58 protein-coding genes, 2 riboswitches and 1 other annotated feature (1 of these 61 running past the window's edge) are annotated in these 57,671 nt (G+C 38.6%); of the genes, 35 read left to right on the plus strand and 23 right to left on the minus strand.

Going from position 1 to position 57,671, the window contains the following annotated elements:
* Positions 1 to 67: 67 nt before the first annotated feature.
* Positions 68 to 1,054 (minus strand): NAD(P)/FAD-dependent oxidoreductase, encoded by a 987-nt coding sequence (locus tag IV81_RS04955; RefSeq protein ID WP_057802744.1) that lies wholly within the window; start codon positions 1,052 to 1,054, stop codon positions 68 to 70.
* A 165-nt stretch (positions 1,055 to 1,219) separates the two neighbouring features.
* On the opposite strand from IV81_RS04955, the gene IV81_RS04960 reads away from it, so the two are divergent.
* Both IV81_RS04960 and IV81_RS04965 read left to right on the plus strand, forming a co-directional pair.
* A complete protein-coding gene (locus tag IV81_RS04960) occupies positions 1,220 to 2,179 on the plus strand; it encodes a nucleoside hydrolase (protein ID WP_057802745.1) in 960 nt (319 codons plus the stop codon).
* A 94-nt stretch (positions 2,180 to 2,273) separates the two neighbouring features.
* On the plus strand, positions 2,274 to 4,250 hold the full coding sequence (locus IV81_RS04965) for a cation:proton antiporter (protein WP_057802746.1): 1,977 nt from the start codon (positions 2,274 to 2,276) through the stop codon (positions 4,248 to 4,250).
* 91 nt (positions 4,251 to 4,341) lie between these two features.
* Here IV81_RS04965 and IV81_RS04970 read toward each other — a convergent pair whose 3' ends face one another.
* A complete protein-coding gene (locus IV81_RS04970; RefSeq protein ID WP_057802747.1) occupies positions 4,342 to 5,277 on the minus strand; it encodes an alpha/beta hydrolase in 936 nt (311 codons plus the stop codon).
* Positions 5,278 to 5,448: 171 nt separating this feature from the next.
* On the opposite strand from IV81_RS04970, the gene IV81_RS04975 reads away from it, so the two are divergent.
* Both IV81_RS04975 and IV81_RS04980 read left to right on the plus strand, forming a co-directional pair.
* Entirely contained in the window at positions 5,449 to 5,868 is a 420-nt protein-coding gene (locus IV81_RS04975) for a helix-turn-helix domain-containing protein (protein WP_057802748.1), read from the plus strand.
* 3 nt (positions 5,869 to 5,871) lie between these two features.
* Positions 5,872 to 6,723: a hypothetical protein gene (locus IV81_RS04980; RefSeq protein WP_057802749.1), complete on the plus strand. Its 852-nt coding sequence runs from the start codon at positions 5,872 to 5,874 to the stop codon at positions 6,721 to 6,723.
* A gap of 143 nt (positions 6,724 to 6,866) precedes the next feature.
* On the opposite strand, the gene IV81_RS04985 is transcribed toward IV81_RS04980, so the two are convergent.
* Complete coding sequence (locus IV81_RS04985) at positions 6,867 to 7,814, minus strand: helix-turn-helix domain-containing protein (protein ID WP_236696828.1); 948 nt, start codon at positions 7,812 to 7,814, stop codon at positions 6,867 to 6,869.
* A gap of 55 nt (positions 7,815 to 7,869) precedes the next feature.
* Here IV81_RS04985 and IV81_RS09505 point away from each other — a divergent pair, with 55 nt between their 5' ends.
* The 3 genes from IV81_RS09505 to IV81_RS04995 all read left to right on the plus strand — a co-directional run bounded on the left by IV81_RS09505 (position 7,870) and on the right by IV81_RS04995 (position 10,093).
* Positions 7,870 to 8,064 (plus strand): hypothetical protein, encoded by a 195-nt coding sequence (locus tag IV81_RS09505; RefSeq protein WP_236696829.1) that lies wholly within the window; start codon positions 7,870 to 7,872, stop codon positions 8,062 to 8,064.
* A gap of 47 nt (positions 8,065 to 8,111) precedes the next feature.
* Complete coding sequence (locus IV81_RS04990) at positions 8,112 to 9,086, plus strand: MFS transporter (protein ID WP_236696833.1); 975 nt, start codon at positions 8,112 to 8,114, stop codon at positions 9,084 to 9,086.
* Between the two features lie 368 nt (positions 9,087 to 9,454).
* Positions 9,455 to 10,093 (plus strand): DedA family protein, encoded by a 639-nt coding sequence (locus tag IV81_RS04995; protein WP_057802751.1) that lies wholly within the window; start codon positions 9,455 to 9,457, stop codon positions 10,091 to 10,093.
* A 33-nt stretch (positions 10,094 to 10,126) separates the two neighbouring features.
* On the opposite strand, the gene IV81_RS05000 is transcribed toward IV81_RS04995, so the two are convergent.
* Genes IV81_RS05000 through IV81_RS05010 form a run of 3 tightly spaced genes read right to left on the minus strand, consistent with a single transcriptional unit; the run spans position 10,127 to position 11,486 of the window.
* Complete coding sequence (locus IV81_RS05000) at positions 10,127 to 10,357, minus strand: hypothetical protein (protein ID WP_057802752.1); 231 nt, start codon at positions 10,355 to 10,357, stop codon at positions 10,127 to 10,129.
* Positions 10,344 to 11,006: a L,D-transpeptidase gene (locus tag IV81_RS05005; RefSeq protein WP_057802753.1), complete on the minus strand. Its 663-nt coding sequence runs from the start codon at positions 11,004 to 11,006 to the stop codon at positions 10,344 to 10,346. The genes IV81_RS05000 and IV81_RS05005 overlap by 14 nt, the downstream gene beginning before the upstream one ends.
* A 9-nt stretch (positions 11,007 to 11,015) precedes the next feature.
* Positions 11,016 to 11,486, minus strand: coding sequence for a hypothetical protein (locus IV81_RS05010; RefSeq protein WP_057802754.1), 471 nt, complete (start codon positions 11,484 to 11,486; stop codon positions 11,016 to 11,018).
* A gap of 132 nt (positions 11,487 to 11,618) precedes the next feature.
* On the opposite strand from IV81_RS05010, the gene IV81_RS05015 reads away from it, so the two are divergent.
* Positions 11,619 to 12,485 (plus strand): NAD(P)-dependent oxidoreductase, encoded by an 867-nt coding sequence (locus IV81_RS05015; protein WP_057802755.1) that lies wholly within the window; start codon positions 11,619 to 11,621, stop codon positions 12,483 to 12,485.
* A gap of 138 nt (positions 12,486 to 12,623) precedes the next feature.
* On the opposite strand, the gene brnQ is transcribed toward IV81_RS05015, so the two are convergent.
* Positions 12,624 to 13,997 (minus strand): branched-chain amino acid transport system II carrier protein, encoded by a 1,374-nt coding sequence (gene brnQ / locus IV81_RS05020; RefSeq protein WP_057802756.1) that lies wholly within the window; start codon positions 13,995 to 13,997, stop codon positions 12,624 to 12,626.
* 166 nt (positions 13,998 to 14,163) lie between these two features.
* Positions 14,164 to 14,408 (minus strand) — a binding site (T-box leader).
* Between the two features lie 358 nt (positions 14,409 to 14,766).
* Between brnQ and IV81_RS05025 the strand changes: the two genes are divergently transcribed.
* Together IV81_RS05025 and IV81_RS05030 are read left to right on the plus strand one after the other, a co-directional pair.
* Positions 14,767 to 15,225, plus strand: coding sequence for a universal stress protein (locus tag IV81_RS05025; protein ID WP_057802757.1), 459 nt, complete (start codon positions 14,767 to 14,769; stop codon positions 15,223 to 15,225).
* A 129-nt stretch (positions 15,226 to 15,354) separates the two neighbouring features.
* On the plus strand, positions 15,355 to 16,236 hold the full coding sequence (locus IV81_RS05030; RefSeq protein ID WP_057802758.1) for an RluA family pseudouridine synthase: 882 nt from the start codon (positions 15,355 to 15,357) through the stop codon (positions 16,234 to 16,236).
* A gap of 69 nt (positions 16,237 to 16,305) precedes the next feature.
* On the opposite strand, the gene IV81_RS05035 is transcribed toward IV81_RS05030, so the two are convergent.
* Entirely contained in the window at positions 16,306 to 18,669 is a 2,364-nt protein-coding gene (locus tag IV81_RS05035; protein ID WP_057802759.1) for a phosphoketolase family protein, read from the minus strand.
* 196 nt (positions 18,670 to 18,865) lie between these two features.
* Positions 18,866 to 19,588 (minus strand): GntR family transcriptional regulator, encoded by a 723-nt coding sequence (locus tag IV81_RS05040; RefSeq protein WP_057802760.1) that lies wholly within the window; start codon positions 19,586 to 19,588, stop codon positions 18,866 to 18,868.
* Between the two features lie 110 nt (positions 19,589 to 19,698).
* Here IV81_RS05040 and ybaK point away from each other — a divergent pair, with 110 nt between their 5' ends.
* On the plus strand, positions 19,699 to 20,199 hold the full coding sequence (gene ybaK, locus IV81_RS05045) for a Cys-tRNA(Pro) deacylase (protein ID WP_057802761.1): 501 nt from the start codon (positions 19,699 to 19,701) through the stop codon (positions 20,197 to 20,199).
* Between the two features lie 103 nt (positions 20,200 to 20,302).
* Here the strand turns inward: ybaK and IV81_RS05050 are convergent, their stop codons facing one another.
* Positions 20,303 to 20,842 carry a DUF1836 domain-containing protein gene (locus IV81_RS05050; RefSeq protein WP_057802762.1) on the minus strand — a complete coding sequence of 180 codons (540 nt, stop codon included), beginning with the start codon at positions 20,840 to 20,842 and terminating at the stop codon, positions 20,303 to 20,305.
* Positions 20,843 to 20,990: 148 nt separating this feature from the next.
* Here IV81_RS05050 and IV81_RS05055 point away from each other — a divergent pair, with 148 nt between their 5' ends.
* Positions 20,991 to 21,323, plus strand: a complete 333-nt coding sequence (locus IV81_RS05055; protein ID WP_057802763.1) for a hypothetical protein — start codon at positions 20,991 to 20,993, stop codon at positions 21,321 to 21,323.
* A gap of 14 nt (positions 21,324 to 21,337) precedes the next feature.
* Complete coding sequence (locus IV81_RS05060; RefSeq protein ID WP_057802764.1) at positions 21,338 to 21,967, plus strand: GyrI-like domain-containing protein; 630 nt, start codon at positions 21,338 to 21,340, stop codon at positions 21,965 to 21,967.
* 72 nt (positions 21,968 to 22,039) lie between these two features.
* Here IV81_RS05060 and IV81_RS05065 read toward each other — a convergent pair whose 3' ends face one another.
* Positions 22,040 to 22,978: an aldo/keto reductase gene (locus tag IV81_RS05065; protein WP_057802765.1), complete on the minus strand. Its 939-nt coding sequence runs from the start codon at positions 22,976 to 22,978 to the stop codon at positions 22,040 to 22,042.
* 160 nt (positions 22,979 to 23,138) lie between these two features.
* Between IV81_RS05065 and IV81_RS05070 the strand changes: the two genes are divergently transcribed.
* Entirely contained in the window at positions 23,139 to 24,524 is a 1,386-nt protein-coding gene (locus tag IV81_RS05070) for a hemolysin family protein (RefSeq protein ID WP_057802766.1), read from the plus strand.
* Positions 24,525 to 24,586: 62 nt separating this feature from the next.
* On the opposite strand, the gene IV81_RS05075 is transcribed toward IV81_RS05070, so the two are convergent.
* The gene (locus IV81_RS05075) at positions 24,587 to 25,408 is read right to left on the minus strand and encodes a Cof-type HAD-IIB family hydrolase (protein WP_057802767.1); all 822 of its coding nucleotides are present in this window, start codon (positions 25,406 to 25,408) and stop codon (positions 24,587 to 24,589) included.
* 172 nt (positions 25,409 to 25,580) lie between these two features.
* Between IV81_RS05075 and nrdI the strand changes: the two genes are divergently transcribed.
* The 7 genes from nrdI to IV81_RS05110 all read left to right on the plus strand — a co-directional run bounded on the left by nrdI (position 25,581) and on the right by IV81_RS05110 (position 31,608).
* Positions 25,581 to 26,054, plus strand: coding sequence for a class Ib ribonucleoside-diphosphate reductase assembly flavoprotein NrdI (gene nrdI, locus IV81_RS05080; RefSeq protein WP_057802768.1), 474 nt, complete (start codon positions 25,581 to 25,583; stop codon positions 26,052 to 26,054).
* Between the two features lie 14 nt (positions 26,055 to 26,068).
* Complete coding sequence (locus IV81_RS05085) at positions 26,069 to 26,860, plus strand: tyrosine-protein phosphatase (protein WP_057802769.1); 792 nt, start codon at positions 26,069 to 26,071, stop codon at positions 26,858 to 26,860.
* 22 nt (positions 26,861 to 26,882) lie between these two features.
* Positions 26,883 to 27,821, plus strand: a complete 939-nt coding sequence (locus tag IV81_RS05090; RefSeq protein ID WP_057802770.1) for an alpha/beta hydrolase — start codon at positions 26,883 to 26,885, stop codon at positions 27,819 to 27,821.
* Between the two features lie 320 nt (positions 27,822 to 28,141).
* Positions 28,142 to 28,921 carry a tyrosine-protein phosphatase gene (locus IV81_RS05095; RefSeq protein WP_057802771.1) on the plus strand — a complete coding sequence of 260 codons (780 nt, stop codon included), beginning with the start codon at positions 28,142 to 28,144 and terminating at the stop codon, positions 28,919 to 28,921.
* Positions 28,922 to 29,008: 87 nt separating this feature from the next.
* Positions 29,009 to 29,473 carry an ASCH domain-containing protein gene (locus tag IV81_RS05100; RefSeq protein WP_057802772.1) on the plus strand — a complete coding sequence of 155 codons (465 nt, stop codon included), beginning with the start codon at positions 29,009 to 29,011 and terminating at the stop codon, positions 29,471 to 29,473.
* A 4-nt stretch (positions 29,474 to 29,477) separates the two neighbouring features.
* Positions 29,478 to 30,689, plus strand: a complete 1,212-nt coding sequence (locus IV81_RS05105) for an MFS transporter (RefSeq protein ID WP_057802773.1) — start codon at positions 29,478 to 29,480, stop codon at positions 30,687 to 30,689.
* A 70-nt stretch (positions 30,690 to 30,759) separates the two neighbouring features.
* The gene (locus IV81_RS05110; protein WP_057802774.1) at positions 30,760 to 31,608 is read left to right on the plus strand and encodes a hypothetical protein; all 849 of its coding nucleotides are present in this window, start codon (positions 30,760 to 30,762) and stop codon (positions 31,606 to 31,608) included.
* 94 nt (positions 31,609 to 31,702) lie between these two features.
* On the opposite strand, the gene IV81_RS05115 is transcribed toward IV81_RS05110, so the two are convergent.
* A complete protein-coding gene (locus IV81_RS05115; protein ID WP_057802775.1) occupies positions 31,703 to 32,605 on the minus strand; it encodes a YihY/virulence factor BrkB family protein in 903 nt (300 codons plus the stop codon).
* A gap of 13 nt (positions 32,606 to 32,618) precedes the next feature.
* Positions 32,619 to 34,058, minus strand: a complete 1,440-nt coding sequence (locus tag IV81_RS05120) for an MFS transporter (protein WP_057802776.1) — start codon at positions 34,056 to 34,058, stop codon at positions 32,619 to 32,621.
* 151 nt (positions 34,059 to 34,209) lie between these two features.
* On the opposite strand from IV81_RS05120, the gene IV81_RS05125 reads away from it, so the two are divergent.
* Positions 34,210 to 34,665: a Fur family transcriptional regulator gene (locus IV81_RS05125; RefSeq protein ID WP_057802777.1), complete on the plus strand. Its 456-nt coding sequence runs from the start codon at positions 34,210 to 34,212 to the stop codon at positions 34,663 to 34,665.
* Positions 34,666 to 34,743: 78 nt separating this feature from the next.
* Here the strand turns inward: IV81_RS05125 and pta are convergent, their stop codons facing one another.
* From pta to nagB, 3 genes are all read right to left on the minus strand, one after another.
* Positions 34,744 to 35,715 carry a phosphate acetyltransferase gene (pta, locus tag IV81_RS05130; RefSeq protein WP_057802778.1) on the minus strand — a complete coding sequence of 324 codons (972 nt, stop codon included), beginning with the start codon at positions 35,713 to 35,715 and terminating at the stop codon, positions 34,744 to 34,746.
* A gap of 4 nt (positions 35,716 to 35,719) precedes the next feature.
* Positions 35,720 to 36,919: an acetate/propionate family kinase gene (locus tag IV81_RS05135; RefSeq protein ID WP_057802779.1), complete on the minus strand. Its 1,200-nt coding sequence runs from the start codon at positions 36,917 to 36,919 to the stop codon at positions 35,720 to 35,722.
* A gap of 374 nt (positions 36,920 to 37,293) precedes the next feature.
* The gene (gene nagB, locus IV81_RS05140; protein WP_057802780.1) at positions 37,294 to 38,007 is read right to left on the minus strand and encodes a glucosamine-6-phosphate deaminase; all 714 of its coding nucleotides are present in this window, start codon (positions 38,005 to 38,007) and stop codon (positions 37,294 to 37,296) included.
* 361 nt (positions 38,008 to 38,368) lie between these two features.
* A riboswitch (TPP riboswitch) is annotated at positions 38,369 to 38,480 on the plus strand.
* Between the two features lie 88 nt (positions 38,481 to 38,568).
* Between nagB and IV81_RS05145 the strand changes: the two genes are divergently transcribed.
* From IV81_RS05145 to IV81_RS05165, 5 genes are all read left to right on the plus strand, one after another.
* Complete coding sequence (locus IV81_RS05145) at positions 38,569 to 38,865, plus strand: thiamine-binding protein (RefSeq protein WP_057802781.1); 297 nt, start codon at positions 38,569 to 38,571, stop codon at positions 38,863 to 38,865.
* Complete coding sequence (locus tag IV81_RS05150; RefSeq protein WP_057802782.1) at positions 38,837 to 39,604, plus strand: ABC transporter permease; 768 nt, start codon at positions 38,837 to 38,839, stop codon at positions 39,602 to 39,604. The genes IV81_RS05145 and IV81_RS05150 overlap by 29 nt, the downstream gene beginning before the upstream one ends.
* A complete protein-coding gene (locus IV81_RS05155) occupies positions 39,597 to 40,604 on the plus strand; it encodes an ABC transporter substrate-binding protein (protein ID WP_057802783.1) in 1,008 nt (335 codons plus the stop codon). The genes IV81_RS05150 and IV81_RS05155 overlap by 8 nt, the downstream gene beginning before the upstream one ends.
* A 24-nt stretch (positions 40,605 to 40,628) precedes the next feature.
* Positions 40,629 to 41,369 (plus strand): ABC transporter ATP-binding protein, encoded by a 741-nt coding sequence (locus IV81_RS05160; protein ID WP_057802784.1) that lies wholly within the window; start codon positions 40,629 to 40,631, stop codon positions 41,367 to 41,369.
* 74 nt (positions 41,370 to 41,443) lie between these two features.
* The gene (locus IV81_RS05165; protein ID WP_057802785.1) at positions 41,444 to 41,674 is read left to right on the plus strand and encodes a hypothetical protein; all 231 of its coding nucleotides are present in this window, start codon (positions 41,444 to 41,446) and stop codon (positions 41,672 to 41,674) included.
* A 183-nt stretch (positions 41,675 to 41,857) separates the two neighbouring features.
* On the opposite strand, the gene IV81_RS05170 is transcribed toward IV81_RS05165, so the two are convergent.
* The 3 genes from IV81_RS05170 to IV81_RS05180 all read right to left on the minus strand — a co-directional run bounded on the left by IV81_RS05170 (position 41,858) and on the right by IV81_RS05180 (position 44,924).
* Positions 41,858 to 42,481 (minus strand): NAD(P)-dependent oxidoreductase, encoded by a 624-nt coding sequence (locus tag IV81_RS05170; protein ID WP_057802786.1) that lies wholly within the window; start codon positions 42,479 to 42,481, stop codon positions 41,858 to 41,860.
* 71 nt (positions 42,482 to 42,552) lie between these two features.
* A complete protein-coding gene (gene dapF, locus IV81_RS05175; protein WP_057802787.1) occupies positions 42,553 to 43,545 on the minus strand; it encodes a diaminopimelate epimerase in 993 nt (330 codons plus the stop codon).
* Positions 43,542 to 44,924 (minus strand): aspartate kinase, encoded by a 1,383-nt coding sequence (locus tag IV81_RS05180; protein ID WP_057802788.1) that lies wholly within the window; start codon positions 44,922 to 44,924, stop codon positions 43,542 to 43,544. Before IV81_RS05180 ends, dapF begins: the two co-directional genes overlap by 4 nt.
* A gap of 109 nt (positions 44,925 to 45,033) precedes the next feature.
* A riboswitch (Lysine riboswitch) is annotated at positions 45,034 to 45,214 on the minus strand.
* Positions 45,215 to 45,382: 168 nt separating this feature from the next.
* On the opposite strand from IV81_RS05180, the gene lysA reads away from it, so the two are divergent.
* The 7 genes from lysA to IV81_RS05215 are packed head-to-tail and all read left to right on the plus strand — an operon-like array spanning position 45,383 to position 52,520.
* Complete coding sequence (gene lysA, locus IV81_RS05185) at positions 45,383 to 46,675, plus strand: diaminopimelate decarboxylase (RefSeq protein WP_057802789.1); 1,293 nt, start codon at positions 45,383 to 45,385, stop codon at positions 46,673 to 46,675.
* A gap of 24 nt (positions 46,676 to 46,699) precedes the next feature.
* The gene (dapD, locus tag IV81_RS05190; protein ID WP_057802790.1) at positions 46,700 to 47,410 is read left to right on the plus strand and encodes a 2,3,4,5-tetrahydropyridine-2,6-dicarboxylate N-acetyltransferase; all 711 of its coding nucleotides are present in this window, start codon (positions 46,700 to 46,702) and stop codon (positions 47,408 to 47,410) included.
* A gap of 19 nt (positions 47,411 to 47,429) precedes the next feature.
* Positions 47,430 to 48,596 carry an N-acetyldiaminopimelate deacetylase gene (locus IV81_RS05195; protein WP_057802791.1) on the plus strand — a complete coding sequence of 389 codons (1,167 nt, stop codon included), beginning with the start codon at positions 47,430 to 47,432 and terminating at the stop codon, positions 48,594 to 48,596.
* Positions 48,589 to 49,506 carry a 4-hydroxy-tetrahydrodipicolinate synthase gene (dapA, locus tag IV81_RS05200; RefSeq protein WP_057802792.1) on the plus strand — a complete coding sequence of 306 codons (918 nt, stop codon included), beginning with the start codon at positions 48,589 to 48,591 and terminating at the stop codon, positions 49,504 to 49,506. Before IV81_RS05195 ends, dapA begins: the two co-directional genes overlap by 8 nt.
* Positions 49,507 to 49,508: 2 nt before the next feature.
* Positions 49,509 to 50,276, plus strand: coding sequence for a 4-hydroxy-tetrahydrodipicolinate reductase (gene dapB / locus IV81_RS05205; RefSeq protein WP_057802793.1), 768 nt, complete (start codon positions 49,509 to 49,511; stop codon positions 50,274 to 50,276).
* An 11-nt stretch (positions 50,277 to 50,287) separates the two neighbouring features.
* A complete protein-coding gene (locus IV81_RS05210; protein ID WP_057802794.1) occupies positions 50,288 to 51,469 on the plus strand; it encodes an aminotransferase class I/II-fold pyridoxal phosphate-dependent enzyme in 1,182 nt (393 codons plus the stop codon).
* Between the two features lies 1 nt (position 51,470).
* Entirely contained in the window at positions 51,471 to 52,520 is a 1,050-nt protein-coding gene (locus IV81_RS05215; RefSeq protein ID WP_057802795.1) for an aspartate-semialdehyde dehydrogenase, read from the plus strand.
* 138 nt (positions 52,521 to 52,658) lie between these two features.
* Here the strand turns inward: IV81_RS05215 and IV81_RS05220 are convergent, their stop codons facing one another.
* From IV81_RS05220 to gloA2, 3 genes are all read right to left on the minus strand, one after another.
* Entirely contained in the window at positions 52,659 to 55,310 is a 2,652-nt protein-coding gene (locus tag IV81_RS05220; protein ID WP_057802796.1) for an MMPL family transporter, read from the minus strand.
* A gap of 39 nt (positions 55,311 to 55,349) precedes the next feature.
* On the minus strand, positions 55,350 to 55,931 hold the full coding sequence (locus IV81_RS05225; RefSeq protein ID WP_057802797.1) for a TetR/AcrR family transcriptional regulator: 582 nt from the start codon (positions 55,929 to 55,931) through the stop codon (positions 55,350 to 55,352).
* Between the two features lie 187 nt (positions 55,932 to 56,118).
* Complete coding sequence (gloA2, locus tag IV81_RS05230; RefSeq protein WP_057802798.1) at positions 56,119 to 56,499, minus strand: SMU1112c/YaeR family gloxylase I-like metalloprotein; 381 nt, start codon at positions 56,497 to 56,499, stop codon at positions 56,119 to 56,121.
* 152 nt (positions 56,500 to 56,651) lie between these two features.
* On the opposite strand from gloA2, the gene IV81_RS05235 reads away from it, so the two are divergent.
* Positions 56,652 to 57,671, plus strand: partial view of an MFS transporter gene (locus IV81_RS05235; RefSeq protein ID WP_057802799.1) — the 5' portion only. Its footprint extends 414 nt past the window's final position; 1,020 of the gene's 1,434 nt are visible here — the first part of the coding sequence; it begins with the start codon at positions 56,652 to 56,654; its stop codon lies off the right edge, out of view.

The raw sequence follows: 57,671 nt of genomic DNA on the forward strand, positions 1-57,671 counted from the left end.
CTTTAACTTCTGGGGTACAGGTCACATTCCAATCGCGAACTTTTTTATTTGGATTAATTTATTTTTCTTACTTTTCAAACATTGAAGTGCTATGCACTGGACCCCGCTTACCAGGATACAAATCACTCATAATTTGATCAATTGCTACCGGCCCTTCACCGAAGGCCGTCGCAATCAGGCGTAGCTTCCCGGGATATTCGACACCGTCACCAATTGCATAGATGTTTTTTTGATTAATTTGCATTAAATTATTAACCGAAAACATTCGATGCTCTTGATCCAAATCGATCTGCCATCCCTTAATAATCTTATTACTAGAAGTAAAACCGTAGTTAACAATTAGTTTATCAAAGTGCATGTCTTTCGCTGCTTCGGTTCCTATTTCTCGTAATTGGACTTCAATCCCCTCGCCATCATCTTTTATATCATGAATCAAATATGGCGTTAAAACATTAACTGATGATTTTTTTAGGTTTTCAACGCTCCGTTCCATCCCTCGAAATTGGTTTCGACGATGGACAAGGCTAACATTTTTAGCAATCGGTTCCAGCATGAGTGCTATGTCAATCGCTGAATCTCCACCACCTGCAATTAGAACGTCTTGATCCATAAAGTGTTCAAAATCTGGCACATGATAAAATACTTTTGTATCTTCCAAACTTTCAATTCCTTCGACTGCCAATTTTCGTGGATTAAATGCTCCATTTCCAGTCGCTAATAAAATTGCTTTTGTGTCGTATTCAGCTACCGTTGTTTTTATGTGATAAAAATCCTGTTCTTTTTGAATATCAATTACCGTTTCATTCAACCGAATCTCCGTATTGACCAGTTGTGCCTGTTTTTCCAGCTCTTTTGCTAAAGTAGCTGCCTTAACGCCCGCATACCCGCCAACATCATAAACCATCTTTTCGGGATATAACGCCGCAACTTGTCCTCCAACTTGTGGAAGGCTTTCAATGATTTGCGTCTTCGCGGTCCGCATTCCCGCGTAAAATCCAGCAAATAATCCCGCTGGTCCGGCTCCAATAATTGTAATATCGTATATTTCGCCCATTGATTTTGCTCCCTTTTCTTAAAATCAATTTTAATTTTTATGATCCAACGAATATATTACCAGCTTCTCCTATAAAAAAGAAAGCAAAGCATTGTTTTTTGAGTTTTATTTTCGTATGATTAACTTGTATCTAATACATAAATTATTTATTTCGGAGGGGTTCTTTTGGCAAATAAAAAAATGATCTTAGATCTAGATACCGGTATTGATGACGCAATGGCAATTGCTTACGCTTTGGCTGCTCCCGATGTTGATTTAATTGGGATTGTTGCTACTTATGGTAATGTATTAACTCCCGATGCGGGACTAAACAGCCTAAGGATCCTTGAATTACTTGGAAGAACCGATATTCCTGTCTTTCTTGGTGAAGAACATTCACAAACAACAGATAGCTTTGAAGTTATGCCAATTAGTGCACAGATCCACGGAAAAAACGGAATTGGTGAAGTTCAATTACCTGATCCAAGCCGCGCTTTAGAAGAAAAATCAGGAGTCGATTTTATTATCGAGGCTGCACATGAGTACAATTCTAATTTAATTCTTGTGCCTACTGGTCCCCTGACTAACCTTGCTCTTGCTTTACGAAAAGATCCAGAAGTAGCAACCTTGATTGGAAACGTAACAATTATGGGTGGCGCACTAACCGTTCCTGGAAATGTATCTCCTGTTGCAGAAGCTAATATTAATCAAGATCCCCATGCCGCAAATGAAGTCTTTAGAAGTAAGACCAATTTAACCATGGTTGGCTTAGATGTTACCTTAAGAACCCTACTTACTAAAAAAGAAACGCAGCTTTGGCGTGATCTCAACACCAATGCCGGTAGTAAATTTGCTGATATTGTGGATTACTACATCGATGTCTATAAAATTACTAGCCCTCACTTGGGCGGATGTGCTTTACATGATCCGCTGGCAGTCGGAATTGCCCTTGATTCATCATTTTCAACGGCCATGGACCTTAACATGTTTGTTGATACAACTGATGAAATGTGGGGAAGAACAATTGGTGACCCCGCTCGCTTAAACGAAAAAAATCCAAACGTCACGGTCGCCTTAAATGTGGATGCCGACTTTTATCTTGAACGTTTCATGAAGTATCTCTCAAGTTTATTTGCTAAAAATTAACCACTAACTTAAGAATTAATTGGCCATGGGAATCGATTTTCCCATGGCTTTTTGTTACGCTTAATTAAAGAACAAACAAAGGAGTCGATTTGAATTGTCCGTCGTTTTTTTTATTTTAATTTTAATTACTGCTGCAACACTCTCCAATGTTCTCGATTCAAAAATCGAGTTTTTACCCCGAGCAATTGTACAAATATTAATTGGCTTGGCCTTATCCCTAGTCCCCGACTTTAACCATTTTAACCTAAATCCAGAAATATTTATGTTAGCAATCATTGCTCCTTTAATGTACTACGATGGCATGAATACCAACATCAACAAACTTAAGCTGACGCTTGGAAACACCTTTTCATTAGCAATCGGTTTAGCAATCACCACTATCATATTGGTTGGTTACTTAGGATACACCCTGCTCCCCGGCATCCCTCTAGCATTAGCATTTGCGCTCGCTTCGATTATTACACCAACAGATGCGGTCGCCGTATCTTCGGTTACCGAAAACCTTGAAATTCCCAATGAAGCCATGCTAAGTTTGAAAAATGAGTCCCTTTTCAATGACGCCAGCGGAATCGTGGCGTTCGACCTAGCGCTTACGGCGTTCAACACCGGACAATTTTCACCATTAATGAGCATTTTGAACTATCTGTACGTTTTTTTCGGTGGACTTCTAGTGGGTTGGATTATTGGATGGTTATTCATTCGACTTCAGTTGCTTCTTATTGAAACCAACATTGATAATCCTAACGTTGTCGTTCCAATAAACATCATTAAACCTTTCGCAATTTATCTAATTGCAGAAGAATTCGGAGCTTCCGGCATTCTAGCGGTTGTTGCGGCCGGACTAATTCAAAGTACACAGTCCAAATCCCTACGTTTAACTTCGACAAAGACTCAAGTCGTTTCAAAAACCACTTTTGAAATATTTACGAACTTAATGAATGGTTTCGTTTTTATCTTGCTTGGAGTTTCATTACCCACCGTAATTTATGATATTACCAACAACGGACGCGAAGTTGGTTCAATGGGTTATTTAATTTTAATTGGAATTTTGCTTTATATCGCAATGATTATTATTCGTTATTTATGGGTAACATTTCGACTGGCAAGTATTCGAATTCGGCCTGAAGCGCAAAGCTTAAATCGCTTTTTGATCGCTATTAATGGTATCCACGGAACCATCACCTTATCAATGGCCTTTTCAATTCCATTGCTACTAAAAGGCGCCGACTTTCCATTTCGAAACGATATTATTTTTATTGCAGCAACCGTCATTGTTTTGAGTTTAATCGTTCCCAGTGTCATCTTACCTTTGATGCTCCCTAGTAAATCGTTGTCATATAGTTTGGACGATATCGCCAAATACCGTCAGCAAATGATTAATTATGCCGTAAAGGGCGTCGTAGAAGCTGGTGAAGATCCTGTTGAAACTCAGGCCGTAGTTGCCACCCTAAGAAGCCAACAATCAACTATTCGACATCCTAAACGTTGGAAAACATTTAGAATATTAGAAAAATGTTTCAATCTAGAAGAAGACATCTTACAAAATATGGTTGATAACGATGAAATCACGGAAAAACAACAAACGCTGTATCAAAAAATGACATTAATTCAAAGCTCACAATTACGACAATCTTTCTTTCAAAGTCTGATGCACCGCGTTAAATATTCGATTATTAAGATGACTCATCATCTAAAACGCCGACTCAAGTCGGTTGATCAACAGAAATTAAAGAAAACCATATTAAGTGCTCGCGATGATATTGCAAAAATTGAAGATCAGATTTCTCCGCAAATTTTTGCATCTTTAAAAAAGACGCTCGCAGATGATAATCATGCGGAAATTCACTGGATTGAAGGTTATTACCGCGAACGCCATCGTCGTTTTCAAAATAACGAGCGAACAAATGAAATCCAAGAAGAGCTTTTTATCAACGCTTTCCAAAATGAATATAACTTTATTCAGAATCAATTAAATAAAAACATGATCTCTCGGGAGCTAGCGAGTCTTTTATACGAGCAAGTTTCCAACGATGAATGGATTTATATGCAAAATGATAGTATCTACAATTAATTTATTTTAAAAAATAAAATCGAGTTAAGATCAATCAAATATCATTTAAGGCGTTCTCACCTTAAAGTTTGATTGATCCTAACTCGATTTTTCATTCCATATATCGATTTAAAAATTGTTTAACCGTCCGTTTGTATTTGGGATAGTCCGTTTGTAATGATTCGGCATGTCCGGCGCCTTTAACAATATACTTCTCTCTAGGACCTTTTGTCGCATCATATAGTTGATAAACCATTTTGGTCGGTACAAAAGTATCTTTAGAACCGTGAATAAATAACATTGGCTTTTTATTTTTCGCCAACTGTTTAAGTGAACTTGCCTCAGAATAGTCGTAGCCTGCTCGAATCTTTGAAATCAAACTAACCGTTGGAACAAGAGGCCATTTAGGCAAGTTATACATGGATTTTGCTTGGTAAGTAATTTCGTCCTCGACACTTGTATAGCCACAGTCTTCAATGTACGCTTTAACCTGCGTCGGAACGTCTGGTTCGCCACTCACCATCATGGTTGTCGCTCCGCCCATACTAACTCCATACATAACCAGCTGTTGATGCGAACCCTTGATTTTCAAAAGTTTATTCATCCACTTAATATAATCGCGTCGATCCGTCCATCCGTAGCCAATTAATTTTCCTTGGCTGTCCCCATGTGCACGATCGTCAGGAGCTAAGACGTTATATCCGAGTTCATGAAACATTGCTGCTGGGCCACCTTCACCATCCTTGCTTTGCAAAAATCCATGTGCCAGGATCACCGTTTTATCGGATGGACGTTCAGCTGGAATGTAGTAAGCCTTTAATTTTAAATCACCCGTTGCCGACGTCATCGACCAATTTTCTTTTTTGACATTTTTATACCATGTTTTTTGCCTAAGTAGTGGGTCATTTTTAGTTATCTTCGCATCATTTGAAATAAAACTTTTTTTATCACGTACTTCGGCTGTGTGGAAAAAGTACATTCCGGCACCGATATCAATTACTAGCAGTACTCCCACAACAATTAAGAACCATTTCCAAAATTTTTTCATTTATTATTCTCCTCCGACCAGTTTAGTATATATTTTTTTGAAATAGTTTGGAAAAAATTTATTGAAAGTCTCTTTTAACAAAAAAACTCCTGTGACACTTAGTTTAATTTGTCGCACGGCGTAATTGTGTATTAAAATAGGATTAGATAGATCGCCAGAGGAGGAAGTCATATGTTTCCAGAACGGTTACGTGCGTTAAGGCACGGAAAACACATCACCTTAGAGGTACTTGCAAAAGATTTGAACGAGCTTTTTCCCGATGAGAATCAAAATACTTCCAATCAAATTGGAAATTGGGAACGTGGAGTACGAACCCCTTCTTATTTAGAGGTTCAAAAACTTGCCGAATATTTTGACGTTAGCATGGATTATATTTGTGGCAGGGCTGCGTTAAATGAATATGATTTAAGTAAATTATTCCTATCTGGACGTCAATTAAGTTTTGACCATAAAGTGCTCAGCGGGGATGATCGATACGAAATCTTTCAATTAATGGACGGCTACTTTCATGGTAAAAAGCGCCGCGTCGTGAGTGACACCACTGAGCAAGAAGAACTTGACCTCAATTGGAACAAGAAAAAGGACGAATAGTAGATGAATCCCAAAAAACTAAAAAAGTTAAAAAAACAGTTGAAAACTAGACGTTCAACCCCAATAACTAACGAATACATCAATCGTCTCGAGCGCTATCGGGAGCTTTTTAAGGACAACAGTTCGATCGTCTTTTTGATTAATCAAATTTTAGAAAGTGACCGACTAATTCGTCAAAACTTGCTACCACAACAGCTTCCATTACTAGAACTACCAGAAGATATTCAGGATCAAATCTTCAATAACATTCAATCAATTTATCCAATGGGTGACCCTCGTGGCGATCAACTTTGGGAACAGTTGACAACTGAACTGCCCAAGCTAGACAAACTTCTTCGTTCATACCGCGATTACCTGGAAGAAAGTTACGGAATGTGGGCATATATTTCAGCGCCATTCATTAACGACCTTGCCCGTTTTCTTTCACATAAACCAGTTCTTGAAATTATGGCCGGAAATGGTTACATCAGCCGCGGATTACGCGCCAAGGGCCAGACCGTTTTTACCACCGACTCGCTTGATTGGACCAAGGAAAACGAAACCGGTCGGCATCTAGTGACTGAGGTTGAAAAATTGGACGCATTGTCTGCCATCGAAAAATATCAGGGACAGGTTGAATTTGTTATTATGTCATGGTCTCCCGATGGTGTTCCCATCGATGTTGAAGTTTTGGAGAAACTTCGCTCGCTTCCAAAGCAGCCGCTCTTAATTTGTATCGGAGAAAAAAATGGTGCAACAAATAGTCATGCCTTCTGGCAAAAAGCAGAGCTAATTGATGATGAGCGTACCAAACAACTCAATTCGCATTATCAACCCTTCGATTTAATTCACGACCAAGTTTACTTGGTAAAATAATGTTCAAAGCGGATCCTGTTGGCGTTTGATTCAAGCCCTCCCCCCTATTTTTAATCGAAATTTCTAAGCGACGAGTTTAACTAATTTTTAGAACAAAACAGCGTTACTGCTGACAAAAAAGAACTTAATTTTTCTGAAAAGAATTAAGTTCTTTTTTGTCGATATTTTGTGGCCGCTTTTAGCCGTACTTTGTAAATCGTCAATAAGGTGTTGTCAATTCGCGGAGATTGTCTTTTTTCCAAGTTAATAACTTCGTCCAGCAGTTGGTTACCCTTTAACCAATCACCAAAATATAGTTCCCATATCCCAAGCCAGAATTGCTTAGCCAAAATTCCATCCCAATTCATTTTTTTAGCACCAATGGCAGTTAGTTTAGATCCTATTTTGGTAGCCCGTTGATAATCTTCGAAATTTAAATAGGTTTGCATCAGTACCCCGTAAAACTCGATGAGACTGTTCAGCACGTTGAACGGATCGCCCAAATCAGTTTGATAACGTCCACAGTTTTCTTCCATTTTTACCGTAAACTCATCCAACGCTTTAATTCCCGATGTAGTTGCAACCATTGGAATAATTACATTAACAACTTTTAACTCTTGGGTCGTCCACATTGGTGTACTTTGCAAATGTTGATAGATATCGTATGTGGCTGGTGTGATTCCAACTGTAACATTTTCATAAGTCGTCAAAAGAATGGTGGCGTAACTTGAGACGAGTTTATCATATGAATACGGACTTTTTTCATGGGTATGCACCCATTCTGAAATCGCCATAAAATCCTGTGCGGCGTATTTTTGTGTAATAAAAAGAAGGGCTTGGTCGTAGGGAGCACTTTGATAATTTTGTGAAATAAAGCGAAACTCGTCTAACGAAACTGCTAAGTTATCTAAAATAGAAAATAATTTGCTGGCTGAAATATCATTTAGTCCCTTTTCAAACCGATTAGCAAATGAGCGAGAAACAATACCGGCATACACTTCCTTTTGAGTAAGTCCTTTATTAATTCGAATTTCATGAACTGTTAGCCCTATTTTAGCCATAATCATTCTCCTCCGGTAACGTAGCATATATGCAACATGTTGGTTAATCATATCATTTATACTCCTGATAATATATGAATATTAAAAAAATATCGGGGGGCAAGATATGCTTAAAATTATAAAAAATAAAACACTGCAGACCATCGTTAGTGCGAACCTTTTTGCAACTTTGGGTGTCAGCATTTTTAATATTATTCTACTTACATACGCTAAAAGCTTCTTTAATTCCCATTTGTTCGTTTCAATAGTTTCGATCGCACTAGTCATCCCATCGATATTTGGAGGAATGACGGGAAAATAGCCGACCTAACTCAACAAAAAACAAATTGGTTAATTTTTACAAAAATTATTCAAGTCATTTTATATCTTTTTTTAGCACAGGTGATCAATCATAAAACCGTTTTTGTATTTTATTTAGTCGTTGGAATCAATTTAATTTCTGACATCATCGGTAATTACGGCGGAAATTTATTAACAATTATCATTCAGGATCGCATTGAAGACCGTAGTCGACAACAAACAATGGGATTAAATTCTGCAATTGGTACCCTTGTCGAACCTCTGGGGCAAAGCGTAGGAGTCTTTATCATTACTCAAACTCACAACTATTCATTGGCGGGATTGATAAATGCCCTAACTTTTTTAGTATCCGCAATTTGTCTTATCGTCGGTCGGCGTTCAATTTTATCAACAATAAGAGTCAAACCCAAGAAAACTTCGAACTGTCTATGGCCAATAATTCAAGAATTAATGCTTCAAACAACTGGAATGGGTGCCATAAGCTATTTAGGAATTGTGATGGTATTAAACATTGTTGTGGTAAGTTTTGATGCAATTTTAAATTTATTATTTATCGACTTGGCACCAGTGCTAAAAATTAATTATGCGGTGGCAATTTTGACCATTAATATCACTTATGTAGTTGGCAGCGTTTGGGGAAGTGTTACTAAGAAGACGTGGATTGATCGTTTGAACCTATTTCAGTTGCTTCTTGTAACCTTGATGGCCCCGATTATTGCGTTCAGTCTTCTATTATTTTATCCAAATTTTTATCTGATCTTACTGAGTATGTTTATCGTAAGTTTCATGAGTGGCAAGATGGATCCCAAGATGTTTGCTACAATGATGCCACAAATCGACCCTCATATGACTGGTAGTGTGTTTGGAACCATTAGCACAATTGTTACCCTGGGTGCACCGATCGGCAGTACCGGAATTATTATCTTGTACAATTTATATGGCGGAAAAATAGCTTGTCTTTGTGCTTTAATTTTAAGCTTATCTTCCATAATCTGGGCATTACTGGCATATCGAAATCGATAGTTTCAGCATGACAAAGCATTGATATTATTCATCGCCATGTCTGAAAAATTTAAGCACAAAAAAACCGAGAGAATTAAATTCCCTCGGTTAGCCGGTCATCAAATTAAATTGATTCAGTCGTTGAGTGGCTCACACACCCAAATTGACTCACACGCCTACAATACGGTAGGTACAAAGTGTGCCGGTGAAATTGGTCACTAGTCACCGCAGCGAAACAACTTAAAGTTGTCTGACCTATCTCGACTCATCGCATGCATCTAATGTACCATGAATCGCTAAAATTCACAAGCTGATCACGCTTCATAATTGCCATTTTAAGTTTAAAAATTGTATGATAATTATGTGGAAAAATAGAAAGCGAGGACAACATGATTGATATTGCTATTGGATTCTTTATTCATCCTCTTTCGTATATAACGCCCCTAACCGAACAATTAAACGATTGGGTATACTTAATTTTATTCATTTGGATTTTTTTAGAAACGGCGTTCATTGTTTTTTCTTTCCTACCCGGACAGTCTGTGCTATTTCTCACCGGTACAATTGCCGCTTCCACCAATTCCAGACTAAATATTTTTCTACTATTGATCACTTTCATCTTTGCCGCAACTTCTGGAGCAATGGTTAAGTACTGGTACGGTCGCAATTTGGATCAAAAAAATCGACTTGCTCGAAAGATCAATGATTCAGAAAAGATGAACCAAACTCAGGAACTTTTCGATGATAACACGCGAAAGTCACTAATTTTTTCGCGCTTTATCCCTTTCATTGGTCTATTCGTCCCCATTATTGCTGGCACAACTCAAATGGATTGGCGCCGTTTCAATAAGCTTAATTTTATGGGCGTACTACTATGGGTCGGACTTTGTTGTTTTTCAGGTTACTTTTTTGGACAAACAACATTCGTAAGACAGTATTTTACTTTAATTTTCCTAATGTTAATTATTGTTCCACTAATTTTTGAAACATTTTGGCGAAAAATAAAAAAGCATACCGAAAAGATATGAAGCCAATCGCTTTCTCTTTTATCGCTGTATGCTTTATTTTTTTAGTTTAATTTCAGCAAATCGGATTACAAAAATAATTACCATGTATAATAACAGGGCCTTGATGATCGTCCCGAATCCTAAGAAAGTTGTCCCCAAAACTAATCTTCCCACAATTTTGATTAGTAATAATGCTCCAACTAAGATGCCAACTCCCCATAAAACTTCCGCTTTAAAGTGACGTGTTTTCAACAACCACGCTTGTAACATCTTAATGTATTTCAACTTTCATGCCCTCCGGAACTTTATCATAAATCCATTTAGCATCCGGAACTGCCAATCTGACACATCCATGTGATTTAGCTTCTTTACCTAACTGGTTAGCTTCTTCTTCGATAAAGTTTCCATTTTTATCGGTTGGAACCGTATGGAATAGGTATATTCCATGATCCTTAAAGGAAACCCAATACTTTGCACCCTCCTTAGACGATGCGTTGTAGAAGAATTCTCCCCGTTCCGCTTGAATTTGGAAAGTTCCAGTAGGAGTAGGGCTATCTTTTGATCCGGTTGACGCATACATTGTATAAAGAACCTTGTTTCCATTCATTACATAAACGCGTTGCTTTGAAATGGAAACCTTTAAATATGCATTGGGATACTTTGTTAAATCGGGATAGTCCTTCTTTTCAGAGGGCTTTTTCCAATCAATCGGATTCATTTTGCTATCTTTACTAGTAGTTGTTGCGTTGGCTTCATCCGCAGCCAGCTTATCATCTTTTGAAGTACTTTTAGGCAAAGATTTTTTAACCGCTGTTTTTTGAAGTTCAACCTTTTCCTGGCGAACAACCTGCTTTTGGTACGCATGCACACTGAGGCCAAAAGTTGATAAAATCATTAAAATTGCTACTCCGACTATCAGCTCAAATCTTTTCATAAAAACCTCCTACTCTTCAACCTTGGGTTCTTCTTTTCCTTTGTTATCTAATCGATCAAATTGTTCTAACAACCAATCTCTGAAGTTTAACTGTAAATCAGGATTGCCTTCAATCAGATCATCCGCTGTTCCGATTTCGTCAATTCTTAAATGAGATGGATTGATATCCTCAGCTTCGATCACAGCGTAAACATTAATATCATATTCCCTTTCTGCTTCCGTCAACTTTTCGACTGGTGCTGGGTAAGCAAGTGGTAGGTTAATAATATTTGACTGCAATTTAATTACAACACTTTTATTGACGTTAATGACCGCTTCAGCAATGGCATTTTCTTGGATGGCATCTTTTAAAAATTCAAATGCCGGTCTAACTCCAGAGCCATCTGCCTTTTTTAAAGTCGCTTTACCTATCTTAAAATCTTCTGTAATAAAACTCGCATCTTTTAATGTCTGAATAACTTCATTTGCTAATACTTTCATCTTGTCCCTCAACTTTTGTTTTCTACATATGAGTTTAACATCTAAACATCATTTTTACACACATATGTTGCACCTTGCGTTCCTATATTACTATAATTAAGTAAAAATTAGTACGTCTGGAGGATTATCATAATGAAAATTGGATTTATTGGCACAGGTGTGATGGGGACGGGTATTATCAACAACTTACTAGCTCATCATCACGATATCATCGTCTTTAATCGAACCGCTGCGAAGGCGGATTCTGTACTAGAACATGGCGCGAAATGGGCAGAAACTCCAGCTAAACTGACCGAACAAAGTGATATCATCATCACCATGGTTGGTTTTCCACAAGACGTGGAAGAAGTTTACTTCGGTGATAACGGAATCTTTTCGGCATTGCACAAGGGCCAAACCATTATCGATATGACCACAAGCTCCCCAGCGTTAGCTAAAAAAATTGGACAACAAGCTGAATTATTAGGTGTAAAGGCGCTAGATGCCCCAGTTTCTGGTGGTGACATTGGTGCTCAAAACGCTACTTTGACAATTATGGTGGGTGGAGATCAACCAACTTTTACCAACCTCAAACCCCTTTTCCAACAAATTGGACATTCCGCACACTATTTTGGCACATACGGATCAGGGCAAAACGCCAAAATGGCCAATCAAATCATGATTGCAGGAACAATGACTGGTTTAACAGAAATGCTCGTGTACGCTAAAGCCGCTGGATTAGATCTTCAGACGGTTTTAAAAACCCTGTCCGAAGGTGGCGCCGCAAACTGGAGCATGGAAAATTATGTTCCTCGAATTTTAAAGGACGATTATACCCCCGGATTTTTCGCTAAGCACTTTTTAAAAGACCTTCGAATTGCACTTGATGAGGCGCGTCAAATGCAAATTGATTTACCATCAACTCGTTTGGCAACCCAACTATATGATAATCTCGTTAATCAACAAGGTTTAGGTGATGATGGGACACAAGCGCTGATCAAGCTATGGTGGAAAAGCTAAAACTCTTTATATCAAAAAGTAAATATTTCTTCTCTAAATTTAGTAACTAAGCAGTACTGAAAACTACTGTTGAATAGAATTAATGGCAAGCATATGTCCACCGGTAACTAACAGAGTAGTAGTAATTTTTCCTTTTTCTTAGTCCATAATAGTATTTTTGATTGTACCCTTTTTTAACAGGTAAATTATTAGGCCAACAGTAAACCCAATTGTGGCCGGCAATACCCAGTCCATTCCGTAACCCGCAAATGGTAAAAAACGTTTGTCGATACTAAGAATTATTTTCGCCCAACTACTGGCCGAGATAACTGCGGGTGCCGATGCAATTGCATCAATAATAGCTGGAATAATTGTAAATGCCGTTGTCATAATGTAGATAATTCGTGCTTTCTTAAAGAGTGGCGATGCAATTGACAATGCAATCAGGGTAATTGCTAATGGATAGAGAAACATTAACATTGGTGTTGACCACGCGATGATTTGGTCAAGCCCCACGTTGGCAAAAACAAACGAAAATGAGCATGTTAAGATGTTCCATACTTCATATCGGATTTTTGGAAATTTACTATGCATTGCTTCGGCAAATGAAGTACTAAGTCCGATTGAAGTCGTTAAACAAGCCAATGTTGCCATAATTGCTAAAATTATTTGTCCAGGTAGTCCTAAGAAATGCATCGCGATTTGGCTAAAACCGATTCCTCCGTCTGCGGAAATCTTAAAATATTCCAGACTAGTTGCACCGATCCAAATTAAAACCATGTAGATAAGGGCTTCCAGCGTAATGCTCAAAACGCTCGACTTTGCGGCCACCTTTGCAATCATTGTCGGACGTTTAATTCCAAGTCCCTTGATGGTAGTAACGATGGCGATTCCGAATAGTAATCCGGCAATGGCATCCATTGTGTTATACCCCTGCAAGAAACCATTCAAAAATGAGGAACTTCCACCGTGATAAAGAGCAGTCGTAGCTTGTGAAGAAGCTTTTCCCAACGGACGTGTAAATGAAAATACGAAAATAACCGTGAGAAGAATTAAAAAAGCTGGATTTAATAGTTTTCCAATTGAATCAATAATCCCCATCGGCCGTTTTGAAAAAGAGTACGTGATACTAAAGAAAATTGCCGAATAGATTAAAAGTGCAATTGGCGTTTGAGATGAATTAAGACTTTGACCAAAAGCAATTTGGAACGGCGTTGTGGCTGTTCTGGGAGTTGCAAACAGTGGCCCAAGAGTTGCACATACCATAACCATGAAAAATGTGGCATAGCGTTCACCAATCGGTTTGGCCAAATCATAAATCCCATTAGATCGTGTAATACTAATTGAAATGATTGCTAGTAGTGGCAAAATCGTTCCAGTAATTAAGAAACCGATTCCCGCAGTTAACCACTGACTTCCAGCTAGTTGTCCCAAGTGGATCGGAAAGATTAAATTTCCGGCTCCAAAAAACATTCCAAATAACATTGATGCAATAAAAATATATTCTTTAATTCCTAATTTTTCTCTTTCCATAACCTGTTCTCCCTTTTATTTAAAGTTCAACGCATTCTTTATCTTTAAATTAAAGACGAGACTCGGACCAAACCGCCATTACTTCTTGAATTTTTCTCAATCATGATTGAGCCCCCTATCTTAAAAATTTGATTAAAATAAAAACGCCCCTATTCGACAATTGCCGAATAAGGACGTTTTCACGTGTTACCACCTATCTTTGTATACTTTTCTCAAGGCATACCTCACCAAGTACGGCAAAGCTAAAGCTTGCGATACCTTGGCACTATAATGGGTGCAACCATTGGACACTCAACTTTCGCATCCAACACTCAGAGACTACTTTCACGAATCAATCAAACTACTCCTTTTCACCAAACGGAGCTCTCTGTAACTTTAATTGATAGTTACTTTTCTCTTCATCGTTTTAATCTTTTTTTAATGTTGTCTAGCATAATATAATCTAAGCGCTAATTTGTCAACCGCTCATGGAAAAAATTGCTAAAACCGTTAATTGCATGCGAGAATTGAAAAACCACTTTCCCCACTAACAAAAAATTTCCCAACTGAAAAATCAGCTGAGAAATTTTGCATCCTATCTCCATGGAAAAAGAGAATGCTTAATGGCGGCCGTGGTCGCCATTTACATTGCGCAATTGTATTTTAACGTATAAATCTAATAATTAGAAGTATTTTGACTCATGGCTACATTTTGAAGATAAAAAGGCTTACAAATTTTTGTGAAAATGATATCATTAGTATAAGAAAAGATGATTGGATGGTGGATAACATGCTACAACAATATAAAAATATCTTAGCACCTGTTGATGGATCCAAAGCCACAGAAGTCGTTCTCGACCGGGCAATCGAAGTTGCAAAAAGAAACAATACCCATCTCGATATTTTAAATGTCCTTGAAGTTAATCAATTCAGTGACACTTACGGTGGGGCAGTTAGTGGGGATGTAATCTACAAACTTTCAGAGGACGTCCAACATCGCCTAGAAGAGCTCAAGAAAAAAGCTGAAGACGCTGGCGTGACCGATGTAAGTGTGCATATTCGTTTTGGAAATCCCAAACCCGTTATTGCCCGGGAGTTCCCTACAGACCATAAAAATGAACTAATTATGATTGGTTCAACCGGTCTAAACGCGCTTGAACGTTTGATGGTTGGTTCAGTGGCAACTTATGTCAGTCGAAATGCCATTTGTGACGTTTTAATTGTTAAACCAGACAAAGAAGAAAAATAAAACTATAATTCTTAGAAAATGTGCAGAACCGTGGCGAATTAATTTTGTCACGGTTCTTTCATTTCCACCGATCAAAGTTTAGGTTTGTAATACAAATCCAACATGTTCAATTTTTAAGGAGCTTTTACTATGCAGTGGCACTATTCAATTAAATTATCAGAACAATACCATCCCCAAACAATTCGTGATCTACTTCAAAAAACATGGCTGCTTTCTCGCAAAGTCGTCCATTTTTTGAGAATTAATGAACGAGTTCTAATCAATGCTCGCTACCGCCCGATGAATACTGTTGTTCAAAAAGGAGATCAGATTGATTTAACGTTTGATACCGCGGATTTCACCACTCCCGCCCCTCCATTTGATCTTGACCTCTCCAAACAACCGGACGTCTTATTTGAAACGAACGACTTAATCGTTGTTAATAAACCTTCAGGAATCAAAACACACGCTAATCAACCCCATGAATTAGGGAGCATGATGAACATCCTTCAAGGCTACTTTAAAAATACTAATTTTGCGTCTTACAATGTTCATCGCTTGGACCAATGGACGAGTGGTGTACTTTTAGTTGCTAAAAATCCGGTCGTTGTTCCAATTTTAAGTCGTCAGATTAGCCAAAAAATTATCCAACGAACGTATCTGTGCATCGTAGAAGGCACATTTGACGTTGCTAACGGAACAATCGATCGATCAATTGGATTTGACCCGCTTGATCAAAGAAAGCGTCAAATTGACGGTCAAGATGCGCTAAATGCGATTACGCACTATCGTGTTCTAGAAAATCGTGGTCAAACCGCGTTGGTTCAAATCCAATTGGAAACTGGTCGGACCCATCAAATACGTGTCCATATGGCATCCATTGGGCATCCAATTGTCGGTGATCCGCTCTATAATCCGCAAAGTACTGATTTTCCTATGCGCCTTCATTCTTGGAAAATTAAATTTCCGCTTCCATTTAATATTAATTCAAAAGAGATTGACGCACCAATCCCCAATTATTTTGAAAAATAAAAAGACTGAAAGAGGAACTCTACATGAGTTCTCCTTCAGTCTTTTTGACTGTAAATGATTAATTATCGATTATTTAACGTCTTTCCAGACCCAGTTCTTAACTTCCGGAAGATCATCACCATTATCACGAATGTATTGGTAATGACGTTCGAGTGTGTTATCCATTTCTTGAGCAAAATCAGCGCCCTTTTCAGCATATTCTGGAATAGAGTTGATTGCATCTTGTGCCAAGTGGAAACGATCGAGTTCATTTAGAACACGCATGTCAAATGGTGTCGTAATATCGCCTTCTTCACGGTAGCCATGAACATGTAAATTATGGTTATGGCGATCAAAGAAGATTGAACGAATTAAATCTTCGAAACCATGGAAAGCAAAGATAACTGGTTTGTCCTTAGTAAAGTAACGGTCAAATTCTTCGTCACTCATACCATTGGAGTTAACCTTTGGACTTTTGAGTTTCAACAAATCAATCACGTTGATGAAACGAATCTTCAAGTCAGGGAATTTGTCATGCAAAATGTTGATTGCAGCAAGACTTTCCATATTTGGTTCTGTACCTGCAGCAGCAATAACGACATCTGGTTCTTCGCCATTCGTTGTGCTTGCCCAATCAATAATTCCCAGTCCGTTCTTAGCTAATGTTTCTGCTTCAGCCATTGAGTAGAACTGTGGACGTGGTTGTTTTGATGCAATAATCAAGTTAACTTTACCACGATCATTCATAATTAATGGGCTAATAGCAAGCAATGAGTTGGCATCAGCTGGTAAATATTCACGGATAAATTCAGGTTTCTTTTCAGCTAAATGAGTTAAGATACCTGGATCTTGGTGAGTATAGCCGTTATGATCTTGTTGGAAACTCGTTGAAGTAGATACCACGTTTAGTGATGGGTAATCACGGCGCCAATCTAATTCAGAAGCTTTACGCAACCACTTGAAATGTTGTGTAATCATTGAATCCACGATCCGAAGGAATGCTTCGTAACTGGTGAAAATTCCATGACGACCAGTCAATGTGTAAGCTTCAAGCCATCCTTCAGCAGAATGTTCTGAAAGTTGGGCATCGAGGATGCGTCCTTCAGGTGCCAATCCTTCATCCCAATCTTTTTTAATTGGATCAAGCCATTGACGATTTGTTACTTCAAACAAGCCGTATAGACGGTTTGACATTGTTTCATCAGGGCCAAACATTCTGAAGTTCTTTGGATTCTTTGTTACAACGTCACGAAGATAATCTGACCAAACCAACATATCTTGCTTTTGGTTTTCACCACGTTTGGTGGTATCAACAGCATATGCACGATAATCTGGCAAATTCAAATCAGTTGGGTTAACCCCGCCGTTTGTAATTGGGTTAGAAGCCATTCGTTTGATACCCTTAGGTGCAATTTCAGCAATTTCAGGTAATACATGGCCTTCTTCATCAAATAATTCTTCAGGCTTGTATGATTTCATCCAATCGACTAAAGCATCAACATGTTGCAAATCAGCTTGGTCTACTGGAATTGGAATTTGATGAGCACGGAATGTGCCTTCGATTACTTTACCATCCCATGTCTTTGGACCTGTCCAACCCTTAGGTGAACGGAAGACGATTACTGGCCAGTAAGGTAATGTTTCGTCATGATTTTCACGAGCATTCTTTTGAATTTCTTGAATCTTCTCGATTGCCTTGTCCATTGCTTCAGCCATCTTTGGATCCATTGCTTCAGCATCACTACCTTCAACAAAGTATGGATCCCAATGTTGGCTGTGGAAGAATTCAGTTAATTCTTCGTCTGACATTCGAGATGAAAGCGTTGGGTTACTTAACTTGTAGCCGTTAATATCCAAAATTGGAAGTACAGCACCATCAGTAATTGGATTAATGAAACGGTTATGTTGCCATGAAGTTGCTAATGGACCAGTTTCAGCTTCACCATCACCAATAACAACGGCTGCAATTTGGTCTGGATTATCTAAGATTGCACCAACACCATGTGAAAGTGAATAACCAAGTTCTCCACCTTCATGAATTGAACCTGGTGTAACAGGAGCAGCATGTGATGCAACCCCGCCTGGCCATGAGAATTGTTTGAAGAGTTTCTTCATTCCTTCTTCGTCTTGTGTGATTGCTGGATATGCTTCTGTATACGAACCATCAAGGTAAGAATTAGAAACCATTACTTGGCCACCATGACCTGGTCCTTCAATGTAAAACATATTTACATCATATTTATTGATTGCACGGTTTAAATGGGCATAAATATAATTTTGTCCAGGAATTGTCCCCCAGTGTCCAATTGGATGAACCTTTACATCTGAAGCTTCAATATCACGCTTCAACAAAGGGTTGTCTTTTAAGTAAAGTTGTCCGACTGAAAGATAGTTGGCTGCGCGCCAAAATTTATCAAGCTTGTCAAAATACTCTTTTGATGAATAATCTGTCATTGTGCTCTTCCTTTCGTGAACGAAAAATGTTTTTAATTTATGAACTGATTATAATCGCTTTTTTAAAATTGTTCAATCATTTATAAAATTGATGCGGTCCAATTTTAAAATTACTGATACAATCATTCCTACGTGCCCATTGTAACTCAAAAAAGCGCTTAACTAGTAGTCAAACGCTTTACCCTGTTAAATATAATTAATCTAGTGACACAAAGGTACTATAATTCATGTATTTGTAGTGAATTCGCATATTAGAAATTTCAAAAGGCGTTCCATCATCCATGAAGAAAATACCCGACATTACTCCAACAGGTTCATTTTCGGTTAGACCCAGCAGCTCCTGATCTTCCGAATTCGAAGGTTCAACTTGAATTGATAGAAATGAGCGTGTGACGTGCTGTCCTCTTGTATCCTCTAAATAGTTAAAAATCGATTTTTCAACAATTGCTCGAGAAAGTTCTGGAGCAATTTTAATCGGAATATAACCCGTTTCAATCATAATCGGCTCATCGTCTAATAAACGTAGCCGTCGGATTTGGTAAACAAAATCGTCCTCATTTAAAAACAAGTCCGTTTTCATATTCTCGGTCGCTGGAATTACCGAAAAGTCTAGAACTTTAATTCCTTGCTTTTTTCCATCCGATTTTAAACTATCAGTAATTCCTAAATTAGTTCCTTCGTAATTAAAGGATGATTGACTTTTTAAATAGAGCGGATTAATAAAGGTTCCCGATCCCCGTTTTTTAAAGACAATTCCCTGATGCGCCATTGAACTAAGCGCTCTTTTAACCGAGCTTCGACTCACTTCGTATTCGGCAGTTAGCGATCGCTCATCCGGCAACCGCATGCTTGGAAATTCATTATTAAAAATCCTTTTTTTTAGATCATGAATAATTTTTTTATAGATCAGATCTTCCATTTGACTATCTCCCGTTGTTAATTGCTTTCTTTATTATAGCAAACTTATATAGATTCATTTTATTATCATCGATTTGCTTATGCTAAAATACGATGTGGGTGGTGGAAATTATGTCAAAAAAGAAAAAAGACAAGGTTTCAAAGACGCTTGTCGAGCAAATTCTAGACAAAAACAAAATCAAATACAAGCAATTCATTTTTCCGACACATCAAGATGGCGATGTTCAACAGTTAAACGTTGATCATCTTGATGTTGATGACCATATTATTTATAAGACCCTGGCCTTAACCGGCAATAAAACCGGCCCCGTTGTTGGTGTAATTCCAGTTGACGAGCATTTAAGCTATAAAAAGCTTGCTAAAATTTCCGGCAACAAAAAAGTCGGTATGATCCCACTCAAGGATTTAATTGCCACAACCGGATATGAGCACGGCGCCAATACACCAATTGGAATTTATGAAACAAAGCATTTTCCAATTTATATTTCCGACATCGCGCAAGAGCAAGGAACTATCATTGTTTCTTCTGGCAAGATCGGCCGTTCGGTTCAATTGGATGCCACGGATTTGGCTCACCTTGTCCACGGGCAATTTGGTGATATTACGGAGTAACCGTGGTTGATTAAAAAGTCATCTATAATTATCAGTAAAAAGGGCAGCAAACAGTCTTTTGAGATTTCCTCATCATAACTGTTGCTGCCCAATTTTTTCTGAATTATTTAATTTTTTTAATCTTTGTCGGTTCATGTACTTTGGAATTCTTTACAATTTTAACCAATTGATTCGTTTCAAGTTGGTCCACAATCATATCAGATGCGGCTTCTAAAAGCTGATCTGTAAGATTATTGGCATTTCGATCAGGACGTGATTTGCCAATTTGGCTAATTTTTTTATTTACTAAGTCAATAAAACGATCATAGGCCTGTTTAGGATATTCACTGGCCGTCACTCGATCGATTCCTGTTCGAATTTCTTGGATTGAAAATGATTGTTTCAATAAAGTAATCAATAAAATATCTGCAATTTGCATAACCTGATATTTCTTTTTAGTTGGCGCAACGATTACTTTATTTTTGACGTAGTTATTTACCATTGCTGGGGTCACGGCTTCCAATCCCAACGGTCCCGTATACTCCGTCATCAAAGCCACCACTTGGTCCATGTACAAATCAAAGTTTGGCAAATTATCCCAGTGTGGTAGTTCAATTAGGCGAACCAATTCAAGCCAGCGCTGATATTCTTTGTAATCACTCATTCTAATCGCTCCTTTATGTCATATATGCTAGCATTGTATCACGATGACCTAGTTTTTAACACTAGATAGTATTATTTTAAATACATTTATCAAAAAATTTAAAATGTATGTTAATCTGTTTGTATGTAAAAAAGTGGAGGAATTAATAATGTTTGATCCAACAAAGAAGAGAAAAGTATCTGAAGAAGTTAAAACAATGTTTCCAACCGAAGTTATCAACGGTCTTTGGGACACGTTACGCCAAATGAAAAAAGACCAAATTGTTGTCACACCCGTGATTGCCTTTGTCTTTAGTGACGATTCCACCGATGACGAAATCTACGTAATGGGATTACAAAACTCCGGCTCTGTTGCAAAAGAATATTCGATTAAATATTCTGGCAAAAAAGATTTTCTGGGAAACGGAACAATTGTGGTTGTTCAAGATAAACCAAAGAATATCTCAATGAAAATTAGTGACGCAAACAAGGCTTTGGCTTAGGTTGGTGACGGTGTATGGAAGTTAAAAAAATTGAATGGCGAAAGACCGAACCAGGTTTTTCGACTAGAAAAAAGCCTCAAATCTTAACCATCCCCGAACAAAACTACTTTAGTATTAGAGGGATTGGAGATCCTAATTTACCGGATTTTTCAAAGCGAATCCAGGTTTTATATCCTTTAGCATATTCAATTCGAATGAGTCAAAAAGCTGGTTGGGTTATTCCCAACTTTCAACTGTACACCGTCTATCCACTTGAAGGATATTGGGGACTTCAAGAAAAATTCTTAAGTGCTCCAGTAATGCAAAAAAGTCATTTTGAATACAAAATTGGCATTAAGCAACCTGATTTTGTGACGCCTGAAATTGCCGAGTCGGCTAAGCAGCGAGTGCTTGCCAAAGTCGATCCAGCTTTACTAGACGCTGTATTCTTTGAAAGACGCCCAGCACAGTTAGTGGCCCAAATTCTACACGTTGGTTCCTTTGATGACGAGCCGGCAACCTTTAAAATACTCGATGATTTTATCAAACAAAATGGTTATCAGCGGATTGAAAAGGAACACACTGAAATCTATATGAGTGATTTTCGCCGGGTAGAGGAAGCCAAACGCAAGACCATTTTACGGGTAGCAATTAAAAAAATTTAATTAAAAAACACAGATACGCCAAGGTATATAACCCGCATCTGTGTTTTTTAAGTTACTACACTCATTTAACCCTTATGGCATGTCGTTTCCGGCAGCGTAGTAGATGTCATACCATTCTTGTCCTGTTATTTGAACATCGCTTCCGGCGGCTGATTCCTTAATATGTTCGGGATTCATCGTTCCTAATAAAACCTGGAATTGAGCTGGATGGCGTAAAATCCAGGCTGTTGCAATTGCATTTTTAGTAACTCCGTAAATATCTGCAATTTGCTTCATTTTTTTATTTAGTTCTGGGAACTTCGGATTATCAATAAATACGCCATCAAAGAAGCCGTATTGATATGGTGACCACGCTTGAATAGTAATGTCATGCAATCTTGCATATTCCAACGACTGGCCATCGTGATCAATGCTGCGGTCATCAAACATATTTGTGTGCATCCCAAAATCGATCATTCCGGTGTGCATAATTCCGAATTGAAGTTGATTAATCTCTAATTTTTGTTTTGTATATTTTTGAACTAGTTCAATTTGCATCGGGTTAAAGTTGGAAACGCCAAAATGACGGACTTTTCCAGCAGCTTGTAGCTCATCAAATGCTTCAGCAATCTGTTCTGGTTCCATTAACGCATCTGGACGATGTAGTAAAAATGAATCTAAATAGTCAACTCCCAATCTTTGTAATTCACCATCTACGGCTGAAATGATGTGTTCTTTGCCAAAATTATACCGATTTCCATAAGGAACTTCACCCTTGTTAGAGTTTTCAATTCCACCCTTCGATTGAATATACAAATCTTCTCGATGGACACCAGAAAGTTTCAAACCTTCTCGAAAACGAATGCTAGATTCCCCTTGTGCATAGATGTCTGCAGAGTCAATATAATTAATTCCAGCATCAAAAGCGGTGTCAATTGCAGTACCCGCTTCTTCATTGGTCAATGCGTCCATCCGCATAATACCTAATGCCACATTGGAAGCTTTCATTCCGCCAATATCAATTTTTTGCATACCTTATATCCCCCGATTCAAAGTTTAAGTAAGTTTTACAAACTTATGATAACATTAAAGACCTTTTACAACATGAAAAATAAACTCACTTTTCATACTAATTTTAAAATTATCGTTGTATAATGTAGGAATAACTAGAAAAAGAAATGGGGAATTATTTTTGGATAGCGGTCAGATAGTCTCTAACCTGATTGTGATGCTAATTACTTTTATATTAGCTTACTTTTTTGTCGCTGCGGAATTTGCTTTAGTTCAGACGCGACTCAGTGCCTTAGAAGAGGCTGAAAAGGTTGCAACAAGCGCTCGCAAAAAGAAGAAATACCAGTTGGCAATGCGCATGGTTCGTAAATTAAACGAATACTTGTCAACAACGCAGGTTGGTACCTCAATTTGTGGAATTATTTTAGGTTGGATTGGTGAATCAACCGTCGAGTTTTTTGTTGTCGAAGTTTTTGGTGCAACTCACCTGGTTAACACGGCATCCTTACACATTGTTGGTGCCATCGTGGGTGTTTTACTGTTAACTTACCTTGAAGTGGTTATTACCGAAATTGTTCCAAAGAATATCAGTATTGATATTCCTCTTAAAGTTTTGATGTGGGTTGTAACTCCACTGCATTACTTCCATACTGCATTTTATCCATTTGTTTGGTTACTAAACGCTTCCGCTAATGGAATTGTCCGTCTACTTGGAATGCAACCAGCCGACGAAAACGACGAAGTTTTCTCCCAAGCAGAAATTTTAAATCTATCTAAGAATGCGGTTGGCGGCGGTGCACTTGATAAAAACGATTATGTGTACATGCAGCGGGCTTTTGATTTTAACGATAAAGTTGCCAAGGACATCATGATTGATCGAACGCAGCTTGTTGTTTTAGATATTGATAGTAAAGTCGATGAGGCTCTCCGCCAATACCTCCAAAGTCGTTTTAGTCGTTTTCCAGTTGTTGCCAATAATGATAAAGATAAAATCCTTGGTTACATATACAATTACGATATTATTCGTCAAAGCCAGGTTGATGGCGATATTAAGGTCAGCAAGCTTCTTCGAAACATTATTACCGTTCCAGAAACGCTTGCACTACAAGATGTTCTAGAACAAATGATTCAAAAGCAGGTTCCAATTTCCGTTGTAATCGATGAATACGGCGGAACCAGCGGAATTATTACAGATAAAGATATTTATGAAGAAGTCTTTGGCAACATTAACGATGAGATTGACGACGTTTCCGGAGATTACATTCATAAGCAACAGGATGGTTGCTATAAAGTTAGTGGAAAAACAACGGTGTACGATTTTGAACGTTTCTTTGGAATTGACGTTCCAGATTTTGAAGAAGAAGACGTTGTTACACTGGGTGGTTACGTCATTGATCACAAACCCGACATTAAAGTTAATGAACATGTTCGGATTCAAAATTATGATTTTGAAGTGCTTGATAACGAAAACGCCCATATTGACTGGTTCTTAGTTCGTAAATTAAAGCCAGAAGAAATTGATAGTGTTCCTCCTGTTGTTGAAGAAAATGAAAATATATTCGGTTAGATACCAAAAAAACTTCGATCCGCAATAGGATTGAAGTTTTTTTATATCAGTAAATAACCTCGTTATTTTAATTTGAAAAATTTATCCAGGAAATTTCCGATCCCATTTTCTAAATTACTATCGGTTATTGTATCAGCCTCGTCTTTCAAAATCTGAGGACTATTTCCCATTGCAACGCCCGTTCCAACGGCTTGTAACATTTCCAGATCATTCATATCATTACCAAATCCGATCGTTCTTTCAACCGGAATCCGATACTGATCCATAATCGCACGAACTGCCGTTGCCTTGGAGATCCGACGGGGGATTAACTCAATATTAGTTGGCGCAGACGCCGACACCGTTAACAGTCCCGAAGCTTTTAATTTTTCACGAGCTTCCGTTAAACGTTTAGAATTGGTCCGATCAATCGTAATACCATTAATAATTTGATCGCTTAGTTGGCGTAGATGATCCAAATCCCTAATTTTTTCAAACTTTCGATTACCCATCTTATCAGACATTACTCGTACCCGAGCGAGTCGACTCAATAACCAAGGTTTCTCATTCGTATAATACGTTAAATCCGTTGTAAAAAAGTTCGTCGAAAGTCCTAGCTCCATCGTAACATTGTAAATTTCCTTTAGCGCATTCCATCCTAAATGTTCTTTATGGATGTGGCGCCCCTTTTGATAAACTGAGCCGTTGGACGCAATAATTTCAACATCGCTATTAATCTTTCTTTGAACCAACTCGGCTAACGACAGCATCCGGCCTGTTGCAATATAAAAAATCACGCCTTGTTGTTGTAATTCCTCAATCGTCTTTTTTGTTGCAGGTAGGACATTTTGATGGTTATCAATTAAGGTCCCATCGATATCCATAAATACTAGATATGGTTCCAAAGTCTTCACCCCTTATGTTGTTAAAACCATTGTACTACATTTTGATACCGTTTCCATAAAACCTCTTTCATTTGCATAACATTATTTATTTGCAACTTCACCGTGGTATCATTTTAAGTAATAGGAGCGTAAAATTACTTTTGAAATAAAATCAAACCAAGGAGCTCTTATCATGAAAAATCAGATTCATCTTTTATATATTTCAATCGCTGGAAATACCCAATCATTTGTCGATGATCTTATCGATTATGCCGAAAAAATGCATCAAATTGACTCCGACAATCCACTAATTTCTGAAAAAGAAATTACTGACGAAACTGATTTTGCTGATGAAACAGATCCCTACTTTGCCTTCGTCCCAACCTATCTTGATGGTGGAAACGGAATTGATAACGGTGTTAAAGAGCTAATGACCAATGCTTTAGGGGAATACATCGCATATCATAACAATCGGCGTCTTTGCATGGGTGTTGTCGGTAGTGGTAATCGTAATTTCAATGAACAATACTGTTTAACCGCTCGTCGATATGCTCAGGACTATGGATTTGAAATGATTGATGATTATGAACTTCGTGGAAATAGTAAAGATTGCGAACGGATTTACAACAACATGTCGGAACGGGTGCGCAATCAAATAAAATCATAAAGTGAGGAATTAACATGGAACAACAGCGACTCTTACCAATTTCATCTGGAATAAATTTTCGTGAATTAGGTGGGTATACAACTCAAGATGGAAAAACTACTAAGTGGAATAAGTTAATTCGTTCTGGAAAATTAGCTGGCTTATCGATGGATGATATGACCTTCCTCGAAAACTACGGAGTTAAATACGACGTTGATTTTCGTTCTCCCGAGGAAAAAAGCAAGTTTCCCGACCAGGTTCCAGCCAATGCTGAGTATACCTTTGATCCCGTTTTTCCCGTTGATGAAACCCAAAGTACAAAGCAAACCGATGAACTTCAACGTAAGATGAACATCGATGCAACCAGTGGATTAGTTGAAATGCGTCGTGTTTATCGCGACGTGATTAATCAGCCCCATGCTCAAAAAGCTTATCGGAAATTTTTTGACGTGCTTTTATCAAATAGTGCAACCAATTCGGCGCTTCTTTTCCACTGTACGGCTGGAAAAGACCGAACCGGAATGGGCGCAGTCTTTCTTCTAAGCGCTTTAAACGTTGATGAAGATACAATTAAGGCCGATTACCTTCTAACTAATCGAGCTTCTAAATCCTTTCAAGATGGCATCATAATGGATCTGAAGCTTCAAAATAAAAATTCAGCGTTTATCCAAAGCATTCGGGCGCTTCAATCTGTTAATATCTCTTATTATAATTCAGCAATGGACGAAATTAAAAAGCTTTCAGGATCGATGGATGGCTATTTGCGAGAGTATCTTCAATTAACCGATCACGATCTTACTGACCTTAAGAGCATCTATTTAGAGTAATTTTTTCTGGGGGGATGATGAAATGCGTCGTGATTATCGAATTGGACTGTCATTTATGGGACCCGTCACACTGGCAGCCTCTGGCCTCGCTATCCTTAGCGCTAAACTTTACGATTATGCGTTTAGGAGAATTGATTATGTTCCCGATGCTTCGGCTGACAAACAGCAATATGCTGAAAAGTACTTTGAGTATGTTAAGTGGTATCAAGAGGTTCCCTCTTCAACCTGGTCTTTAAATCAAGGTGATCCTGAAAATTACATCGTTGCCAAATATATTCCTGCTGATAGACCATCTAAAAAAAGTGTTATCATTGCGCACGGTTACAAGGGCAACGGCGAAACCATGGCAAACTTTGCCAAAATGTTTCATGACTGGGGCTACCACGTGCTGGTGCCCGATGATCGCGGACATGGTGCGAGTTCTGGAAAATACATTAATTTTGGCTGGATTGATCGACTCGATTACGTCCAATGGTCACAATTAATGGTTAGCAAACTTGGAAAAGATATCAATATCGCTCTTTTTGGTGTCAGTATGGGTGGTGCCACCGTTCAAATGGCTAGTGGTGAACATCTTCCACCTCAAGTTAAAGTTCTCGTTTCGGATTGTGGCTACTCCAGTTTAGAAGAAGAATTGGTATTCTTATTAAAACAGCAGTTTCATCTTCCAAAACAACCCATCACTGGCATCGTCAGTCGGCTAAATCAGAAACGTTTAGGTTTTCCAATTTCGGTGGTTTCTTCCACCGAACAATTAAAGAAAAACAAACTTCCAATTCTTTTTATTCATGGTCAGCTAGATCGTTTTGTTCCATCTTGGATGACGGAAAAATCGTACTCGGTTGTCACCGCTCCAAAAGCAAAATGGATTGTGAAAAATGCTACTCACGCAGAAAGTTATTGGATCAATCCTCTACGGTACCATTATCACGTAAAACATTTTATTGAAAAATTTATTTAAAACTTGTCATTTTCAATATATTAAGTTAACAAAAAATTCACATTTATGGTTTAGTATGATTTACATGGATGAGGGATAAACTCCTTGTTCATTAAACTTTTATTCTGATTACTCCTCCAAAAAGTACAGAATTTAGTTTTCAACAACCTACTCCCCAAAAAGACGCCCTGTGAGGCGTCTTTTTACTTTCCATCGTTTTTCTTTTCTTAATTTAAAAACATTGCTGAAATCATTTCTCGTTTCATCCCTTTACTATCCTTATTCCTGATAGACCGTTATAATATACTTAATTATTCATCAAATTATGAGGGAGGATTTTTATGAAACCCGAACGAATTTTAAATGTTCCTGGTGCAATCAATTTTCGAGAACTTGGCGGATATCAAAATCAATTCAATCAAACCATTAAGTGGCAAAAATTACTGCGTTCTGGCGAGTTATCTCGGCTAACGCCCTCTTCTGTCGAAGCTTTGGGGGAATACGGTTTAAAGTATGATATTGATTTACGTTCCCCATCTGAAGTCGAATGGAACGCGGATCGAATCCCATCAACGACTATTTTTCGCTCCTATCCCGTTTATCCAATCCAACGTGGGGAACATTCTGACATCCCTGATCATCAGAATCTTAAATATCAGTCGTATGAACAAACCATGTACGATCCTTATTTAGTGATGGTTTTAGGTGAGCACTCCCGAATTGCGTTTCGACAAATGTTTCTTGATTTACTCGATAACACCCATGAAAAGGAATCACTCCTTTTTCATTGTGCGGCGGGTAAAGATCGAACCGGCGTTGCAGGAATGCTAATTATGGCTGCCCTTCAAGTTCCTTACGATACAATCCGGCAAGATTACCTGCTAACTAATCTAGTTTATAGTCAACGTGATCCAGACCAACTTCGTCAACAAATTACAAATGAACACGTTGATAAACTGATTCAAAAAATGAACAGCGTCTTTACCGTAGCAGCTTCTAATTTAGACAACGCCCATCAGACAATTATTAACACCTTTGGTAGCTGGGATAATTACTTTAAGGAAGCCCTCGAACTAACTGATCAGGATTTAAACGATTTACGAAAAATATATTTAGAATAGTACTATAACTTTTAGCTACTTTCTTTTGCGCAAACGGTTTCACAATGCTAAAATGAAGCAACAATAATTTGGAAGGAAATGATACTTATGGCAACCCCAGCAGAACATATGTGGAATGAATTTGTAGAAAAAAATAATATCACGAAAGGTAATTTCCAAACGCGGTGGTTTGGACAGCAGGATCAACCCGACGAAATTGATCGGCTAAATGATCTGATTCTGCATGGACAAAAAAGATCAACTTCTAAACCTTTGGCCTACTATGCCGCAGAACAAGAAGCTGTTCCCCAAGTTGGTGATTACTACGTTTTATTAAATGGTGAAATGAAGCCCGTTGCAATCATTCAGACCGTAGTTTCGGAATTAATCCCCTTCCTCAGAGTATCGGCAGAACATGCATATAACGAGGGCGAAGGCGATTTAAGTCTGGAAGACTGGCGTACCCGCTCATCTAAGAAATTTACAGAGTTGATGAGCAACTATGACAGCAAGTTCAGTGAAGATGACCCGATTGTCACGGAAGTTTTTAAGGTTGTCCACAGCGAGGGCTAAGACTATGAATCAGTCCCCCCGCCCTTGGAAAAGAAATATTACACTTTTTATAACCGCCCAGAACTTTTTTCTTTTTGGTTCTTCGGCGGTTTATTTTGCGATTCTTTGGTACATTGCTTTAAAGTCTTCGTCTGGAACGTGGATGATGCTGGCGACCCTTGCCACGACGCTCCCCCAAATTTTAATTTCTTTATTTGCGGGTACCTGGTCTGATCGCTATGACCGACGCCGTCTTTTAGTTTTATCAAGTACTTTTGTCAGTGCCATAACCATTTTATTAGCAATCGTCTATTTTTGGATTGACCAAAGTCTCTGGATTTTACTAGGTATCGCTGCGATTCGCTCTTTGGGAACCGGCGTTTCAACTCCCGTCGGTAATGCCTTTTTTCCACAGCTGATTCCGAAAGAACAAATCACCCGAATGAACGGGGTTAATCAAACCATCAGTTCCATTTTATTACTGATCTCTCCCTTACTTAGCGGGTACATTTTAAATAACTTAGGTATGTTTGCCGTCTTTATTGTGGACTTGATCACGGCCGCCGTCGGAATTGTTTTACTATTAAATATTAAAACTTTAAAAAGTTTATTTAACAAACCTAAATCGACTACTTCTTCCATTCAAGATATTAAAACTGGTCTACATTTTACTTTTAAGAACCATGGTATTCGAAATTTTCTGATTTTTACGGCAATCGCGTTTATTCTAATTGCACCTTCTTCACAACTATCAACTTTATTTGTAAAAAGAACTTTTGGATCAAACGTCTGGTTGTTAACACTAAATGAATTGTTATGGACAATTGGATCCGCGCTTGGGGGGCTCTTTATCTCTCTTCACAAACAAATTCCGAATAAAATTAAATGGATTGCCATCGGATTTATTGGTTCGGGCATTTGTTTCACCCTAATGGGAATTTCAACATCGTTTACTTTATACCTGTTTTTTATGTTTGGTTCGGGAATTTTCATGCCAATTATTCAAGGAACGACCAATATTTTGATTCAAGAAAACGTTCCTGATCTATGGATGGGAAGAATTTTTTCATTGCTTCAAATCGTTTCCACTGGAATTTACCCAATTGCAATGCTTTTCTTTGGTCCACTAGCTGATTATGTCGCAATCAAATGGATCATGGTTGCCACCGGTCTTTTGCTAGTTATTGTCGCCTTCATTTTTTATAAACGTCTCCAGAACCAACAACTATGTGATTAGCTTCACCCTTTCTTAAAATACGTTTCACAACCATTTTGGTATAATTAAACTAAAGCGAAAGGAGAATTCCATGAATAATCTAAATGCCCCTCAAATTCGAGTTCAAAACTATGATATTTACTTAAATTTGGGTTATCATCAACAAAATATTCTTGCACTTGCCGGTGTTACAGCCGTGGATTATCACGGAAATAATATCTCACAAGGACTTAATGTTGACGACCGGCAGGTAAATTACGATGTTGCTGGTCAATATCGGATTATTGTTAGCGTCCAAGATCAAGAGGGCAACTATGCCCAAACAGCAATTAATGCCATCGTTCAACAAGAAAATAATTCAAATTTATCGAATACTCGTCTAAATAATAATCAAAATTACTCTAACCCTCCTAGAGCACCCCGTTCCAAAAAATGGATTTTTTGGGTGATTGGGTTAGTTTTAATCGCAACTGGATGGGCTTTTTGGCGTCAAAACCAACAACAAAATCAAGCACTTCAGGATGCCCAAAGCAGCGTATCTTCGCTTAGTTCGGCAAGTGCCTCGAATAGTTCTTCAAATTCTCAAAGCATCGCTAAGATTTCGGATGTGAATAAAGATCTTCAACAACAGATTAGTGCTCTAAAGGATACGGTTCAAAAGTACAAAAGTGACAATGACCGTGCTACTTTTGAAAACGAAATTAATCAGTTGAAGCAGCAAAACACCGAACTTTCAAATAAAATTGCTCAAATGGACCAAAATAACGCAACTCAAAGTCTCACAAAGACTGTTAATAAACTTTCGGACACCGTTGATACAATCGCGCAGGCCCAGTCCGCCGACGAGGCTCAACAGGCATTATCTAACGCCAATTTAACCAATTCAATGGATAAAATTACCGAAGCAATTAATAGTATTAAAGATAAGCTTGGCCTTTAAAATTCCGCTCTCATCAAAGTGACCCCCAAAAGTTAGACTATCATCTAACCTTTGAGGGTCACTATTTTCATATACTAAATTAAAAATGATAATTTTATTTTCTTCGTTTAATTTTATATTTTCCAGCTACTTTTCTAAAGCTCCCCGATGTTTCCACAATTTTTCCATCCTTTAATTCCTGCCAAGTGGCGTTGATTACGCCCCCCAACATGATAATCATTGCCGAAAAATTGAGCCAGAACATAATCGCAATGAACGTTCCCAACGTTTTGTAACTTGTCACTGATTGGGCAAAAACCCGCAGGTAAAAAGAAAAGAACTGTGAAAGAATCATCGTTCCAGCAGTCGCAACTAATGACCCTGGAATCACGTATCGAAATTTAATTTTTGCGTTCGGAACTAAGTAGTATAGCAATGCCAGTCCAATAAAAAGTCCCATAATGGTGACCGGCCATTTTAGTTGACCAACTAAATTAAACCAGTGCGTTGGGAGGTTCATAATTGGCGTTAAGTAACTTATTAGCGTTTGTCCAAAACTAAAAATAAAAACCAAAACAGAGACGATGCCAATGATAATGACTGTCAAAAAGAAGGCCACCACTCGATTAACGATCGGATTCTGATACTTAGCCACATCGTAAGCTCGGTTAACTGTTCGTTGAAATGCCGCAACTGCTTGACTGGCAGAATAAAGGGTTAATAACAAACTGAATGAGAAAAGTTCCCCATTACCGGACCCTAAAAAATCTCTTACAATTGGTTCCGTGATATTGTAAATTGTTTCTGGGACCGCTGTTTCAATATATTCTAGTACCGTCTTCACGTGGATTTGAAATAACGGCAGCAATGACCCCAGTAACATCACCATCGGGAAAAGCGATAATAATAAGTAATATGCCAATACAATTGAATTATTTACGACCTCTGATTCATTGAACCTCTTTAATAACGCCCTTAGAAAGGTTTTACTTTTTCTAAAAACAATCTTTAAACTCATTTATTTTCTCCAACTATTTTCGTTTCATAAAGTACTTGCTTAAATTAAAGTTACGGCCTGCAATCATTGTAATAATCCAACCCACGATTGTAATAATAAAAAAAATCAAAAACGCAGCGCGGTAACCAAGCAAGGAAGATAGTTTTCCAGGCAATGCCGAAGCCGTTTGATTTTCCGTTACATTTTGTAGCACAACTGATAGAATTGTTAAAACGAGTGCCGATGTCATTAACTTAAACTGTGCCGTGAAAACATCCGCCATCTTTACCAGATACTCTGACTTTTGATCTTTGCTCAAATTTTTTCCGACCTGAATCAATAGTCCATGTCCCGCTTCAATGATCATTGTTAATATTACAAACAACATCATGTGGAGGTGTGCTGAAAAGATTGATAAGCATCCCCATCCAAACATCATGATTCCCATCGCGATTCTTGCGCGGCTCACTAAATTCATTCGGCTTAAAAGTTTTTTGGTAAAGTGATGAAACCCAATCATTATTAAAATTGACGGAACTAAAGCAATTCCTGTTAAAAAGATGGGATATCTAAGTCCTTGACTTAGGTATAGCACCCCAATAATCATTAATACAACTAATGAGGAAGCCCCAATTCCCTGTAAAATAAGTCCTCTTAGGTATCTAATGTTAAATAAGTTCCTGAAATCAATCAGTGGCGGATCGACATGGAGTTCTCGCCATATATAAATCGTAAAAAATAAAATACCACTAATAAAAAAGAACCAGCTACTCCATTTTGGAATATGCGTTCCAGTTTTAGTCAGCGTAACTAACCAACCAATAATAAGTAACAGTCCACCCGAAAATAGGGCATTTAACCACTCGATATGACGAGAACTTACTTCTAAATTAATTTTTATGTACGATGCACTATAATAGACAATGAGCGTCAAAATAATAATAAAAAGATTGACGTACTTCCAATTTCCCAATAACATTGCACATCCGGTAATAATCAGTGCACAAATCGCTGAGAATCCCAAAATAACATCTTCGATTTGATAAAAACTGGCAAAACGGCTATGCTCGGGTAAGAGACTTATAATTAGTGTTGGAAGCATTGGTAGAACCATTCCAGTTCCGATTGCTTGAATAATCCTGCCAATCATTAGAAAAGCTAAATTAGGACTAACGCCGATTATTAACGTTCCAATCGCAAATAAAATCAACGAATTTTGAAACGTTTTGACGATTTTCCCTTTTTTAAACCAAACCGGTCCAATCGGAAACATTAAGGATAGAATTGCCAAGGGAAGGATATTAATCAACTGTACCAGAGTTCCACCATCGCCAATTTTTTTAAGGATTGCGGCAACGGGCAGGGTTGTTGAAAATTCGCCAGTTAGCATTATAATTATCCCTGATAGTAGAATCAGGGCTCGACTGTATTCACCGTAACGAATTTGGTTAAACCATTGATGTATCTTCTCCATGGTGGCCCCCTTAATTAGCTTATAATTAATTTTATTAATTAAAATTTATAAAGTAAAGCCGTAGTTGAAACTTTTTTAATTTAACTTAAAGTTAACCGACGACCTTTCAAAGAAATATTTCATTAGTTAAGAATTTATTAGGAGAACAAGTATGACAAAAAAAACAATTGACGAAGCAATTGGGCATCTAAAGGAGAATCATATTCGAATTACTCCGCAAAGACAATTGATTTTAGAGTATCTTATCGAAAAACGAAATCATCCAACCGTTGAAACAATTTTCCAAGCGGTTAACGCTAAAGAGCCCAACCTTAGTCTAGCTACTGTATACAACACGTTAAATTTATTGGTTGAGCAAGGACTAGTGATTGAACTAACAAGCGGCGATGATGGTGTTCACTATGATTACTACGGCCGTCCTCATTTTCACGTTATTTGCGTTAATTGCGGAAAAATTATTGATGTTGAATATCCAGAATATGCAGCTGATCTCGCTAAAATTGATCGAATTGCTGCCGAAAAAACTGGTTATGATATTATCGCTAACCATGTTGAAGTTGAAGGCATTTGCCCCGAATGCGCTAGTAAAGCCAAAGTCGCAAAATAATTCATCAAAAAATCCCGGCGTGGACCAAATGGTCTGACACCGGGATTTTTTACTATAAATATAAACCTTACCGCAAAATTAAATTTGAGCAGCTGTAATAATCGCTACTTTATATACATCTTCTTCACTCGCACCACGAGATAAATCGGAAACAGGTGCGTTTAATCCTTGCAAAATTGGGCCAATTGCTTCAAAGCCACCTAAACGCTGAGCGATTTTGTATCCAATGTTTCCCGATTGAAGCTCAGGAAAAATAAAGACGTTAGCGTGCCCTGCAACTTTGGAGTCCGGAGCCTTACTTGCTCCAACAGCTGGGACGAAAGCCGCATCAAACTGTAGTTCGCCATCAATTGGAGTTTTTGGATCGCGCTCTTGGGCGATTTTAGTCGCTTCACGGACTTTATCCACCATCTCGCCTCCTGCTGATCCTTTTGTGGAAAAGCTCAACATTGCAACTTTCGGATCAATGCCGAACAACCGAGCCGTTTCAGCACTTTGAATTGCAATTTCGGCCAATGTGTCAGCATCTGGATCAATATTAATTGCCGAATCACCAAAAACATAGCGTTCTTCATTCCGTTGCATAATAAATGATCCGCTGATCCGTCGCATTCCGGGCTTTGTCTTAATAATTTGTAGTGCGGGACGAACTGTATCTCCCGTTGCATGAACTGCGCCCGAAACCATCGCGTCTGCCTTGCCCAAAAATACTAACATTGTCCCAAAGTAATTCACATCTTTAAGCATTTCGATGACTTGTTCCTCGGTATTCTTGCCATTTCGGCGTTCAACCAGTTTATCCGTCATTTCCTTTTGATCACTTTCGGGATATTTCTCAGGATCAATAATTTGAACTTGTTCTAAACTTAAATTATTCTGTTTGGCTACCGCTTTAATATCTGCTTCAAATCCTAGTAAAATTGGTTTTACCAATTGATCTTCCGCTAAGCGAATTGCTGCCTTTAAGACTCGGATATCTTCTCCTTCCGGAAAAACAACCGTTTTATTTTGACCCTTAATCTTTGATTTTAAACTTTCAAATAAATCCAATGGATTAGTCCCCCATCTTTTTAAATTTTTCAACTTCGCGTGCAATTGCTAATTCTTCATCGGTTGGAATAACCATCACTTTAACTGCTGAGTCTTCCGTATTGATGAACCGTTCACCACGTTCTTGATTTAGTACATCATCCATTTTAACGTTAAAGATTCCCAATTTTGAAGTGATTTCTTTTCGCATTGGAACACTGTTTTCACCAATTCCAGCCGTAAACACGATTCCATCCAATCCGCCCATTTCTGTAGCGTATGATCCGATATACTTCACAATGTTATTAACAAACACATCAATGGCTGTTCGAGCTTTTTTATCTCCCTTATCGGCAGCATCAATAATATCTCGAAGATCTGGTGAAATTTCAGACAGACCTAACAACCCTGATTTTTTATTTAAGATAGTTAGCATATCTTCTGGATCCGTGATATTTAATTTTTCCATTAGATAAACAACTAGTGATGCATCAATGTCTCCTGAACGCGTAGCCATCGTAATTCCGGCCAAGGGTGTGAATCCCATTGATGTGTCGAATGACTTGCCATCCTTAATTGCCGTGATCGAGCTTCCGGCACCTAGATGTAATGTTATTAACTTTAAGTCTTCTAAGGGTTTCCCCATTATCTTAGCCGCTCGTTGTGAAACGTATTTATGGCTAGTCCCATGTGCGCCATACTTACGAGCACCGTATTTTTCATAATATTCATAAGGAATACTATATAGGTAATTTTTTTCTGGTAATGTTTCATGAAAAGAAGTATCGAAAACGGCCACACTTGTGATATTTGGTAAAATTTTCTTGAACGCTCGGATCCCAGTTGCATTGGCAGGATTATGTAGGGGTGCATACTCCTTTAAATCTTCAATTTCCTTTAAAACCTTGTCATCAATTAGAGCGGAGTCCTCAAAAATTTCTCCTCCGGCAACTACTCGATGTCCAACGCCGGTAATTTCATTGTAATCTTTAATAATGTCTAATTTGATCAGCTCTTGTAACAGTAAATCAACTGCTTCTTCATGATTTTCAATCGGTTGATCAATTTCAACTTTCTTCCCATCCGTTGTCTTAATTGTAAAATTAGACCCCGGAATTCCAATTCGATCGACCGCCCCCGAAGATATTACCCTTTCCTCAGGCATTTCGTATAATTTAAACTTAAGCGTTGAACTTCCCGCATTAATTGCAATTGTCTTTTCCACTAGTATCGCTCCTTCTCCTCATAATAGAAATTTATTCTAACTTATTTCTCAAAATAAATCTCTTATTAATTTATCGTTAAGATAATCAATTCTTAATAAGCGCCATGTTACCAATCATCTTACTTCTTGAAATGTACCATAAAACTGTTAAATATGGTTACATTTCGGTCCTAATTATCCCATCAATTATAGATTTATCATATGCTGTGTGGAAAACGTTTTCAACATTTTTGAGTTTTTTTTAACTAATAATAACCTCAAACTCAATTAATTAATGCCGTTTAAACAATTTATTATCACTGCATAATTAATAACAAAAAAGCCTCAAAACCATCAACTACCTGGTTTTGAGACTTATTAAATACTATTTTTTATTAATATTTACCTTCAAGTTTGCTTGCAGCAGCTTCATCAATAATAACTGTTACGTTATCATGATTTTGTAGAACGCTGGCAGGAAGGTCTGTTGTAACAGGTCCTTCAATCATGCCCTTAATTGCGTCAGCTTTATCTTCACCAAATGCTTCGATCAAAATATGTTTACTCTTCATGATTGAAGCAAGTCCCATTGAAATTGCAAAACGTGGAACATCTTCTTCATGTTCGAAGAAACGCGCATTAGCATCGATTGTTGATTGAGTTAATGTCACCTTATGTGTCTTGCTATCAGCAGGTGTTCCAGGTTCATTAAATCCGATGTGTCCGTTACGTCCAATTCCAAGAATTTGTAAATCAATTGGGTTATCATCAATAATTTGATCATAATGTTTTGCTTCGGCTTCAATATCTTCTGCACGACCATTAGGCAAGTATGAATGCTTGAATGGCTTTGCGTCGAACAAATTCTTGTGCATGAAGTAATTATAACTTTGGTCGCTACCCTCTGGTAAACCAACATATTCGTCCAAGTTAATTGAAATTGAATCAGTAAAATCTAAATCACTTTTAATGATTTCTTGGTATGTTGTAATTGGTGTACTACCAGTTGCCAAACCAAATGTTTTAGCACCATTCTTCTTTGCATCAGCAAATAGTTGGTATCCTTCTTTTCCACCTTGTGCGTTATCTTTAACAATAATAACCTTCATGATATTTCTCCTTTGCATTTTTGGTATAGTCCAATTATAAAATGGTCTAAACCAAAATGCAAGACTTTCGCTCAAAAAAATTTTATTTTTTGTTATCCACTTACGGCTTCTGATTTAACGGATATTTAGATTTGTTCAATAATAAGGCGTTGTTAATTTTTTTCAATTTGAATCTAACAGAAATGTCTATTAGAGCACCTATTTTCTCGTTTTGTACATAATGCTAACGTTTAACACTGTTAAATCAACCTCTTTTAATTATTTGTTACTTCATCTTCATCAATCAGTGCTTGTGAATTTATAAACAATAAAATTCTGAACGCACTTTTTCTTTACTTCTTTTTTATTTAAGATATACTAATTTCTGTAACAGGGGTGCTAGGCTCGACCTGGCTGAGATTAAAACTATTCGGTTTTTGACCCTCGAACCTGATATGGATAATGCCAGCGCAGGAAGATCATTTTTTACGTTTAAAATGTTTATTTTCTAGATAAACAAAAGCTGGCTTGCATAAGGTCGGCTTTTTTTATTTAAATTTTTAGTTATACGGAGGAATTACAATGGATACAAGTGTAGCAATTCAAGTTTTACCAATGATGGAAGACGAGGAGAAGTTAGTTGCAGCGGTTGATAAGGCCATCGAATACATTCAATCAACGGGTGTTGACTATCAGGTCGGTGCTTTTGAAACAACCATTGAAGGTAACTACGATCAACTGATGGACATTGTTAAAAATATTACCAAAATTACTGCTGATGCTGGCGCACCTCAAGTAATGTCTTACGTTAAGATTAATTACAAACCAGAAGGACAGGTTCTTGGGATTCATGAAAAAACTGACAAATACCAGCATTAATTTTTTACCCCTTGTTGCAATTGCATTAGTTCTAATCGTTTGGCAAATAATCAGTGCCCTTCAGTTAATTCCAGAATTTTTACTGCCATCGCCACTGTCTGTTCTACAAGCTTTTGGAGATGACTATCAAGCACTTTTTTCAAATTCACTTGTGACACTTTCAGAAGCCTTTTGGGGATTATTTTTTGGCGTTGGCATTGGAGTTATTTTGGCCCTGATTATGGATATTTTCCATCCGATTTATAAAGCGCTTTATCCGTTGCTTGTCATTAGTCAAACAATTCCGACGATCGCAATTGCACCGCTATTAATACTTTGGTTTGGTTATGGTATCCTTCCCAAAGTTGTTCTGGTAGTGGCGACAACGTTCTTTCCAATTGCAGTCGGGATGTTAGATGCTTTTCGTTCTACCGATCAGGATTTAATCACCCTGATGCGCACGTTGGGTGCTAACACACCCAAAATTTATTTTTATATCAAATTTCCAAATGCACTAGATGCTTTCTTTTCGAGTTTAAAAATCTCCGTTTCATATTCGCTTGTCAGTGCCGTTGTTTCTGAGTGGGTCGGTGGCTTTGACGGATTAGGAGTCTATATGACACGGGTAATGAAAGCATATGCCTACGACAAAATGTTTGCCGTAATCTTTTTAATTTCGCTTTTGAGCCTTTTTTTAATCTTAATTGTGAACTGGATTCAATATATTATCACGCCTTGGAGGAGAACCAACCATGTTTAAACATAAAAGAATATTAACTTTACTCGCTTTACTACCAATCGTTTCATTTTTGCTAGCTTCCTGTGGAAAAGCTAAAACCGCTACTAAAAATCAAACGGTGACCGTTGTTTTAGACTGGACACCAAACACAAATCATACTGGACTTTATGTTGCAAAGGAAAAAGGCTATTTTAAAAAGCACCATTTGAATGTTAAGTTCGTTCAACCATCAAAAGATGGGGCTGAACAAATCGTTGCCAGTGGAAAAGCTCAAATTGGTATTTCAGGCCAGGACACGCTGGCTGGAGCAATTGCTAAGAAAAATCCTCTGCCACTAACAGCGATTGGAACAATCCTTCAGCATAATACTTCAGGGATTATGTCACGGAAAGCGGATGGCATTACAAGTCCTAAAAAAATGGAAGGATACCGTTATGCAACTTGGAATCTTCCAACCGAACTAGCTACGATTAAGCAAGTCGTTAAAGATGATGGCGGTGATTTTTCGAAAGTTAAAAAAGTTCCCAACAACATCACAGACGAAGTTGCTGGACTAAAATCTAAAGCAGCAGACGATATCTGGGTCTTTTATGGATGGGCTGGCATTAACGCTAAGGTAAAGAACTATCCCGTTAATTACTTTAGTTTCCGTTCCATCAATCCCGTTTTTGACTATTACACACCAATCATTATTGGAAACAATAGTTTCTTAAAGAAGAATCCAACCGTCGCAAAAGAATTTATGGCCGCAGCAACCGAGGGATACAAATACGCAGCGAAAAATCCGAAAGCTTCAGCTGACCTCTTAATGAAAGCTGTTCCCGAGCTAAAGAGCGATCAAAAGTTAATCTATGAAAGTCAAGATTACTTATCCAAATATTATTTAACTAACTCTGGCAACTTTGGAACGATTGGTTCAAAACGCTGGAATGCATTCTACACTTGGCTTAGCGATAATAAACTCGTCGATCAAAAATTAACCAAGGACCAAGGATTTACCAATCAATATTTACCAAAATAGTATTTTTATCAAAGGAAAATAATCATGACCGAATTATTAGTTCAACACGTTGACCAAAGTTTTGATGGTAAACAAATTTTAAATGATGTCTCACTTTCGGTTAAAACAAACGAAATTGTTTCGATTCTCGGCGTCAGTGGTATTGGAAAAACAACCCTTTTTAACGTCATTGCTGGAATTACTCATCCCCTAGATGGCACGGTTGTTTTTAATGGCAACGACATAACCGGAGAAGCTGGTCATCTTGGTTACATGCTTCAAAAAGACCTTTTACTTCCGTTTCGAACAATTATGAATAACGTCATTTTGCCGGATTTAGTCAAAGGTATTTCTAAGAAAGACGCCATCAAGCGTGCAACCCCCCTCTTTGAATTTTTTGGTTTATCAGGATACGAAAATAAATATCCTAATGAACTATCTGGGGGAATGCGTCAGCGAGCTGCGTTGTTGCGGACGTTTCTTTCAACTAAGGATCTGACCCTTTTAGACGAGCCGTTCAGCGCTTTAGATGAATTAACTAAGCGTGGAATCTACCGATGGTACACCGATATAAGTCGCCAGATGCAGAATTCAACCCTTTTAATCACGCATAGTGTTGACGAAGCCATCACTCTTTCAGACCGAATTTACATTTTAAGCGGAAAGCCAGCGACTATTTCACATGAAATTAAAATCACCTCGGAAGAACGTAATAAGCCAGATTTTGAATTAACCTCGGACTTTATTAAATATAAGAAGGAAATTTTAAACATTTTAAATGTATAATTTTTATCCTTTTTAGTTGTTGATAACGCTAACATCGTATATAGTTAAGTTATTAAGATGAGGAGGTGGACTTTATGAGTGAAACAATTTTATTTAATCCTGGTGATTCTATTGGTAATTTTCATGATTATAATGAAGCCGTAAAAAAAGGACATTTATTCAAACAAAAACAACGTCCTAACGATGAGCTTGTGGTCGTCACCGATCCGGCTAAAAACGAAGAATATGCAATTTTCTACGTTAAAGATCGGAAACACGAAAAAAGTGATGAAAACATTCCTTACGATGTTAATAAGCATCTGTAGACGATCAATCAAAGCTTTTATTTAATATTTTGAAATTTGAACGAATTATTATAGAGCTAAAAATGGAGTCATGACCGGTATTAATACCTGTGTCATGACTCCATTTTTAATTATAAATCATACCTTAAACTAGCTTTTATTCGTAGCTGCGCTTCGTTGACCGACTAATCTAGTTCGCTATTTTTACCATACAACACTTAGGTGTTCTCGATTATGGTTGTTATTTTCAATCTCATCGACCATCGCCACCGCATAATCCGCATAACTAATTTCGCTTTTACCCTCACTATCGGTCATTAACATCTCGTTTCCTAAAGTATAATGGCCTTTTTTATCGCCTGTTGGTTTAAAGTTGGGTGCTGGACTAATATACGTCCAATTTAACTGATCTTGATTCTCTAATACTTCAAGGCCACGCCCCATCATTGTAGAAGTCGGTTTAAACGCTTCTGGGAAACCAGGTGTTTCGTACAAATGAGTAATGTGATCATCAACATATAAGCTACCAGCTCCGCCGACAAAGAACAGTCTGACTGTGGTTCCCGTTAGAATTTCAACTAGGTGCTCGGTTGAAGTTAAAAACTTAATTTCTTCACCAGCCGGAGCTTTAAAAGCGTCCACAACAACGTCAAAATCTTGTAAATCCTGTCGAGTTAAATCGAATAAATCCTTCTTTAAAACTTTAACATCTTCATTAATTTTTGAAGGATGCCGGACAATTGCCGTTACATCATGTCCACGGCGCAATGCTTCCTCCATAATCATGTGCCCCGCTTTACCGCCTGCTGCAATAATTCCAATTTTCATTTGTCTCCACCTCACTTGGTTTTGACTTCAGCATAACTGGAATCAAATTATTTCACAAGCATTTAGTTCATCTAGAATGAATAACTTGGAAGGGCCTTAACAAATTCTTGATACGACTCTTCTTCACCAGTTTCCACAATTTTAGCTTTTTCAAAATGATTTTTTCGTAATTGTTCTTCATTAATTTGGATTTGATGGGTAAAGGTGGCATTTCCAATCAAATCAATTTTATATTCCCCGTCATCCTGTCGTACCCGAGTTTGGACCATCCCACCAGGATTATAAACGTTATTAACCGTATTAACTCCGGTTTTTCCATCATTAAGTAACGTCCAAATTACACTAGTGGCGGCCATCCCCGTTCCGCAAGCATTCGTAAAACCAACTCCCCGTTCATATGTCTCAACAAAAATTTGGTTTTGACCAATTACCCGACCAAAGCTAACGTTAACACCATCTGGAAACCACGGATTTTGTTCGTTAAACCGCTGTCCCAGCTCCCCTAACTTTGTCTTGTTTAAAATTTGATGCGGTTCTTCAATCGCAATTAAATGTGGATTCGGTACTGCAATTGCGGAAAACTTAATTGTCTCGTTCAAATCGACAACGTTAGAATGAATTAACTCACTACGGCCAGCCGCATTCATTGGTAACGCACTTGTTTCAAATCGAACCGGGGAAATTTCAACGTGGTACGTGGCTACTCCATTGCCAAGCGCTGGTGCTCTTCCGACTTGTAAATCCGCTTCGGCGGTCTCAACAAGAAATTCATCTTTATCATACTTTTCGCCAAGGTAGCGGCTTACCGTTCTGAGGCCATTACCACACATACTAGCGATGCTACCATCGCTATTGATCACTCGCATTCGACCTAAAGTGTTTTGATGGACACCGTCATCAACGACTAATAATCCATCTGCTCCACCAAGAATTCCAGCGGAACCATCCGTTATTTTAACCGCCGTTTGAATAAGTTCTTCTTCTGTTAACGGCCGTGACAATTGATTCTGATCTAACAAGAAAAATGTATTTTCTGATCCATGCACTTTGAGTAAATTAATCATTGCTCCACCCCCACCTTTGATTCAAAGAATTCTTTATAGATCTGTCTGACCGCCTGATCGGCTTGATTCTGGTGCACACCGAGCATGGTCGAAATCCGTGAAGCACCTTGATTAATCATTTGAATTCCAATTTGGTCACGAGCCAACGCGTCAACAATTCGATCAACAATCCCCACCTTATCTCGCATGCCTTCGCCGACAATCATTAAAATTGCATAATCATCAATCCATTCTAGTTGATCCGTTTGCAATTCTCGGTGAATATCTTCCAATAAATTAGGTAAGATTGCGTTTGAAACCTGGTTTTTATCAAAAATAATTGTTAGATCATCAATTCCAGAAGGCATATGCTCATAACTAATCCCGTAGCGATACAAAATCTGTAAAAGTTTTAAAGTGAAACCAACCTCACGATTCAATAAGTATTTATGTAGATATAAAGCTGCAAAATGATTGGAACTTACTACCCCGGTAATTTCGCGATCCGATCTAAAATTTTGTTCAGGTTCAATTAACGTTCCTGGAAGTGCCGGATGATTGGTATTTTTGACCACAATGGGGATTTGGGCCTCGATGGCTGGAATAATTGCCTCATCATGAAACACCGAAAATCCTGCATAAGACAGCTCACGCATCTCACGATATGTCATCTCCCGAATCGAATGCGGATGCTTAACCACGTGCGGGTTAGCGGAATAAATCGAGTCTACATCAGTAAAATTTTCATACATTTCAGCCTGAAAGCCTCGTGCCAAAATAGCTCCGGTTATGTCAGAACCACCGCGTGAAAAAGTACATACCTCGCCCGCATCGTTATAGGCATAAAAGCCCGGAACGACAATGTAATCGGTGTCTGATAACAGGTTCGCGCTTACATCCTGAATTTTGGAATAAGAATTCTGATCTAAAATAGCGTTATTGTAGTCGCCGTGAACCGTTATCCCAAGTTCACTTGGATCAACAAATCGGGCGCTCATCCCCTGAGCTTGGAGAACCTCTGCCATCAAAATTGCATTGAGGTGTTCACCAGCCGCCTTAAAATGTGCTAAACGGGCCTTTCGATTTACATAATATAAATTCACTAGGTCACTCAGATACTCTCGAATGGGTTCAAATCGTTGATCAGAAACCTTAAAGGCCTCAGCAATCGCCTGATAACGTTCAATTATCAACTGTCGAGCCAAAGATACCTCATTTTCGTCTCCATTTTCATACTTGATCAATAGATCCGTTACTTTAGTGTCACTTGGAAATCTCTTTCCTGGTGCTGATACTACAATAACGCGCCGATGTTGATCTTGACTTAAAATATCAAGCACCTTTCGATATTGCGTAGCATCTGCCAATGAACTTCCACCAAACTTTACAACTTTTACCATGCTAGACTCCTTTTTGAGGTACTAGCTTTCCCATTAATCAATATAAAAACGCCCATCTCCAAAAAAGACGGGCGCTAGCAACTTTTCAGTATACTAAAATCATTGATTCGATTTGAAAAGCACCCCGCTATTATAAAATAGCGACAGTCCTTGAAATATTCTTTCAAGACCCAACGGTTATCGCAGAAGGTACGCTAACCATTTCGGCGGATCATCCTTTCACTGGGCTTCATCGGATCCTTCATCCTCTTCCTCAGTTACTTTTAATCTCCGCAACCTCTTTTTTAATTTAAAACCCATTATACTCGTTCGATCTTAAAATGCAAAAAATAAATTTAATTTATTTCAGTTCTACTATATGCCATTTTAAAAGGCCAATTCGTTATAAAATCATGCTTGACGGACTTAAATTAATATTATAAGTTTATGGCAAATTAATTAGATAGCGAGCTGATAAAATGAGTTTATATTCGACAAATGGTGACAATCAGGTTGTAATCGGCAATCTTCCTGCCACTCAACTGGCCAAAAATTATGGAACTCCACTACAAGTTTACGACGTAGATTCGATTCGCCAACAGATTCGAGCTTTTAAGAACGAGTTTACAAAAAAAAACATCTCAGGAACAGTCAGTTATGCCTCTAAAGCGTTAAGTATTAAGGCCATCTATCAAATCATTGAAGAAGAAAATGCGCATGCCGATGTCGTTTCTGGTGGTGAACTTGCAACCGCAATTGCGGCCGGGTTTCCCGCGCACAATCTGAGTTTTCACGGAAATAATAAATCCCGTTTTGAATTAGATTACGCAATTAAAAATGGAATTGGAATGGTCATTGTGGATAACTTTCACGAATTAGATCTCTTGGATCAAGTTTTGAAAGTCAACAATGCCCACGTTAACATTTTAATTCGGGTTACACCGGGAATTTCGGCACATACCCATGAGTACATTCAAACTGGTCAAGCCGACAGTAAATTTGGCTTTGATATTCACTCTGGTCAAGCTGATCATGCACTACAAATTGCGTTAGCAAACAAACGAATCAATGTTTTAGGAATTCACGCCCACATCGGGTCACAAATTTTTGATACGCAGGGGTTCGAATTGGAATCACAAAAACTAATCCATCTCCTTTCCAATTGGGAAGAAAAGTATGATTTTACGGCTCAAATTTTAAACATTGGTGGTGGATTTGGAATCAAGTATACCAATGGTGATGATCCATTGAAGCCTGAAGCAATTTTAGGTGATGTTTTAGATCATATTCAGCATGAATATGATTTGTTACAAAAATCCGTACCGTCAATTTGGATTGAACCTGGTCGCGCCATTGTTGGTCCGGCAGGCTATTCGCTTTACACCATTGGATCTCGAAAAGATGTTCCTGGTCTACAGCCCTACTTAACGGTTGACGGCGGCATGGGTGACAATCTTCGCCCGGCACTTTACCAAGCGGAGTACGCCGCCGTTTTAGCCGAAAATCCAAATGCTTCAAATTACGAGACCGTTCATTTAGCTGGTAAATACTGTGAATCTGGAGACATTTTGATTGATCATCTTAAACTCCCCCAAACTAAACCTGGTGACACCATCGTAATCTTGGCGACCGGTGCATACGGATACTCAATGGCTAGTAATTATAATCGTAATCCTCGTCCAGCCGTTGTTTTCGTTGAAAATGGCGAGGCTAAAATGGTGGTCAAAAGAGAAACATTTGCCGATTTAATTCAAAATGATCTTGATTATTAAAAAACATGAAGGGAACTAAATCTTATGAGTAACTTAGACGCACAATCAATTATTCGAACCATCGCAACGTCGAAAAAAAAGACTCCAGCACGTGTTTATGTCTCCGGAGAAGAACTAGACCAATTGAAAATCCCATCTGAAATTGAGGCTTACCTTTCACCAAGTTTTGGAGTCCTCTTTGGTGATTGGGAAGTGATCGATGCCTTTCTAAAATCGGCGGCTCAGATTTCAAATTACCGTGTTGAAAATGACGCCCGTAATTCTGCGGTGCCCCTTCTTGATCTAAAGGAAATTAACGCCCGTATCGAACCCGGAGCCATTATCCGGGAACAAGTTGTGATTGGTAACAACGCCGTCATCATGATGGGCGCCATTATTAACATCGGAGCAGAAATTGGTGATGAAACCATGATTGATATGGGCGCGGTACTGGGTGGACGCGCCATCGTCGGAAAAGCTTGTCATATTGGTGCCGGAGCTGTCCTTGCAGGTGTAATTGAGCCAGCTTCTGCCAAACCCGTCACAATCGACGATCACGTTTTAGTTGGCGCCAACGCCGTCATTATCGAAGGTGTCCACGTTGGTTATGGAGCCGTTGTTGCGGCGGGAGCAATTGTGACAAAGGACGTTCCAGCAAATACCGTAGTGGCCGGCGTCCCTGCACGGGTAATTAAAAACGTTAGTGATGGAACTGCCCAAAAAACAGCATTGGAAGAAAGTCTACGCAATTTATAAAAATAAGGGAGGAACTTGAATGCAAACCAACTTTGATAATTTAGTCCAGATTCGACGTTCTTTTCATCAAATTCCTGAATTAGCTTTGAAAGAATATGAAACACACGCGTTAATTCTAAAAATCATTAAAAGTTTTCCACAGGACTATCTTGAATTTAAAAATATCGATTCCATGCCAACCGCCCTTTTAGTCCGAGTTCGTGGTTCAAACCCCCATCGAACAATTGGATATCGGTGTGACATTGATGCACTTCCGGTTACTGAAAACACCGGTTTGAAATTCTCATCCACGCATGCTGGGATAATGCATGCTTGTGGACACGATCTTCACATAACCGTTGCCTTAGGAATTTTAAGACACTTTTCCACAAGTCAACCTGCAGATAATTTAGTGTTCTTCTTTCAGCCAGCCGAAGAAAGTCAAAGTGGTTCCGTATTGGCATTTCAGTCTGGAGCGTTTACTCAAGAATTCCAACCAGATGAATTTTATGGTTTACACGATACTCCCCTCTTGGAAGCTGGTACGATTGGCTGTCGGATGGGAACCCTTTTTGCTGGAACAACCGAAGTAAACATTACTTTAAGCGGTAAAAGTGGTCACGCGGCTTATCCCCAAAACGCACAAGACATGGTCGTTGCGCAAGCGTACCTAATTACTCAACTTCAAAGCATTGTTTCTCGCAACGTCGATCCAATTGAAGGTGGAGTATTAACGTTTGGAAAAGTCACCTCTGGAACAATTCGAAATGTAATTGCCGGTCAGGCCGTCATTGAGGGGACCATTCGTGGGCTAACGCAGGAAATGATTGAATTAATTCAAGAACGGATTCGTGTGATTTGTGCCGGAGTTGCACTGGCCCTCGATTGTAAAATTGATGTCCAACTCAATCAGGGCGGCTATTTTCCCGTTCAAAATAATTCAGCTTTGACCAAAATCTTTATCAAGTTTATGCGAAATTCAAAAAATATCCGGTTTGAGGAGACGCCACCCGCAATGACCGGCGAAGACTTTGGCTTTTTATTAAACCAATTTCCGGGGACGATGTTTTGGCTTGGGGTCGGTCCAACAAGCTCATTACATTCCGCAACTTTTAATCTAAATGAACAAGCAATTCAACCTGGAGTGAACGCCATTATTGCATTTTTAGAAGATCGAATGAGAAAGGAGCACCCGTCAAATGTTTGAAAACGCAGACCTCATTACCGCCATTATCACGCCCTTCGATGAAAAACTACATATCAACTTTGATGCACTAGCAAAACTAACCAATCACCTTCTGGACACAGGGAGTACGGGATTCGTTATTGGCGGAACTACTGGTGAAACACCTACTCTGACCCACGATGAAAAAATAGAACTATATCAAAGATTTGCTAGCATTGTTAACGGTCGTGTACCAATTATCGCTGGTACTGGCTCAAATAACACGCTTGAAACGATTAAATTTACAAATGAAGTTGCTCAAATTAAGGGCATCAATGCCGCATTGGTTGTCGTTCCGTACTATAACAAACCTAATCAACGCGGGATGATTGCTCATTTTAAGGAAATTGCTAGTCACTGTGACATTCCGATCTTTATCTACAATATTCCAGGAAGGGTTGGTGTTCAGATGGATAATCAGACCATCCTTCAACTTTCAAAAGTTCCAAATATCATTGGCATTAAGCAGTGTACCAATTTAGAGGATCTTAGTTTTCTAATTGAAAACATCCCTTCCAACTTCGCTATTTACACTGGAAATGATGTTGAAACATTGGGGGCTTTGGCACTCGGAGCACAAGGTGTCATCTCCGTAGCCAGTCACGTCTACGGTAAACAAATTCGAAAGCTACTTAATTCTTTAAGACAGGGTGACATCACGTTAGCTGGAAATCTTCAACGCTGGCTAGAGCCCAAAATGAATGCACTCTTCATGTACCCTTCGCCTTCTCCAGTAAAAGCAATTTTAAACGCTCAAGGTTTTAACGTCGGTTCAACTCGACTACCGATTTTGCCACTTAACCAAGGTGAAATAAAACAGTTAGCCCAACGCCTAGCGGTTGAAAAGCTTTCTTCCATCGCCTTAAATCAAATTGATCAAGAAAGGAACTGACAATGAATACTCCAAACAAAACCGTTATTATTGCCGGGATCACGGGTGCCATGGGGCAGCAAGCCGCTGAACTAATTGGCACACTACCCGACTTCACACTTGTCGGTGGTTTTGCACCCCACGCCACTCCACAAGCTAAACCAAATTTATTGATCACTAATAAAATTGAAGAACTTCCTCCGGCTGATATTTGGATCGATTTTACCGTTCCTAGCGTCGTTTTTAAAAATATCCGCTATGCAATTAGTCATGGTTATCATCCGGTTGTTGGAACCACCGGTCTGACAGCTCAAGAAGTTCTTGAACTACAAGAAATGGCTCTACACGATCATCGTGGTGGCTTGATTGCACCAAACTTTGGTTTATCAGCCGTCTTACTAATGAAATTTGCCAAGGAAGCTGCCCAATATTTTCCTGACGTTGAAATTATCGAAATGCATCATCCGGGCAAAAAGGACGCCCCTTCTGGAACCGCGATTGCAACCGCAAATGCAATTAACGCCAACCGAGACCTTTCCTCGCCCTCTAATAGTACTGAAACCATTGCTGGTGTACGTGGTGGTCAAGTAAATGGGATTCCGATTCATTCAGTTCGTTTACCAGGATATGTTGCCCATGAACAAGTTTTATTTGGTGCTCCCGGTGAAGCACTCACCATCCGCCAAGATTCATTTGATCGAAAGTCGTTTATGGCTGGCGTAAAGCTCGCCTGCCAAAAAGTTACCACGTTACAATCACTGGTCGTCGGACTGGAAAATATTTTAGATTAGGGGAACTGCTCATGCCAGAACTTGCAACTATTTTACAGAATAAAACTAGACCTGAAATTTCTTCCATTGGTCGATCAGCCATTCGCCAATTTGATCAGGAAATTTCCGATATACCAGGAATTTTAAAATTAACCCTTGGTGAACCCGATTTAAATACGCCCGACCACATTAAACGAATCATGATTAATGCAATTAATAACAATGAGTCCCACTATGCGCCCTCGGCAGGGCTTCCAAAATTAAGACATGCTGTTAGCAAGTATTTAGAAGATTCCACCATGGTTAAATATGATCCGCGTTCTGAGGTATTAATTACAATTGGTGCTACTGAAGCCATCTATGCCACCATGCAAACCATTTTAAGCGCCGGAGACGAGGTAATCATCCCCACCCCAGTCTTTCCGTTGTATACCGCTGTCGCTACCACAATTGGAGCGCGACCCATTGAAGTTGATACATCGGCAACTAATTTTTTATTGACTCCCGAAACTTTGAAAGAGGTTTTAAAACGGCATCCTTCGGCTAAAATGGTAATTCTTAACTATCCAACCAATCCAACTGGTGCAACATATTCACAGTCTCAGTTACGCCAACTGAGTTCAGTTATTCAAGTTTCACAACTTTTCGTCATGGCCGACGAAATTTATTCTGAACTCTGCTATGGTGATCCGCATTTTTCGATTGCAAGTCTACTACCAGAGCGAACGGTCATAATCAATGGCATTTCAAAATCTTACGCAATGACTGGTTATAGAATTGGTTACCTAGCTGGTCCAGCTCCACTGATCAAAGATATCTTAAAGTTGCATGGATTTATGGTAACCACCGCTCCAACTAGCATCATGGAAGGTGCAACAGAAGCGCTCCTTCGCGGGCAAAAGGATATCATATCAATGCGCAAAAAGTATCAAATTAGACGTGACTATCTAATCCCCGAATTACAAAAACTTGGCTTTAGGACCTCGAACGCTGAAGGCGCGTTTTATCTTTTTGCCAAAATTCCGGATTTTTTAACCCAAGATTCAACCGCCTTTGCTCTCCAACTTGCCCGTAAAGGAAAATTAGCAATCATCCCCGGTGCTGTATTTGGTCCTGGTGGCGAAGGCTATATTCGTTTTTCATATGCAGCATCAATGACTAATCTTCACGAGGCCGTCCAACGCCTTACCAAATTCATTCAGGAGGAAAAATAATATGTCAGCAATTAACGTCGCCATTCTCGGAGCCACCGGTGCGGTCGGCACCCGTATGATTGAACAACTAGAACAATCTGAAATTAAAATCAATCAGTTAAAGCTTCTGGCTTCTCCACGTTCGGCCGGTAAAACAAAATCGTTTCGAGGCACAACGTATACCGTGGAGGCCGCAACTCCTGAATCCTTTGTAGACATTGATCTTGTCTTATCTTCAGCCGGTGGCGCGGTCTCAAAAAAGCTATTGCCTTTTGCCGTAAAAGCCGGCGCAATTTGTATTGACAATACCAGTGCCTTTAGGATGGATCCCAAGGTTCCATTGGTTATTCCCGAAGTAAATCCTAATGATCTCGATTGGCATCAGGGCATTATTGCCAATCCCAATTGCAGCACCATTCAAATGCTGGTTGCTCTTGCACCTTTAGATCAAAAATACGGTTTAAGACAGATCGTTGTTTCAACTTATCAAGCCGCATCTGGGGCGGGACAGTCCGCTTGGAATGAACTATTAGATCAAGCCCAACAACATCTAAACGGAAATCCAGAGACAGCCAGTATTTTACCTGTTAGTGGTGCTCCAAAACATTACCCACTTGCCTTTAATTTATTACCTCAAATTGATGTTTTTGAGGATGATGGCTATACCCACGAAGAATGGAAGATGATTCATGAGTCCAAAAAGATTCTTCGTCACGATATGGACAATCCAGATCTCAAAGTCACCGCAACTTGTGTCCGGGTTCCTGTTCCCGTGGGGCATGGTGAATCGATCTACTTTAAGCTAAATCAAAATCCGACCGTAACGGACTTAAAGAAAACATTAGAAGCTGCGGCAGGCGTAACTTTACAAGATGATCCCGCCAATCAACTTTATCCACAACCAATTACAGCTGAAGGTCAACGTGATACTTTTGTTGGTCGTATTCGACCTGATTATGAAAATCCTGGTAGTTATAACTTTTGGGTCGTGTCCGACAATCTCCTAAAGGGAGCCGCTTGGAATGCCGTTCAAATTGCGGAAACCTTATTACAACGTAATTTATTAGGCTAGTCTCCCTCCAATCGACTTTAATTTAAACATTTAAAAACAGCATGAATTGCGACAACCATTACGTTGTCACAGTCCATGCTGTTTTTTAATAGGCATCCCATTTAGCCCTAAAAATATTTTGGAATAACCCCATTTACACTATTTTTTATACGTTAATTTAATTAAGCTACTGTTCATCGTTGGAATTAAGAATGCTAAGATTACCAATCCGCTAATTACTCCAATCGCGACTTGCGTCAAGGTTAGCACACCTGCTGGAATCAATGCCGCAAAGGTTCCGCCAAGAATAATCGCTGCTGAAATAACAACTGTCCCAATTAATCCCGCGGCCTTGACAATTCGGTCACCAGGTTGATCACCATCAAATTCCCGATACTTCATCATCAAAAAGATACTGTAGTCAACTCCCAGTGCTACTAGCATCACAAACGTAAAGAATGGCACGTTCCAACCTAAAAGACTTTCGCCTAAAAGAGTGCTACTGATAACACGGGTAATTCCAAGTCCGCCAACGTAGGCGAGTAGTAACGAAGCAATGATATAAAATGATTGGAGCACCGAGCGGGTAACAAACATCAGCGCAATGGTGATTCCGATCAACATAATTGCCGAACTTCGAACAAAATCTTGGTTAGCAATGCTTGAAGTATCCGACGTCTCAGAAGTCTGTCCGCCAATTGAAACACTGGCATCCTTCAAAGCCGTTCCTTTAATGCTATTAGTAATCATTGTTTCTAAGTTTTCGACTTTTTTAATCGATTTTGCCGTCAGCGGATCCGAATCTAACACAACCGTTATTTTAGCAACCTTTTTATTTGAGGAAAGATATACATTCTCTGACTTCTTAAAAGTATCACTCTTCAAAACGGCATCTGGAACGAACAACGTATTCGACGCTGACGAATCTTGCAATTGTTTTAAATAATCATTGGATTTAGTTAACCCGTCATTTAGTTCACCAATGCTTCCACTTGCAGTTGCCATTTGCTGTTGTTTAGATTGAAGATCATTGCCCAACGATTGCGCATCACTGCCGATTGTTTGAGTATACTGAGCAATTGCTTGAAGCCGCGATTGCATTGAACTCAACGACGCACTTTGTTGGCTGGCTGCTCCGGCCAAAATAGAAATTTGCGTTTGACTTAAAGGCTGTCCCGCAGCGGTCATTTTCTGCTGCAAGGCAGTTATTAACTGCTCACCGTTCGCTGAATTTCCGCCAGCTGCTTGAATGCTCTTTAGCTCTTCACCAATTAATGTTGCTTTTGCTCCAATATCCTGAAGCTGGGTGGCATCAAAATTACCCGCCGATAGTCCATTCTGTAGTTCACGAAGACCATCTTGTGCCTTGGCGGTTTGCGATGTTAGTGATTTCAATTGATCGTTAACGTACAGTTGATCAATTTTCTCTCCACCAGGTTGAGTAACCGACGCAACCGTTTTGATGCCTTTGACGCCTTGAATTTGATTTGTCACATTATCGATCACGCGCAAATCGCTTTCGTTATCTAACGTCTGCTTACTCTTAATGTAAATTGTAGTTGGCTCCGCAGTTCCTTTACTAAAGTGCTTTTGAATCGTTTTGAATCCCTGTTTAGAAGAATAATTAGAAGGAATTTCAACAACAGTATCATAATTTAACTTATTGCTGTACCCAACAATCGCCGGAATCGCTAAAATGCCAATTATGCCGATTGCCAAGATTGGATTTTTTGCGGAACGACTGGACAACCAGTGCCACAGTCTACTATGGTTGGATTCCGTTGCATTATGACTTGGCCAAAAAACTCGATTTCCCAAAACAGACATAAAGAATGGATTAACCGTCAATAGAACGGCTAACAAAATTGCGACACCAACTCCAACGCCGGCAGCCGACCGGTAAATTGAAAACTTGGCTAGCGTTAATGTTAAGAATCCTAGCAAAACGGTACTACCAGAGTAAAGAATGGTTTTCCCAGCAATTTTTATGGAATGCTTAGTTGCCGTCTCTTTATCCATTCCTTCAATTAGGTCGTTTTTAAACTGGTTATACAATAGAATATTGTAATCCGTTCCAATTCCAAACATCACCACGACCATAAACACTTCGGTAAAATTGGAAATTGTGAAATTGGTATATTTTGCTAAATTCATCACTGCCGATAATGCAATTATAAATGACAGGCCCACGGTTCCTAATGAAATTAAAGGAACAATTGGCGAACGGAATACCCAGATTAAAACAATCAAGATGAAGACAATGGCAATCACTTCCGTCTTTTTCAATCCTGCTTCAATTGCAACGGAAAAATCATCATTTAAAATATCTCCACCTGTAACATACGTCTTAACGCCACTCGTTTTTACGTTTTGAGTCAACTCTTGATTCATTTTCCGAACTGAATCTCGTTTTCCCACATCAAGTTGGACAATTTGGGTCGTTTTATCATCAGAAATTAACTGCTTTTTAGTCGTTGAACTATCATTGGGGGCTGTAATCCCCTTAATGTCATACTTATGCTTGTTATTTTTTAATTCATCAATCGTGTGATTAATCTTTGACTGCTGCTTCTCACTCAAAGCTTTATCATCATTATTAAATACCACAACAACTTGTCTCGTGTTGCTAATCTTATGACCCCAATCTTTTTGAATCATTTTAGCTACTTGACTCTTTGCCGTCTCTGGAATTTTAGTCTGTCCTTTGTCTGCTACCAATCCTGAAATATTGGGTAACATTAATATTCCTAAAATTAAAACGGCTAGCCACGCGATTAGCTTAGCAATATTTTGTTTAATATACTTACTCACTTTACTCTCTTCTCTCTTACATTAATGAATAATTATTGTTTAACATTTTTCAGGTTGTAACAATAGTCGATTTACATATTCCATCGCCTCGGTTTGTGTCAACGGATGCCCTTCTAAAAAAATCCATTTCAATACTAGCAAAATGGTATTGCTGTAATGTTCGGCGATCAATTCAATCGGAAGCTTCGTCTCCTTTCGATCGGCAAGACGATCCCTTAAAATATTAATTGCTTCATTTTTGAAATACTCGTACAAGTTCACGATAATTGTGCTTCCTGGAACATTATTTTTGGAAAGCTGGGTCAATAATTCTTGATGACGGTACATCGTTTTAAAAATTTGACGCAATAAGTATTCTTGCAGCTCTTCATCAGAAATATCCTGATATTCTTCGATTTTGCTTTCTTTTTTGAGTAAGAACCAACAATAATTTAATAAATCGTTCTTATCATCGAAGTAGTTGTAAAACGTCGCCCTTGGAAAATTACTAACCTGGCAAATTTCGTTAATACTAATATCGTCATACGCTTTTTTAGCTAACAGCTCATACATGGCACTTGAAAACGCCGCTAAAGTCCGTTGGGCGCCTCTTTTTATTTTTTGATTCAGATCATATTTCATTTCTTCACCTCGAAAATTGTTTTTTGAAAAAATCATTTTTTTATAATAAAGAATTCTAGCGCGTTTATTTTATTTTTGCAACAGTTTAAATTTAGACACTTGTAAAACTTAATAAAAAATAAAAAGATTACGCCAAAAAAATTTTGTCATAACCTTTTTTCACATTTTTCGAATAATAATATTATTGCTATTCGTGTAATTCGCTTGGCAGTCCATCTGGATCAAAGAAAAACGTCATCTTCTGATTGTTCAAATCGTCGCGTCGAATTTTTTCTACCTCAATTCCTTTTGACTTTAATTCTTCAACGTCGGCTTCAATGTTATCCGTTTCAAATGCGATATGACGCAATCCCGCTGCTTCTGGATATGAAACTCGTTTAGGAGCATCCGGTTTAATAAACAACTCAAACATCACACCACCGTACTCCAAATCTAGCTTCATATCATTCTTGTTTAGCCGTTCAGTTTCTTCGACAACTTTCATTCCTAAATGATGTACATAAAATTCTTTAGCTTTAACATAATCCGTACAAATGATCGCAATATGGTCAATTTTTTTTGCCTGCATTTTTGTCCTCCAAAATACGCTATCAATGATAATAGTTTCTTAATTAGATTCTATAACAACTTTTACAATCTAGGGGATTAAATAATTGACTTTCTTCATCAAAAAAAGAAAAATTAGGTATGTAAAAATTTACACCTGGGAGGGAATGTAGTATGAACAACTCAAATGGGACATCGACGGCGAATAAAACGCTGATATTGATTGCCCTTGGTATTTTTTCATTTATGTCCACATTGGACGGATCAATTGTTAACATTGCCATGCCAATTATGTCTAAAGAACTCCATGTAAGTGCCAGCCAAATTGAATGGGTTGTTTCTATCTATTTAATCGTGATTAGTGCCCTACTAATGTTTTTCGGTCGGTTAGGTGACGTTATCGGAAAGTCAAAAGTCTTTAAGGTTGGGACCGCCGTTTTCATTTTAGGCTCATTACTTGCTGGGATTAACCTTGGATTACCTTTTCTACTCTTTTCCAGAGTGGTTCAAGCTGGTGGCGCTGCAATGACCATGTCCAACAGTTTCGGAATTACAACTAGTTCATTTCCAATTGATCAACGCGGACGAGCAATGGGTGTGATTGGTACCTTCGTTGCGTTGGGCTCGGTCGCTGGGCCAGCAATTGGTGGTTTAATTCTCAACTATTTACCGTGGAATTATATTTTTTGGATTAACGTTCCAATCGGGGTCATCGCCGTTTTAGTCGGCTTAAAAAGTCTTCCACATGATGTGCCAGTATCCGCGAACGCTCCGTTGGATTGGCTGGGGATGATCGAATTTTCGCTATTCGTAATTACCTTCTTCTTTGCAATCCTTCAAGGTCAAGAAAGTGGTTACAGTAATCCGTTAATTATTGGATCACTAATTATTTCCATCATCGCCTTAGTTTTATTTATTAGGACGGAAACCAGTCGGAAGCATCCGCTTTTAGATTTATCTATTTTTCAATACTCCGATTTTACACTTGGATTAATCGCTGCGCTTCTTGTTTTCATTAACGGCTTCTTTTACAACGTATTAATGCCGTATTATTTGGTCAACGCTCGTGGACTTTCTTCGGGAGTATCAGGCTCGCTTTTGTCAATTATCCCGTTAACCATGGTCGTTTTCGGTCCAATTGGTGGAATTCTTTCAGATAAATTTGGCGGAACCAAAATTACAGTTTTAGGAGTG

This window comes from Pediococcus stilesii (genome assembly GCF_001437075.1).
Lineage (GTDB): Bacteria > Bacillota > Bacilli > Lactobacillales > Lactobacillaceae > Pediococcus > Pediococcus stilesii.

Excerpts from the sequence above, each read along its gene's own strand:
- IV81_RS04955 (WP_057802744.1), bottom strand. The coding sequence starts at position 1,054 with ATGGGCGAAATATACGATATTACAATTATTGGAGCCGGACCAGCGGGA.
- IV81_RS04970 (WP_057802747.1), bottom strand. The coding sequence starts at position 5,277 with ATGAAAAAATTTTGGAAATGGTTCTTAATTGTTGTGGGAGTACTGCTA.
- IV81_RS04975 (WP_057802748.1), top strand. The coding sequence starts at position 5,449 with ATGTTTCCAGAACGGTTACGTGCGTTAAGGCACGGAAAACACATCACC.
- IV81_RS04980 (WP_057802749.1), top strand. The coding sequence starts at position 5,872 with ATGAATCCCAAAAAACTAAAAAAGTTAAAAAAACAGTTGAAAACTAGA.
- IV81_RS04985 (WP_236696828.1), bottom strand. The coding sequence starts at position 7,814 with ATGATTAACCAACATGTTGCATATATGCTACGTTACCGGAGGAGAATG.
- IV81_RS09505 (WP_236696829.1), top strand. The coding sequence starts at position 7,870 with ATGCTTAAAATTATAAAAAATAAAACACTGCAGACCATCGTTAGTGCG.
- IV81_RS04995 (WP_057802751.1), top strand. The coding sequence starts at position 9,455 with ATGATTGATATTGCTATTGGATTCTTTATTCATCCTCTTTCGTATATA.
- IV81_RS05005 (WP_057802753.1), bottom strand. The coding sequence starts at position 11,006 with ATGAAAAGATTTGAGCTGATAGTCGGAGTAGCAATTTTAATGATTTTA.
- IV81_RS05010 (WP_057802754.1), bottom strand. The coding sequence starts at position 11,486 with ATGAAAGTATTAGCAAATGAAGTTATTCAGACATTAAAAGATGCGAGT.
- IV81_RS05015 (WP_057802755.1), top strand. The coding sequence starts at position 11,619 with ATGAAAATTGGATTTATTGGCACAGGTGTGATGGGGACGGGTATTATC.
- brnQ (WP_057802756.1), bottom strand. The coding sequence starts at position 13,997 with ATGGAAAGAGAAAAATTAGGAATTAAAGAATATATTTTTATTGCATCA.
- IV81_RS05025 (WP_057802757.1), top strand. The coding sequence starts at position 14,767 with ATGCTACAACAATATAAAAATATCTTAGCACCTGTTGATGGATCCAAA.
- IV81_RS05030 (WP_057802758.1), top strand. The coding sequence starts at position 15,355 with ATGCAGTGGCACTATTCAATTAAATTATCAGAACAATACCATCCCCAA.
- IV81_RS05035 (WP_057802759.1), bottom strand. The coding sequence starts at position 18,669 with ATGACAGATTATTCATCAAAAGAGTATTTTGACAAGCTTGATAAATTT.
- IV81_RS05040 (WP_057802760.1), bottom strand. The coding sequence starts at position 19,588 with ATGGAAGATCTGATCTATAAAAAAATTATTCATGATCTAAAAAAAAGG.
- ybaK (WP_057802761.1), top strand. The coding sequence starts at position 19,699 with ATGTCAAAAAAGAAAAAAGACAAGGTTTCAAAGACGCTTGTCGAGCAA.
- IV81_RS05050 (WP_057802762.1), bottom strand. The coding sequence starts at position 20,842 with ATGAGTGATTACAAAGAATATCAGCGCTGGCTTGAATTGGTTCGCCTA.
- IV81_RS05055 (WP_057802763.1), top strand. The coding sequence starts at position 20,991 with ATGTTTGATCCAACAAAGAAGAGAAAAGTATCTGAAGAAGTTAAAACA.
- IV81_RS05060 (WP_057802764.1), top strand. The coding sequence starts at position 21,338 with ATGGAAGTTAAAAAAATTGAATGGCGAAAGACCGAACCAGGTTTTTCG.
- IV81_RS05065 (WP_057802765.1), bottom strand. The coding sequence starts at position 22,978 with ATGCAAAAAATTGATATTGGCGGAATGAAAGCTTCCAATGTGGCATTA.
- nrdI (WP_057802768.1), top strand. The coding sequence starts at position 25,581 with ATGAAAAATCAGATTCATCTTTTATATATTTCAATCGCTGGAAATACC.
- IV81_RS05085 (WP_057802769.1), top strand. The coding sequence starts at position 26,069 with ATGGAACAACAGCGACTCTTACCAATTTCATCTGGAATAAATTTTCGT.
- IV81_RS05090 (WP_057802770.1), top strand. The coding sequence starts at position 26,883 with ATGCGTCGTGATTATCGAATTGGACTGTCATTTATGGGACCCGTCACA.
- IV81_RS05095 (WP_057802771.1), top strand. The coding sequence starts at position 28,142 with ATGAAACCCGAACGAATTTTAAATGTTCCTGGTGCAATCAATTTTCGA.
- IV81_RS05100 (WP_057802772.1), top strand. The coding sequence starts at position 29,009 with ATGGCAACCCCAGCAGAACATATGTGGAATGAATTTGTAGAAAAAAAT.
- IV81_RS05105 (WP_057802773.1), top strand. The coding sequence starts at position 29,478 with ATGAATCAGTCCCCCCGCCCTTGGAAAAGAAATATTACACTTTTTATA.
- IV81_RS05110 (WP_057802774.1), top strand. The coding sequence starts at position 30,760 with ATGAATAATCTAAATGCCCCTCAAATTCGAGTTCAAAACTATGATATT.
- IV81_RS05115 (WP_057802775.1), bottom strand. The coding sequence starts at position 32,605 with ATGAGTTTAAAGATTGTTTTTAGAAAAAGTAAAACCTTTCTAAGGGCG.
- IV81_RS05120 (WP_057802776.1), bottom strand. The coding sequence starts at position 34,058 with ATGGAGAAGATACATCAATGGTTTAACCAAATTCGTTACGGTGAATAC.
- IV81_RS05125 (WP_057802777.1), top strand. The coding sequence starts at position 34,210 with ATGACAAAAAAAACAATTGACGAAGCAATTGGGCATCTAAAGGAGAAT.
- nagB (WP_057802780.1), bottom strand. The coding sequence starts at position 38,007 with ATGAAGGTTATTATTGTTAAAGATAACGCACAAGGTGGAAAAGAAGGA.
- IV81_RS05145 (WP_057802781.1), top strand. The coding sequence starts at position 38,569 with ATGGATACAAGTGTAGCAATTCAAGTTTTACCAATGATGGAAGACGAG.
- IV81_RS05150 (WP_057802782.1), top strand. The coding sequence starts at position 38,837 with ATGAAAAAACTGACAAATACCAGCATTAATTTTTTACCCCTTGTTGCA.
- IV81_RS05155 (WP_057802783.1), top strand. The coding sequence starts at position 39,597 with ATGTTTAAACATAAAAGAATATTAACTTTACTCGCTTTACTACCAATC.
- IV81_RS05160 (WP_057802784.1), top strand. The coding sequence starts at position 40,629 with ATGACCGAATTATTAGTTCAACACGTTGACCAAAGTTTTGATGGTAAA.
- IV81_RS05165 (WP_057802785.1), top strand. The coding sequence starts at position 41,444 with ATGAGTGAAACAATTTTATTTAATCCTGGTGATTCTATTGGTAATTTT.
- IV81_RS05170 (WP_057802786.1), bottom strand. The coding sequence starts at position 42,481 with ATGAAAATTGGAATTATTGCAGCAGGCGGTAAAGCGGGGCACATGATT.
- dapF (WP_057802787.1), bottom strand. The coding sequence starts at position 43,545 with ATGATTAATTTACTCAAAGTGCATGGATCAGAAAATACATTTTTCTTG.
- IV81_RS05180 (WP_057802788.1), bottom strand. The coding sequence starts at position 44,924 with ATGGTAAAAGTTGTAAAGTTTGGTGGAAGTTCATTGGCAGATGCTACG.
- lysA (WP_057802789.1), top strand. The coding sequence starts at position 45,383 with ATGAGTTTATATTCGACAAATGGTGACAATCAGGTTGTAATCGGCAAT.
- dapD (WP_057802790.1), top strand. The coding sequence starts at position 46,700 with ATGAGTAACTTAGACGCACAATCAATTATTCGAACCATCGCAACGTCG.
- IV81_RS05195 (WP_057802791.1), top strand. The coding sequence starts at position 47,430 with ATGCAAACCAACTTTGATAATTTAGTCCAGATTCGACGTTCTTTTCAT.
- dapA (WP_057802792.1), top strand. The coding sequence starts at position 48,589 with ATGTTTGAAAACGCAGACCTCATTACCGCCATTATCACGCCCTTCGAT.
- dapB (WP_057802793.1), top strand. The coding sequence starts at position 49,509 with ATGAATACTCCAAACAAAACCGTTATTATTGCCGGGATCACGGGTGCC.
- IV81_RS05210 (WP_057802794.1), top strand. The coding sequence starts at position 50,288 with ATGCCAGAACTTGCAACTATTTTACAGAATAAAACTAGACCTGAAATT.
- IV81_RS05215 (WP_057802795.1), top strand. The coding sequence starts at position 51,471 with ATGTCAGCAATTAACGTCGCCATTCTCGGAGCCACCGGTGCGGTCGGC.
- IV81_RS05225 (WP_057802797.1), bottom strand. The coding sequence starts at position 55,931 with ATGAAATATGATCTGAATCAAAAAATAAAAAGAGGCGCCCAACGGACT.
- gloA2 (WP_057802798.1), bottom strand. The coding sequence starts at position 56,499 with ATGCAGGCAAAAAAAATTGACCATATTGCGATCATTTGTACGGATTAT.